The organism is Amycolatopsis albispora (assembly GCF_003312875.1).
Lineage (GTDB): Bacteria > Actinomycetota > Actinomycetes > Mycobacteriales > Pseudonocardiaceae > Amycolatopsis > Amycolatopsis albispora.
Genome location: NZ_CP015163.1, coordinates 8,764,496 through 8,819,986, shown reverse-complemented (window position 1 = coordinate 8,819,986; position 55,491 = coordinate 8,764,496). Strand labels below are relative to the sequence as shown.

At 71.3% G+C, this 55,491-nt stretch carries 57 protein-coding genes and 2 pseudogenes (2 of these 59 only partly in view); 35 read left to right on the top strand and 24 right to left on the bottom strand.

Annotation, left to right across the window (positions count from 1 at the left end; translation table 11 throughout):
* A protein-coding gene (locus tag A4R43_RS41030; protein ID WP_113697007.1) for a nuclear transport factor 2 family protein crosses the window boundary here: on the bottom strand, positions 1–381 show its 5' portion. Its footprint begins 21 nt before the window's first position; the window shows 381 of its 402 coding nt (coding positions 1–381); its start codon is at positions 379–381; the stop codon falls past the left edge of the window.
* Between the two features lie 90 nt (positions 382–471).
* Between A4R43_RS41030 and A4R43_RS41025 the strand changes: the two genes are divergently transcribed.
* Positions 472–1,092, top strand: a complete 621-nt coding sequence (locus tag A4R43_RS41025; protein WP_162788780.1) for a TetR/AcrR family transcriptional regulator — start codon at positions 472–474, stop codon at positions 1,090–1,092.
* 2 nt (positions 1,093–1,094) lie between these two features.
* The gene (locus A4R43_RS41020; protein ID WP_113697005.1) at positions 1,095–1,754 is read left to right on the top strand and encodes an enoyl-CoA hydratase-related protein; all 660 of its coding nucleotides are present in this window, start codon (positions 1,095–1,097) and stop codon (positions 1,752–1,754) included.
* On the opposite strand, the gene A4R43_RS41015 is transcribed toward A4R43_RS41020, so the two are convergent.
* The 9 genes from A4R43_RS41015 to A4R43_RS40975 all read right to left on the bottom strand — a co-directional run bounded on the left by A4R43_RS41015 (position 1,729) and on the right by A4R43_RS40975 (position 9,918).
* The gene (locus A4R43_RS41015; RefSeq protein ID WP_113697004.1) at positions 1,729–3,579 is read right to left on the bottom strand and encodes an elongation factor G; all 1,851 of its coding nucleotides are present in this window, start codon (positions 3,577–3,579) and stop codon (positions 1,729–1,731) included. The two genes, A4R43_RS41020 and A4R43_RS41015, sit on opposite strands and share 26 nt — an antisense overlap.
* Positions 3,580–3,737: 158 nt before the next feature.
* Positions 3,738–4,043, bottom strand: coding sequence for a DUF6191 domain-containing protein (locus A4R43_RS41010; protein WP_113697003.1), 306 nt, complete (start codon positions 4,041–4,043; stop codon positions 3,738–3,740).
* 21 nt (positions 4,044–4,064) lie between these two features.
* The gene (locus tag A4R43_RS41005; protein WP_113698221.1) at positions 4,065–5,168 is read right to left on the bottom strand and encodes a cytochrome P450 family protein; all 1,104 of its coding nucleotides are present in this window, start codon (positions 5,166–5,168) and stop codon (positions 4,065–4,067) included.
* Positions 5,150–6,544, bottom strand: coding sequence for a cytochrome P450 (locus A4R43_RS44375; protein WP_113697002.1), 1,395 nt, complete (start codon positions 6,542–6,544; stop codon positions 5,150–5,152). Before A4R43_RS44375 ends, A4R43_RS41005 begins: the two co-directional genes overlap by 19 nt.
* On the bottom strand, positions 6,541–7,137 hold the full coding sequence (locus A4R43_RS40995; protein WP_113697001.1) for a GTP-binding protein: 597 nt from the start codon (positions 7,135–7,137) through the stop codon (positions 6,541–6,543). The genes A4R43_RS44375 and A4R43_RS40995 overlap by 4 nt, the downstream gene beginning before the upstream one ends.
* Positions 7,115–7,462: a DUF742 domain-containing protein gene (locus tag A4R43_RS40990; RefSeq protein WP_113697000.1), complete on the bottom strand. Its 348-nt coding sequence runs from the start codon at positions 7,460–7,462 to the stop codon at positions 7,115–7,117. The genes A4R43_RS40995 and A4R43_RS40990 overlap by 23 nt, the downstream gene beginning before the upstream one ends.
* Entirely contained in the window at positions 7,459–7,869 is a 411-nt protein-coding gene (locus A4R43_RS40985; RefSeq protein ID WP_236808602.1) for a roadblock/LC7 domain-containing protein, read from the bottom strand. Before A4R43_RS40985 ends, A4R43_RS40990 begins: the two co-directional genes overlap by 4 nt.
* Positions 7,866–9,134 carry an ATP-binding protein gene (locus A4R43_RS40980; protein WP_113696999.1) on the bottom strand — a complete coding sequence of 423 codons (1,269 nt, stop codon included), beginning with the start codon at positions 9,132–9,134 and terminating at the stop codon, positions 7,866–7,868. The genes A4R43_RS40985 and A4R43_RS40980 overlap by 4 nt, the downstream gene beginning before the upstream one ends.
* 385 nt (positions 9,135–9,519) lie before the next feature.
* The gene (locus A4R43_RS40975; RefSeq protein ID WP_113696998.1) at positions 9,520–9,918 is read right to left on the bottom strand and encodes a hypothetical protein; all 399 of its coding nucleotides are present in this window, start codon (positions 9,916–9,918) and stop codon (positions 9,520–9,522) included.
* A 142-nt stretch (positions 9,919–10,060) separates the two neighbouring features.
* Between A4R43_RS40975 and A4R43_RS40970 the strand changes: the two genes are divergently transcribed.
* Entirely contained in the window at positions 10,061–10,414 is a 354-nt protein-coding gene (locus tag A4R43_RS40970; RefSeq protein ID WP_162788779.1) for a hypothetical protein, read from the top strand.
* A 2-nt stretch (positions 10,415–10,416) separates the two neighbouring features.
* Here the strand turns inward: A4R43_RS40970 and A4R43_RS40965 are convergent, their stop codons facing one another.
* Entirely contained in the window at positions 10,417–11,100 is a 684-nt protein-coding gene (locus A4R43_RS40965) for a nitroreductase family protein (RefSeq protein ID WP_236808600.1), read from the bottom strand.
* Positions 11,101–11,129: 29 nt separating this feature from the next.
* Here A4R43_RS40965 and A4R43_RS40960 point away from each other — a divergent pair, with 29 nt between their 5' ends.
* From A4R43_RS40960 to A4R43_RS40945, 4 genes are all read left to right on the top strand, one after another.
* Positions 11,130–12,899: a S9 family peptidase gene (locus A4R43_RS40960; RefSeq protein ID WP_236808596.1), complete on the top strand. Its 1,770-nt coding sequence runs from the start codon at positions 11,130–11,132 to the stop codon at positions 12,897–12,899.
* Positions 12,900–12,923: 24 nt separating this feature from the next.
* Positions 12,924–13,481, top strand: a complete 558-nt coding sequence (locus A4R43_RS40955; RefSeq protein WP_113696995.1) for a QsdR family transcriptional regulator — start codon at positions 12,924–12,926, stop codon at positions 13,479–13,481.
* 94 nt (positions 13,482–13,575) lie between these two features.
* Positions 13,576–16,107 carry an alpha/beta hydrolase domain-containing protein gene (locus tag A4R43_RS40950; RefSeq protein WP_113696994.1) on the top strand — a complete coding sequence of 844 codons (2,532 nt, stop codon included), beginning with the start codon at positions 13,576–13,578 and terminating at the stop codon, positions 16,105–16,107.
* A 68-nt stretch (positions 16,108–16,175) separates the two neighbouring features.
* Positions 16,176–16,514 carry a DoxX family protein gene (locus A4R43_RS40945; protein ID WP_113696993.1) on the top strand — a complete coding sequence of 113 codons (339 nt, stop codon included), beginning with the start codon at positions 16,176–16,178 and terminating at the stop codon, positions 16,512–16,514.
* On the opposite strand, the gene A4R43_RS40940 is transcribed toward A4R43_RS40945, so the two are convergent.
* The 3 genes from A4R43_RS40940 to A4R43_RS40930 form a co-directional block, all read right to left on the bottom strand.
* Positions 16,507–17,091: a TetR/AcrR family transcriptional regulator gene (locus A4R43_RS40940; protein WP_236808594.1), complete on the bottom strand. Its 585-nt coding sequence runs from the start codon at positions 17,089–17,091 to the stop codon at positions 16,507–16,509. The genes A4R43_RS40945 and A4R43_RS40940 overlap by 8 nt on opposite strands.
* 34 nt (positions 17,092–17,125) lie before the next feature.
* Complete coding sequence (locus A4R43_RS40935; protein ID WP_113696991.1) at positions 17,126–17,962, bottom strand: class I SAM-dependent methyltransferase; 837 nt, start codon at positions 17,960–17,962, stop codon at positions 17,126–17,128.
* Positions 17,963–18,287: 325 nt separating this feature from the next.
* Positions 18,288–18,746, bottom strand: a complete 459-nt coding sequence (locus A4R43_RS40930; RefSeq protein ID WP_236808592.1) for a MarR family winged helix-turn-helix transcriptional regulator — start codon at positions 18,744–18,746, stop codon at positions 18,288–18,290.
* Positions 18,747–18,807: 61 nt separating this feature from the next.
* Between A4R43_RS40930 and A4R43_RS40925 the strand changes: the two genes are divergently transcribed.
* Positions 18,808–19,860, top strand: coding sequence for a hypothetical protein (locus A4R43_RS40925; RefSeq protein ID WP_205215174.1), 1,053 nt, complete (start codon positions 18,808–18,810; stop codon positions 19,858–19,860).
* Here A4R43_RS40925 and A4R43_RS40920 read toward each other — a convergent pair.
* Entirely contained in the window at positions 19,773–20,624 is an 852-nt protein-coding gene (locus A4R43_RS40920) for a helix-turn-helix transcriptional regulator (RefSeq protein ID WP_113696989.1), read from the bottom strand. The two genes, A4R43_RS40925 and A4R43_RS40920, sit on opposite strands and share 88 nt — an antisense overlap.
* Positions 20,625–20,712: 88 nt before the next feature.
* Between A4R43_RS40920 and A4R43_RS40915 the strand changes: the two genes are divergently transcribed.
* Both A4R43_RS40915 and A4R43_RS40910 read left to right on the top strand, forming a co-directional pair.
* A complete protein-coding gene (locus A4R43_RS40915; RefSeq protein WP_113696988.1) occupies positions 20,713–21,486 on the top strand; it encodes an SDR family NAD(P)-dependent oxidoreductase in 774 nt (257 codons plus the stop codon).
* Positions 21,487–21,584: 98 nt separating this feature from the next.
* Positions 21,585–22,763 (top strand): IS30 family transposase, encoded by a 1,179-nt coding sequence (locus tag A4R43_RS40910; RefSeq protein ID WP_205215173.1) that lies wholly within the window; start codon positions 21,585–21,587, stop codon positions 22,761–22,763.
* A gap of 125 nt (positions 22,764–22,888) precedes the next feature.
* Here the strand turns inward: A4R43_RS40910 and A4R43_RS40905 are convergent, their stop codons facing one another.
* Entirely contained in the window at positions 22,889–23,911 is a 1,023-nt protein-coding gene (locus A4R43_RS40905) for an IS110 family RNA-guided transposase (RefSeq protein ID WP_113691230.1), read from the bottom strand.
* A 420-nt stretch (positions 23,912–24,331) separates the two neighbouring features.
* On the opposite strand from A4R43_RS40905, the gene A4R43_RS40900 reads away from it, so the two are divergent.
* On the top strand, positions 24,332–24,673 hold the full coding sequence (locus tag A4R43_RS40900) for a VOC family protein (RefSeq protein ID WP_113696987.1): 342 nt from the start codon (positions 24,332–24,334) through the stop codon (positions 24,671–24,673).
* Here the strand turns inward: A4R43_RS40900 and A4R43_RS40895 are convergent.
* From A4R43_RS40895 to A4R43_RS40885, 3 genes are read right to left on the bottom strand one after another with little or no spacing between them, the layout of a single operon-like run.
* Complete coding sequence (locus A4R43_RS40895; RefSeq protein ID WP_113696986.1) at positions 24,670–25,644, bottom strand: ABC transporter substrate-binding protein; 975 nt, start codon at positions 25,642–25,644, stop codon at positions 24,670–24,672. The two genes, A4R43_RS40900 and A4R43_RS40895, sit on opposite strands and share 4 nt — an antisense overlap.
* Positions 25,641–26,426: an ABC transporter ATP-binding protein gene (locus A4R43_RS40890; protein WP_113696985.1), complete on the bottom strand. Its 786-nt coding sequence runs from the start codon at positions 26,424–26,426 to the stop codon at positions 25,641–25,643. Before A4R43_RS40890 ends, A4R43_RS40895 begins: the two co-directional genes overlap by 4 nt.
* Position 26,427: 1 nt before the next feature.
* Complete coding sequence (locus A4R43_RS40885) at positions 26,428–27,498, bottom strand: FecCD family ABC transporter permease (protein WP_113698218.1); 1,071 nt, start codon at positions 27,496–27,498, stop codon at positions 26,428–26,430.
* 96 nt (positions 27,499–27,594) lie between these two features.
* On the opposite strand from A4R43_RS40885, the gene A4R43_RS40880 reads away from it, so the two are divergent.
* The 8 genes and pseudogenes from A4R43_RS40880 (at position 27,595) to thrS (ending at position 35,241) form a co-directional block, all read left to right on the top strand.
* Positions 27,595–28,125: an AAA family ATPase gene (locus A4R43_RS40880; protein WP_236808591.1), complete on the top strand. Its 531-nt coding sequence runs from the start codon at positions 27,595–27,597 to the stop codon at positions 28,123–28,125.
* Positions 28,118–29,356, top strand: a complete 1,239-nt coding sequence (locus tag A4R43_RS40875; protein WP_113696984.1) for an alpha/beta fold hydrolase — start codon at positions 28,118–28,120, stop codon at positions 29,354–29,356. Before A4R43_RS40880 ends, A4R43_RS40875 begins: the two co-directional genes overlap by 8 nt.
* 99 nt (positions 29,357–29,455) lie before the next feature.
* Positions 29,456–30,352: an alpha/beta fold hydrolase gene (locus A4R43_RS40870; RefSeq protein WP_113696983.1), complete on the top strand. Its 897-nt coding sequence runs from the start codon at positions 29,456–29,458 to the stop codon at positions 30,350–30,352.
* Between the two features lie 83 nt (positions 30,353–30,435).
* Positions 30,436–30,776 (top strand): annotated as a pseudogene (locus tag A4R43_RS40865) (YciI family protein).
* A 5-nt stretch (positions 30,777–30,781) separates the two neighbouring features.
* Positions 30,782–32,023: an RNA polymerase sigma factor gene (locus A4R43_RS40860; protein ID WP_113696982.1), complete on the top strand. Its 1,242-nt coding sequence runs from the start codon at positions 30,782–30,784 to the stop codon at positions 32,021–32,023.
* Positions 32,024–32,032: 9 nt separating this feature from the next.
* Positions 32,033–33,003 (top strand): annotated as a pseudogene (locus tag A4R43_RS44550) (glycosyltransferase).
* A gap of 8 nt (positions 33,004–33,011) precedes the next feature.
* On the top strand, positions 33,012–33,899 hold the full coding sequence (locus tag A4R43_RS40850) for an aminoglycoside phosphotransferase family protein (RefSeq protein ID WP_162788778.1): 888 nt from the start codon (positions 33,012–33,014) through the stop codon (positions 33,897–33,899).
* A 163-nt stretch (positions 33,900–34,062) separates the two neighbouring features.
* A complete protein-coding gene (gene thrS / locus A4R43_RS40845; RefSeq protein ID WP_113696980.1) occupies positions 34,063–35,241 on the top strand; it encodes a threonine--tRNA ligase in 1,179 nt (392 codons plus the stop codon).
* Here thrS and A4R43_RS40840 read toward each other — a convergent pair.
* From A4R43_RS40840 to A4R43_RS40830, 3 genes are read right to left on the bottom strand one after another with little or no spacing between them, the layout of a single operon-like run.
* Complete coding sequence (locus tag A4R43_RS40840; protein ID WP_113696979.1) at positions 35,238–35,741, bottom strand: MOSC domain-containing protein; 504 nt, start codon at positions 35,739–35,741, stop codon at positions 35,238–35,240. The two genes, thrS and A4R43_RS40840, sit on opposite strands and share 4 nt — an antisense overlap.
* 4 nt (positions 35,742–35,745) lie before the next feature.
* Entirely contained in the window at positions 35,746–35,982 is a 237-nt protein-coding gene (locus A4R43_RS40835) for a PspA/IM30 family protein (protein ID WP_113696978.1), read from the bottom strand.
* A gap of 18 nt (positions 35,983–36,000) precedes the next feature.
* Positions 36,001–37,422 (bottom strand): MFS transporter, encoded by a 1,422-nt coding sequence (locus A4R43_RS40830; RefSeq protein WP_113698217.1) that lies wholly within the window; start codon positions 37,420–37,422, stop codon positions 36,001–36,003.
* A 188-nt stretch (positions 37,423–37,610) separates the two neighbouring features.
* Here A4R43_RS40830 and A4R43_RS40825 point away from each other — a divergent pair, with 188 nt between their 5' ends.
* From A4R43_RS40825 to A4R43_RS40775, 10 genes are all read left to right on the top strand, one after another.
* Positions 37,611–38,273, top strand: coding sequence for a TetR/AcrR family transcriptional regulator (locus A4R43_RS40825; RefSeq protein ID WP_418190789.1), 663 nt, complete (start codon positions 37,611–37,613; stop codon positions 38,271–38,273).
* A 447-nt stretch (positions 38,274–38,720) separates the two neighbouring features.
* Entirely contained in the window at positions 38,721–39,353 is a 633-nt protein-coding gene (locus A4R43_RS40820) for a TetR/AcrR family transcriptional regulator (RefSeq protein ID WP_113696977.1), read from the top strand.
* 23 nt (positions 39,354–39,376) lie between these two features.
* Entirely contained in the window at positions 39,377–39,574 is a 198-nt protein-coding gene (locus tag A4R43_RS40815) for a ferredoxin (protein WP_113696976.1), read from the top strand.
* Positions 39,571–40,746: an NAD(P)/FAD-dependent oxidoreductase gene (locus tag A4R43_RS40810; protein WP_113696975.1), complete on the top strand. Its 1,176-nt coding sequence runs from the start codon at positions 39,571–39,573 to the stop codon at positions 40,744–40,746. Before A4R43_RS40815 ends, A4R43_RS40810 begins: the two co-directional genes overlap by 4 nt.
* Positions 40,743–41,933 carry a cytochrome P450 gene (locus A4R43_RS40805; RefSeq protein ID WP_113696974.1) on the top strand — a complete coding sequence of 397 codons (1,191 nt, stop codon included), beginning with the start codon at positions 40,743–40,745 and terminating at the stop codon, positions 41,931–41,933. Before A4R43_RS40810 ends, A4R43_RS40805 begins: the two co-directional genes overlap by 4 nt.
* Before the next feature lie 25 nt (positions 41,934–41,958).
* Positions 41,959–43,752, top strand: coding sequence for a flavin-containing monooxygenase (locus A4R43_RS40800; RefSeq protein ID WP_113696973.1), 1,794 nt, complete (start codon positions 41,959–41,961; stop codon positions 43,750–43,752).
* On the top strand, positions 43,749–45,254 hold the full coding sequence (locus tag A4R43_RS40795; RefSeq protein ID WP_162788777.1) for an outer membrane protein assembly factor BamB family protein: 1,506 nt from the start codon (positions 43,749–43,751) through the stop codon (positions 45,252–45,254). The genes A4R43_RS40800 and A4R43_RS40795 overlap by 4 nt, the downstream gene beginning before the upstream one ends.
* A gap of 68 nt (positions 45,255–45,322) precedes the next feature.
* The gene (locus tag A4R43_RS40790) at positions 45,323–46,048 is read left to right on the top strand and encodes a hypothetical protein (RefSeq protein WP_113696971.1); all 726 of its coding nucleotides are present in this window, start codon (positions 45,323–45,325) and stop codon (positions 46,046–46,048) included.
* 589 nt (positions 46,049–46,637) lie between these two features.
* The gene (locus A4R43_RS40780; RefSeq protein ID WP_113696969.1) at positions 46,638–47,726 is read left to right on the top strand and encodes an LLM class flavin-dependent oxidoreductase; all 1,089 of its coding nucleotides are present in this window, start codon (positions 46,638–46,640) and stop codon (positions 47,724–47,726) included.
* 78 nt (positions 47,727–47,804) lie between these two features.
* Complete coding sequence (locus A4R43_RS40775) at positions 47,805–48,350, top strand: CE1759 family FMN reductase (protein WP_236808589.1); 546 nt, start codon at positions 47,805–47,807, stop codon at positions 48,348–48,350.
* 57 nt (positions 48,351–48,407) lie between these two features.
* On the opposite strand, the gene A4R43_RS40770 is transcribed toward A4R43_RS40775, so the two are convergent.
* Positions 48,408–49,052, bottom strand: a complete 645-nt coding sequence (locus A4R43_RS40770) for a GntR family transcriptional regulator (protein WP_113696967.1) — start codon at positions 49,050–49,052, stop codon at positions 48,408–48,410.
* A 109-nt stretch (positions 49,053–49,161) separates the two neighbouring features.
* On the opposite strand from A4R43_RS40770, the gene A4R43_RS40765 reads away from it, so the two are divergent.
* The 5 genes from A4R43_RS40765 to A4R43_RS40745 all read left to right on the top strand — a co-directional run bounded on the left by A4R43_RS40765 (position 49,162) and on the right by A4R43_RS40745 (position 54,424).
* On the top strand, positions 49,162–50,349 hold the full coding sequence (locus A4R43_RS40765; protein ID WP_113696966.1) for a CaiB/BaiF CoA transferase family protein: 1,188 nt from the start codon (positions 49,162–49,164) through the stop codon (positions 50,347–50,349).
* Entirely contained in the window at positions 50,346–51,155 is an 810-nt protein-coding gene (locus A4R43_RS40760; protein WP_113696965.1) for an HpcH/HpaI aldolase/citrate lyase family protein, read from the top strand. The genes A4R43_RS40765 and A4R43_RS40760 overlap by 4 nt, the downstream gene beginning before the upstream one ends.
* A 33-nt stretch (positions 51,156–51,188) precedes the next feature.
* A complete protein-coding gene (locus tag A4R43_RS40755; protein ID WP_113696964.1) occupies positions 51,189–52,535 on the top strand; it encodes a TRAP transporter large permease subunit in 1,347 nt (448 codons plus the stop codon).
* A 14-nt stretch (positions 52,536–52,549) separates the two neighbouring features.
* The gene (locus tag A4R43_RS40750; RefSeq protein WP_162788776.1) at positions 52,550–52,804 is read left to right on the top strand and encodes a hypothetical protein; all 255 of its coding nucleotides are present in this window, start codon (positions 52,550–52,552) and stop codon (positions 52,802–52,804) included.
* 78 nt (positions 52,805–52,882) lie between these two features.
* Positions 52,883–54,424, top strand: coding sequence for an ArnT family glycosyltransferase (locus A4R43_RS40745; protein ID WP_113696963.1), 1,542 nt, complete (start codon positions 52,883–52,885; stop codon positions 54,422–54,424).
* Here the strand turns inward: A4R43_RS40745 and A4R43_RS40740 are convergent.
* Entirely contained in the window at positions 54,402–55,295 is an 894-nt protein-coding gene (locus A4R43_RS40740; RefSeq protein WP_113698215.1) for an aminoglycoside phosphotransferase family protein, read from the bottom strand. The two genes, A4R43_RS40745 and A4R43_RS40740, sit on opposite strands and share 23 nt — an antisense overlap.
* Positions 55,296–55,380: 85 nt before the next feature.
* Here A4R43_RS40740 and A4R43_RS40735 point away from each other — a divergent pair, with 85 nt between their 5' ends.
* On the top strand, positions 55,381–55,491 hold the 5' portion of the coding sequence (locus tag A4R43_RS40735) for a TetR/AcrR family transcriptional regulator (RefSeq protein WP_162788775.1). It continues 462 nt past the right edge of the window; 111 of the gene's 573 nt are visible here — the first part of the coding sequence; the start codon lies at positions 55,381–55,383; the stop codon falls past the right edge of the window.

The following is a 55,491-nucleotide window of genomic DNA, read 5'->3' as shown; positions in this document are numbered from 1 at the left end:
GTCCATCATGCCGGTGGCCTGCGACCAGGCACAACGCCAAGTGCCGCCGGCATCGGTGTAGACGTCGGTGTGCCAGGCCTCGTGCCGCGGGATGTCCGCGCCGTCGACGGTGAGTTCGATGGCGCACCGGTAGCGGAGGACGACGACGTCGGTGCCGACGATGGCGTCCACGTCGCCGATCAGCTCCAGTTCCCGGTAGGCGACCCGCCCGGTGGTGAGGAGATCCAGGTATTCGGCCTTCGTCCACACGGTGCCGGTCGGGTTGCACAACCGGTACTCCGCGGCGTGCAAGCGGTCGTAGGTGTCGCGATCCACCTCGAGGAGGCAGTGGATCCGCTCCTGCTCAGCCTTGATCACCTGGCTGGCCACATCGTCGGTCATCCCGCTCCTGCCCACTCGTCATCGGGGTTCGGGACCCAGCCTAACCCGGCGGCCGAGTTTTGGAGCACGTGTTCTGTTACAGTCGGCGCCATGCCCCGCCCCCGTGTGCACGACCTCGACGAACTGCTCGACACCGCCGAGCGGCTTGTCGCCGAGGTTGGGGCGGGTGGGGTGACCGTGCGCACGCTGGCCGCCGCGGCCGGGGTGCCGAACGGCACGATCTACCACGCCTTCGGCTCGATCGACGCGCTGCTCGGCCGGGTGTGGCTGCGGGCGGCGACCGACTTCCTCACCCTGCAAACCCAGCTGGCCGACCGGCCCGACCCGGTGGACGCCGTGCTGGGGGCCGCGTCCACCCCCGCGGTCTTCGCCGAGCGGCGCCCGGCCGCGGCCCGGATGCTGCTCACCGTCAAGCGCGACGACCTCCTCGGCCCCGGCTTGCCCGCCGAACTCGCCGACGAACTGCTCGCCCTCGACAAACGCCTGGTCGCGCTGCTGGTCCGGCTCACCCACCGGCTGTGGGGCCGCCGCGACGGTGCCGCCGTCGAGGTGCTCACCACCTGCGTGGTCGACCTGCCGACCGCCCTGTTCCGCCGCGCGTTGAGCGGCCCACCCGGCGAGGGCGTCGGCGCCGACGCGCGCCATCGCCTCGACGCCGCCGTGCGCGCGGTGCTCGCCATCGACCCACCCACCCGATCCACAAAGGACTGATCGTGCCCGAACTGCAGCACCACGACCCCGTCTACGTACTCGACCTCGGCGAAGGCGAGAACCGGTTTTCCCCGGACTGGCTGGAAAGCGTCCACACCGCGCTGGACACCGTCACCGAGGGAGCCGCCCCGGCCGCGCTGGTCACCGTCGGCGGCGGCAAGTTCTACTCCAACGGTCTCGACCTCGAATGGCTCACCGCCAACGGGGAGAAGGCCGGGCAGTACGTCACCGACGTGCAGGAACTGTTCGCCAGGGTGCTCACGCTCCCGGTGCCGACGGTCGCCGCGCTCAACGGGCACGCCTTCGGCGCGGGCGCCATGCTCGCCATGGCGCACGACTTCCGCGTGATGCGCGAGGACCGCGGCTACTTCTGCTTCCCCGAGGCGGACATCAACATCCCGTTCACCCCGGGCATGGCCGCGCTCATCCAGGCCAAGCTGACCCCGTCCGCCGCCATCGCGTCGATGACCACCGGCCGCCGCTTCGGCGGTCCGGACGCGCGGGAGCTCGGCCTGGTCGACGTCGTCGCCGCCGAGTCGAAGCTGCTCGACCACGCGGGTGACGTGGTGCGCGGGCTGGCCGGCAAGGACCGCGGCACGCTGGGCGCGATCAAGTCGACCATGTTCGCCGCGGCCGTCACCGCCCTGCGCTCCCCGGCGTGACCCGGTGGCCGGCGGGCCGGGCGGTCAGCACGCCCGATCCGCCGGTCAGGCCGGGCAGCGCCTGCTCGAGTTCCCGCAGGCGCGCCGACGGGACCTCGGCGTCGAGCGCGGCCGAACCGTCCGCCACCGAAGGACTTCCCGGCACGCCGCCGAGCCGGACCAGCCGGGACAGCACCGGGCTCAGCGCGTCTTCCGGCAGATCGAGTTCCACGTGCTCCCACGGCTCGCACACCACCGTGCCCGCCCGCGAAACCGCCTCGTCGAGCACGATCGGCGTGAGGTTCCGGAAGTCGGCGGCAGTGCTGACCGGGCTGGCGTAACCGGTGTGCGTCAGGGTGACCAGACAGTCCACCACCGACCGGTCGCGCAGCGTGGCGCGCACGGTTTCCTCGATCGCGGTGATGAACGCGGCGGGCAGCGAGCCGCGTTCGGCGGCCAGCGCGAACCGCACCCCCGAATCCGGCGCGCCCGGTTCCACGCGCAGCCCGATCGTGGCCCAGTGCAGCACCGGCTCGGTGTCACCGATCCGGCGGACTGCGGCGCCGGTGCCGGTCAGCCGCTTCACACGCACTACCCGTGACGGCGAAAACTCCGCCGTCACCCCGAATTCCTCGCTCAGCCGCGCGGCGATGACCTCGCGCTGCACCTCGCCGTACAGCGAAACGACGAGGCTGCCGGGCTCCGGACCGCGGCGCAGGCCGATCAGCGGGTCCTGGTCGGCAAGCCGGTCGAGCGCGGCGTGCAGTGCGGCCGGAGTCGTGCCGGATGCCGGGGTGACCACGGTTTCCCAGGTGGGCGGGCGAAACCGCGTCGGTTCGGGTGCCGCGGACGTGGTCCCGAGCCGGTCGCCGACGCGCAGGTCCGGCACGCCCGCGATCCGGGCGATACCACCCGCCGGGACGCGGGCCTGCCTGCCGTCGGCGTCCAGTACCGCGGTGACGCGCCCGGTTCCGGTGTGCTCGCGACCGGCGAAGGTGATCCGGTCCCTTGTGGACAGCGTGCCCGAAAACAGCCGTGCCACCGCGAACCGTTGGCCACCGCGGTCTCGTTCCACCGCGAACACGGTGCCGTCCAAGGGTTTCTCCGACAACGCCGGGTCAACGGACGGCAGGAAGTCCACGATGCCGCGGCACAGGGCGTCGATCCCGGCGCCGGTGATGGCGGACCCGAACAACACCGGGCACACCCAGCCCCGGCGCGCCTGCGACCTCAGCTCGTCGCGCAGGAGCACGGGATCCAGGCCGTCCACATAGGACTCCAGCACCGCGTCGCTGCGCTCGGCGAGCAGTTCGGCGAGTTCGTCACCCGGCGGCAACTCGGCGACGGTGGCCTGCCGCGTGCCGAGCCCGCTCGCCCGGTTCACCGCGACCGCCGCCGGATCGAGCAGCCGCCGGATGTCCGCGAGCAGCTCGGATCCCCTGGCACCAGCCCGATCGATCTTGTTGACAAAGAGGATCGTCGGCACGGACAGGGCGCGGAGCGTGCGCATCAGCACGCGGGTGTGCGCCTGCACGCCCTCCACCGCCGAGAGCACCAGGATCGCGCCGTCGAGCACACCGAGCGCACGCTCCACTTCGGCCACGAAGTCGGCGTGGCCGGGCGTGTCGATCAGGTGCACCTCGTGCCCGGCGGTGGTGAACGCGGCGACCGCCGACCGGATCGTGATGCCGCGGCGGCGTTCCAGGTCCATGCCGTCGGTCCGGGTGCTGCCGTGGTCGACGGAACCGAGGCGGGGAATGGCGCCCGAGTCGAACAGGAGGCGTTCGGTCAGGCTGGTCTTACCGGCATCGACGTGGGCGACGATGCCGAGGTTGAGCATCCGCATGCGTGAGGAGGTCCTTGTCCGCGAGTGAGCAACAGTCGATGGGGCCTGTCGTCACTCGCCGCATGGGTTCTCCTCCGCTTCCGGGCACTGGTCGGCGGCACGATAGCAAGCAGCCGTGTGCCGCGGCAGCTGATTTCCTACGTCGTCGCCGTGCTCGTTCAGCGCGTTCCGGGAGCTGGACCGCCGGGCAGGGTGATGGTGCCGCGGTCGAGGTCGATGCCGTGCGCCGGCGGGGCGCCGTCGCCCTCTTCCTCGCGGAGCATTTCGACGGCGGCCCGGTGCTCCAGCTCGCGGCGCTTGGTGCCGTAGAACATCGCGGTGACCTCGTTGACGTAGGTCGCGGTGAGCGGGGTGCCCGCCCGCCTGCGCCGCTTGGCGCGAGCGAGCTCGAACACCCCCACCGCCACCATCAGCAGGGTCCCTGCCGGAATGCTCCAGGCGAGCAGCGTCTCCACCGGGTCCATTCCGCCAAGGTACCCGCGGCCTCAGCCCAGCGTCACCGGCAGCGAGCGGTGTCCGTTGGAAATGAACGAGGCCGTGCTTTCCAGTTCACCCGGGTCCACGGCCAGCGCCAGCTTCGGGAAGCGCGCGAACAACGCGGGCAGCGCGATTTCCGCCTCCACCCGCGCGAGCGGCGCGCCGAGGCAGAAGTGCACGCCGTGCCCGAACGACAGATGGCTCTTGTTCGGCCGCGAAAGGTCGAACTCGTCCGGGTTGTCGCCGACCTCCGGCGCCCGGCCCGCCGCCGCGTAGGAAGCCAGGATCGCCTCGCCCTGCTTGATGGTCAACTCGTCGCTGACAACGATGTCCTCGACCGCGTACCGCAGCGGCAGATGGGCCACCGGCGCCTGCCAGCGCAGCGTTTCGTCGATGACGTCACCCCAGCCGTACTCCCCGTCGAGCACCTGCCGCAGCTGGTCCGGGTGCGTCAGCAGCGCGGTGATCGCGTGGTCGAGCAGGTTGACCGTGGTCTCGTGGCCGGCCGAGATCATCAGGATCAGCGTGTCGATCAACTCGGCCTCCTGCAACGAGGAACCGTCCTCGTCGCGTGCGGCGATCAGCCCGCTGGCGAGGTCGTCGCCCGGCTCGGCGCGCCGCGTGGCCACCAGTTCACCGAGGATCCGGTACAGCTGCTCGCCGTTCGCCGCCGCCTCCTCGGGGGTGGCGGTGGTGTTGAAGACGCCGTCGACCGCCCGGCGCAGGTCCGCGCGGTGCTCGTCGGGCACGCCGAACAGCTGGCAGATCACCTCGATCGGCAGCGGGTAGGCGAAGTGCTCACGCAGGTCCACCACGCCCTCGGTGCCGTCGAGCCGGTCGAGCAGGGTGGCGGTGATCTCCGCGACCCACGGCCGCAGCGCCTCGGTGCGGCGGTAGGTGAACGCCTTCGACACCAGCGAACGCAGCCGCCGGTGCTCACCACCGTAGGCGGTGAACATGTTCTGCACCGACACCCAGATCATCAGCGGCCAGTCGGTGGGCACCGTGCCGTCGCGCCACGCCGCCCAGTGCTGACGCGGGTCCTTCGACACGCGCGGATCGCTCAGCAGGCGCTTGAGCAGCTCAGGATCGGTTACTGACCACGCCACCACCTGGCCAGGGAGCTCCACCAGCGTGGCCGCGCCGCGGGCGCGGAGTTCGGCGTTCTGGGCGTGGATGTCGCGGCCGGTGGGGTCGAGGACGAGGGGACGCTGTGCGGATTCCAACGGTGCTCTCCAGTCGGTTCGGTGGACGGAACTGGCGTGGGAACGGTGTTGCGGACCGGGGTGAACAGCACGGGCAGCGCGGCCAGCGCGCGGTGGAACGGGCCCGGCCGCCAGCGCAGCTGGTCCTCCGGCACGGCGAGCCGCAGGTCGGGCAGCGCGTCGAGCAGGGTTTCGATGGCGGTGGTGGCGATCAGCCTGGCCGGGCCCTGCGCGGGGCACGAATGCACGCCGGCGCCCCAGGCGATGTGCGCGCGGTTGCCCACGCGCTGCTCGGCCCGCAGCGCCGGATCGGTGTTGGCGGCGGCGAAGCTGATCACCACCGGTTCCGCGGCGGGCAGGTGCGTGCCCATGAAATCCACCGCGGGCCACGGATAGCCGGCCGAGTAGTTCGCCATCGGCGGGTCGCCCCAGAGGATCTCCTCGAGCGCGTCCTCCACGTGCAGGCTGCCGCCGGCCAGGTCACCGGCGAAGCGGTCGTCGACCAGCAGCAGCCGCACCCCGTTGGCGATCAGGTTCTGCTGCGGTTCGGTGCCCGCGCCCATCAGCAGCACCAGCTGGTGCAGCATCTCCTCGTCGGTCAGCCGCGCCGGGTGCGCCATCATCCACGACGGCACGTCCTGCCCGGGCCGCGCGCGCTTGAGCGCGAGCAGTTCGAGCATGGCCGCGGTCAGCTCCGCGTTGGCGCGCTCGGGATCGACCATGTCGAAGATGCCGCGCATCCCGGCGACGAGCCGGTCGCCGAGCGCGGGCGGGCAGCCGAAGAGGTGGTTGAACACCTGCAGCGACAACGTGGTCGCGTAGTCGGTGAGCAGATCCGCCTCGCCCTCGGCGGAAAACCGGGCGATCAGCTCGCGCGCGGTCCGCTCGACGTGCGCGCGCAGCGCGTGCGGGTTGAGCCGCGCGAGGCTGCCGGTGACCGCGCTGCGCAGGCGCGCGTGCACCGCGCCGTCGGTGAACAGGCAGTTCGGCCGGTAGCCCATCATCGGCATCACCGGGCTGTCCTCCGGCTGGTTTTCCTGCCAGCGCCGGGGGTCACGCGGAAAGGTGGACGGCGCGCGCAGCACCTCCAGCGCCGCCTCGTAGCCGATGACCAGGCTGGCGTGCACACCTGGCGCGAGTTCGACCGGCGCCACCGGGCCGTGCGCGGCGCGCATCCTGGCATAGACGGCACCGGGATCGCGCGCGAACTCCTCGTCGTAGAGGCGGGCGCGCTCGGCGTGCGCGGGACAGCCGGGCGGCGGCCCAGCGGCGGGAGAGGTCACGAATGCTCCTGGCGAACGGGATCGAAGAGGTAGTCGACAAGGCTGATCAGCGCCCGCGCGGACGAGCCGCGGTCGCGGGCGTCGCAGCTGACCAGGCGGGTTTCGGGAAGCAGGTCGAGTGCTTCGCGAAGCTCGGCTTCGGGAAATCTCGGGGCGCCGTCGAACTCGTTGACGGCCACCGCGTAGGGCAGGCCCAGTTCCTCCAGCAGGCCCATCACGTCGAAGGATTCCTCCAGCCGCACCGGGTCCACCAGCACCAGCGCGCCCAGCGCGCCGAAGGCGAGGTCCTTCCACATCTGCGTGAACCGCTGCTGCCCCGGCGCGCCGAACAGGTAGAGCACCACCTCGTCGCCGAGGGTCAGCCTGCCGAAGTCCATCGCCACCGTGGTGGTGTTCTTGCCGCGGACGCCGGACAGGTCGTCCACCACCGCGCCGGCCTGCGTCATCGTCTCCTCGGTGCGCAGCGGGCGGATTTCGGACAGCGTGCCGACGAAGGTGGTCTTGCCGACCGCGAACGGCCCCACCACCAGGATCTTCACCGAGGTCCGGACGGTGGCGGGGACGTAGCCGTCAGGTGAGAGCACGGAGGCCATCGAGTACCTTCTGCAGGAGTTGGTGGTCGGGGACGTCGGCCTCGCGCACCGCGGCGCGGGCTTCGATGTGCCCGGAGTCGAGCAGGTCGGACAGCAGCACCTTGGTCACGCTGGTGGGCAGGCCCAGGTGCGCGGCGACCTCGGCCACGGCCAGCGCGCCACCCCGGCACAGCTGGATCACCCGCCGCTTCTCCGGGCTCAGCCCGACCACCGGCGCCCAGGTGGCGAGCACCACGGTGGCCACGTCGAGCGTGTTGCGGGTCGGGTGGGCGCGGCCTTCGGTGACCACGTGCGGCCGCACCAGCGCCCGCTCGCGCCGGGTCATGACGGGAAGCGCGGCGGCGCGGTGAGCTCCTGGCCGAGGCGCTGCACCAGTTCCTGCATGCGGGAGGACACGCCCTCGACGTCGACGCGGCCGGTGGTGGACACCGCGACGTAGGCGCCTTCCCCGGCGGCGGTGAGGAAAACGAAGCCGCCGTCGAACTCGACCAGCGTCTGGCGCCACTGCTCGGCGGGCTGGCGGCAGAACTCGCCGGTGGCGCGGGCGAGGGACTGCAGCCCGGAGACCGCGGCGGCGGTGCGCTCGGCGTCGTCGCGGTTGATGCCTTCGGAATGGGCCATCAGCAGGCCGTCGGCGGAGAGCAGCACGGCGTACAGCGTCTCCGGCATCTGCAGGGCCTGGTCGAGCATCCAGCCGAGCCGGTTGGTGGTCGCGTCCGTGTTCGTGCTCACTGGGGATCCCTTTCGAGGTCGGCGGAAGAGGCGCGGCCGCGACGGGTGCCGCGCTGCCAGGCCGCTGCGGTGGCGACCGGATTGGACGGCGGATCGGAAGACACCGAAGACACCGAAGGCGCCGCAGACGCGGCGGGCGCCGCGGGGCTGATCGCGGCCGCGGTGCGGCGGCGCCGCCGGGGCAGGCCGTGGGCGGTGGTGCCCAGTTCCGGGGCCTTCACCGGCGCCGGGACCACCACGGGTTCCGGTGGTGCGGCCTTCGGCGCCGGGGCGGGCGGCGTGGTGATCCGGGTGAGCAACTCGGTCGGCAGGAACAACACCGCGCGCACACCTCCGTAGGGCGAGCGGGTGTCCACGGAAACGCGGAAGCCGTACCGGGTGGCGAGCGCGCCGATCACCGCGAAGCCGATGCGCGGCGGCACGCCGAGCGCGGCGATGTCCTGCCCGCCGTGACCGCCGAGCAGCCAGGCCGCGCGCTGCACGGCTTCCACCGTCATGCCGACGCCCGCGTCGTCGATGATGATGGCGAGCCCGTTGTGCGCCTGCTGGAAGGTGACCTGCACCGGGGAGCCGGGCTGGGAGTGGCGCGCGCCGTTGTCCAGCAGCTCCGCCACCGCGAGCACCACCGGTTCCACCGCCTGGCTGACCACGGCGGTGTCCGACGGCGCGGGGATCTGGACGCGGGAGTAGTCGCGGATGCGGCCGGTGGCGCCGCGCACCACGTCGGTCAGCGTCGCGGCCGAGCGCTGCAAACCGGGCCACGAACCGCAGAGCACCGCGGTCGCCTGGGCGCGACGGCCCAGCTGCGAGTTCGCGTGGTCGAGGCCGAGCAGGCCGTCGAGCACCGCGGGGTCGTCGTGCCGGTCCTCCATGTCCGAGATCAGCACCTGCTGTTCTCCGGCGAGGTTCTGCACCGAGCGCATCATCGCGCGCAGGGTCGCGGCGGCGGAATCGGCGGAATCGCGGCGGGTCCTCGCCAGCAGCTCGGAAATCGTCTCGAGCACGGCTCGATGGGGATCTCCGTTGTCCCGCAAGGGCCCTGGCACGGTCACCGACGGATTCGCCAGCGATTCCGCCAAAGCGGGAAGGCGTACTTCGCGCAGATGCCGTTCCTCGGCTTCGCGTGCGTTCAGCTCGGCGACGGCGGCATCACGGTGCCTGCCGACGTTGACCGTGACGTTGCGCTGGCGGACCAGCAGCACGGCGAGCGCGATGGCGAGCAACAGCAGGCAGATCAAGCCTGCCAGCAGCAGGGGGAATTCCATGAAATCCTCACGGTCGACTGGGCGGAATGGCCGACCGGCCGGCTAGGCGAGCGCCGGGATCCGCACCAGGTCCGCGCCGGGACCGCGACCGCGCTGCCGGGCGATGAGCATTCGGGCGGGCCCGGGACAGAACGGCATGTGCGCGGCTCCACAACGGCGGGGACGGACGTCGCATCGCGCCGGGCGCGATGTCAGCAGCGAGTACCGTAGCGCAAACCGGGCGTGTTCTCCCAGGTTTCGCCGAGAAAACGTCGGCGGTTCGCCAATGACACGTTGTTCCGCAAATTCCGCCGTGACCGCGAATTCCCCGTTCGGGCGAGTGAAAAGCGCGCGTGAGGAGAAGGAAGGGCCCGGCCGGCCCTCGCCCGGCCGGGCCCGGGGTCCGTCAGTTCCCGGTGTTGCGGACGGCGTTGTAGTAGGTGTCCGCGATGAAGTCGCACGGGCCGCGTGCCGGGCCGGTGCCGAAGGTGTGCTCGCACTGCTGGTGCATCAGGTCGAAGAACAGCCGGTCGCAGCGCAGCGTGTTGGCGCCGCCGGCCTCTTCGCACATGTCGTGGTTCGCGCACGGCCCGCGGAAGTCGACCTGCCCCCACGGCGGCACCACCGGCATGTCCGGCGAAAGCGTGCAGTAGTCGTGCCAGGCCCCGCGGTCCGGGTTGTATTCGTAGCCGTCGGGCACCGGCACGAAGCTCGCCGCCTGCGCGCTGCCCATCCCCAGCCCCAGCCCGCCGGCCACGCAGGCCAGCACCACCGCGAACCGCCGGAGTTTCCCGTTCTTCGCCATCACTTCTCCCCGAGTTGCCGGTTGACCTGCTGGCCGAACAGTTCGGCAATCAGCAACCTAGAACGGGCGGCCGGCACTGCCCAGGGTCCGTTCGACCCACAGGTGAAAGCGCGGTGAAAGCGGCGGCCGGATGCTGGCGCGGGTGAAGCTCACCTTCCTGATCCTCGGGTTCCTGTTCCTCGGCTCGTCGTTCGCCGTCAGCGCCATCATGTCCGACGAAGCCCGCGTGCGCGGGAGCCTGGAGTGGACCTGCCAGCCGCCGGACAAGGCGACCGGCTGGGTGGAATGCCACAGCACCAAGAACAGCGATGCCCTGTTCCGGCTGGACATCGACCACCTGGCGCTGCAGCTGAGCCTGGCGCTGACCGGCGTCGGCTGCCTGGTCGCCGCCGCCGCGGTGGGCAACCGGCCGAAGCCGGTGCCCGGCCCGCAGCAGTGGCAGCAGCAACCCCAGCAACCACCGCAGCCCCAGCAGCCGTACGGCCAGTCCCGCTGAGGTCAGCGGCGCACCAGCACCTGGTCCAGCGACTTGCGCACCAGGTTCGGCACCACGCAGTCGTCCGCCGGGTAACCGACCGGGATGACCGCGAACGCCTTCTCGTTGCGCGGGCGCTCCAGCAGTTCACCGAGGAACCGCATCGGTGACGGCGTGTGCGTCAGCGCGGCCAGGCCGGACAGGTGCAGCGCGGTGAGCAGCATGCCGACCGCGATGCCGACCGACTCGTCGACGTAGTAGTGCTTGTGCGTGCCGCCGTCCTCGTCGAGGAAGTACCGCTGCTGGAAGACCACGATCAGGTAGGGCGCGTCGGTGAGGTGGCTCTTGACCGCGTCGGTGCCCAGTGGGCGCAGCGCGTCCAGCCACTCCTCCCCCAGCCTGCCGTCGTAGGAAATCCGTTCCTCTTCTTCGGCGGCCTCGCGGATCCGCTGCTTGATCTGGTCGTCGGTGACCAGCACGAAGGTCCACGGTTGCTGGTGCGCGCCGCTGGGCGCGGTGGCGGCGACCGCGATGGCGTCGAGCACCACCTGCTCGGGCACGGGATCGGTGGAGAACGCCCGCACGGTGCGGCGGGTGTCCATGCGGCGGCGCAGTTCGGCGGCGGTGGCCAGCGATTCCCGCGCGGGCAGGCGAGCGGGCCGGTAGGGCACGGGCTCGAAGGGCTGTCCGTAGTTCGGAGTCCACATGACGGCCATTCTCGCTAGGTTCGGGTGTTGTGGGAACCGACCTGGGAACCGAACTGACCGCCGAACTGATCACCGACGCCACCGCCCCCGCCGAACCGCGAATCTCCCCCGACGGCCGCTGGGTCGCCTATGCCGTCGACGACGCGCTGTGGCTGGCCGAGTGCGACGGCAGCGCCCCGCCGCGGTCGCTGGGCACGGCGGGCACGGGCCCGCGCTGGGCACCCGATTCCTGCCACCTGTACTACCGCCACGACCACCGGCTGCACCGGATTTCCCTGGAAACCGGGGAAATCTCGGTGCTGGACGACGGTGTGGCGGACTGCGTCCCGCTCGGCGACGGCCGCGTGGTGCTGGTGTCGCGGGCGGAAACACCGGACCGCGACCCGAAGGTGTGGAGCGAACCGCTGCCGGTCAACCGCCTGGTGCTGCCCGGCGGGCACGACGCGCTGCCCGGCCGCCACATCCTCGAAGTCGCGCCCCGCCCCGGTGACGACCTGCTCGCCGTGCTCACCCAGGCCATGCCGACGCTGGATCCCGTGTTTCCCACCACCGAACTGCACCTGGTCGATCCGGCCACCGGCCACGTGGAGCACCTGGGTGAGACCGAACTGGAGGCGCGTTCGCCGGTCTGGTGGCGGGCCGCCGACGGCTGGCGGGTCGCCTATCTCGCCACCACCCCGCCGGGCCCGATCGGCGGTACCGCGGTGTTCGACGCCGGCCACCGCAACCTGACCGACGGCATGGACTGCTGCCCGGCCGAACTGGTGCAGTCGCCCGACGGGAATCCGCTCGCCCTGTTCGAAGTGGGCCTGGACACCGCGCTGTACCGGCTCGGCGGCGGCCGCTTCGAGCACCTCGTCACGCACCCGGGCAGCCTGTCCGCGCTGAGCGTCGCCCCCGGCACGATCGCGGTGCTGGCCAGTACCGCGTACGCGCCGAAGGACGTGCACGCGGGTCCGCCCGACGGCGAGCTTCGACGGCTCGCCGACACTCGACCGGAACTGCGCGGGATCGACTGGGGGCGTCAGGAACGCCTCTCCTACCAGGCGTCCGACGGGCTCGAACTGGACGGCCTCCTGGTCCTGCCGCCGGGACGCACCCGCGAAGACGGCCCGTTCTCGCTGGTCACGATCGTGCACGGCGGCCCGTACGACCGGTACGCCGACGAGCTGTCGCTGCGCTGGACCGGGTGCGGCCAGTGGCTGGCCGCCGCCGGGCACGCCGTGTTCCTGCCGAACCCGCGCGGCGGAAGCGGTCACGGGCACGCGTTCGCGGCCTCCGTCGCCGGGGCGGTCGGCCTCGGCGAATGGACCGACGTGCTCACCGGCATCGACCTGCTCGTCGAGCAGGGTGTCGCCGATCCGGACCGCCTCGGCATCGCCGGCTGGAGCCACGGCGGGTTCTTCAGCGCGTGGGCGGTCGGGCAGACCGACCGGTTCAAGGCGGCGCTGGTGGGCGCCGGGATCAGCGACTGGGGCATGCTCGTGGCCACCGGTGAGCTGGGCGTGCTGGAAGCCGGGCTCGGCGGCGGCTCGTACTGGACCGACCGGCGGCGGCCCGCCGCGCTGAGCCCGGTGACGCACGCCGCGAAGGTGACCACCCCGGTGCTGATCGTGCACGGTGAGCAGGACACGAACGTGCCGCTCAGCCAGGCCATCTGCTTCCACCGCGCGCTGCGGTACCACGGCGTGCCGCACGAGTTCGTGGTCTACCCGGGTGAGGGGCACCGGATCACCGGGCGGGCCCATCGACTGGATCTGTTGCGGCGCCTGCGGGACTGGTTCGCTGTACTCCTCTGACCGGCGGGAAACGGGAGGGCGGCGATGACGGGGCGGGTGGTCAGCCACGAGCAGGTGGTGCGCGGCGCGTGCCGGTTCTTCCTGCAGCACGGCGGGGTCGACATGGACCGGCTGGCGGCGAGCCTCGCGGTCAGCCGCGCCACGCTGTACCGGGTGGCGCACAGCCGGGACAGCCTGCTCGGCGAGGTGCTGTGGCGGTTCACCGAACGGCTGCTGGCACTGGCCAGGCGACGGCGACGCCATCCGGGTGCCGAAGGCGTACTGGAGATCACCCGGTGGTTCGTCGGCCAGCTGCACACCGCCGTGGCGTTCCGCGCCTTCCTGAGCAGCGAACCGGAAACCGCCGCGCGCGTGCTGTTCACCACCTCGGGCGTGGTGCACCGCCGGGTGGTCGCGGCCCATCGCGAGATCCTGCGGGAGGCACACGGCGACCGGCCGTGGCCGTCCACCGCGCTCGACCAGACGGCCTATCTCTACGTGCGCGTCATCGAATCCGCCGTGTACGCCGAGCTCCTCGGCGGTCCGGCCCCCGACCCCGAACTGGTGGAACGCACCGCGCGGGCGGTGCTGACCCCGGTCTGAGACCGCGGTCTCACGCTTGCGCCGGACGCTGGCAGGCGGGCTCGCGTGCCGATTACGTTCGCTGGGTCCTGCTCATCGCCGTGTGGGAGCCATCATGCCGATTTCCGCGTTCCGGCGTGCCGCGCTGGTCGCCGCCGTGCTCGGCCTGCTTGTCCCGGCCGCCCCGATCGCCACCGCCGCGCCCGCCACCGTCCAGGTGCCCCAGGTCACCGGCCCGCTGCCCGGCACCGTGCCCGGTGACCCGAAGGCCGAGCGGATCGAGGACACCTACCCGTTCTTCTCCACCCCGGCCGACCTGGCCGCCCGCGGTTACGTGGAGCAGGAGTTCCACGTCTCCGGACTGGCCGCGGGCTGGACTGCCGACGGCACGCAGGTGGCCGCCGACGTCCCGTACACCACGCGCGTGGTGGTCCGGCGTCCCTTGCGTGCCAAGGATTTCAGCGGCACGGCACTGGTCGAATGGCAGAACGTGACCGCCGGCTACGACCTGGACGCGCTGTGGAACGCGGACTCGGTGCTCCGCGCCGGGCACGCGTGGATCGGCGTGTCGGCCCAGCGGGTCGGCGTCGACCAGCTCCGCGGCTGGAGCCCGGCGCGGTACGGCGGCCTCGACGTGACCGGCGGCGGCAAGCACACCGCCGACGAGCTGTCCTACGACATCTTCACGCAGGCGGGCCGGGCCGTGGACACCGGCGCGGTGCTGGGCGGACTGCGGCCGCGCACACTGCTCGCCATCGGCGCTTCCCAGTCGGCGGGCCGGATGACCGTGCTCTACGACAAGGTGCTGCCGCAGCAGACGCCGGTCTTCGACGGGTACGCGTTCGTGGTCGGTCCCGCGCCCACCAGGGTCGGCAAGGAACCGGTGTTCCAGATCCTGTCCGAGACCGACGTGCGAAATTCGCAGCGTCCGGCCGACACCACGCAGTTCCGGCGCTGGGAGGTGGCGGGTGGTGCGCATTCGGGCTACCAGGGGCAGGTCTACCGCACGCCGATCTCCGAACGCGACCTCGGCGCGGCACCGCAGTACAACTGCGCCAAGCCACCGTTCAGCCGCGTGCCGATGCACCACGTGACCGCCGCCGCGTACGAGCACCTGCGCCGCTGGACCGAGCGCGGCACCCCTCCGCCGACCGCGCCACCGCTGGAATTCGAGGCGGACGGCGTGACCAAGAAGCGTGACGAACTCGGCCTGGCACTCGGTGGCATCCGGCTTTCGGAGGTGGCCGTGCCGACCGCGCTGAACACCGGGGACAACAGCGGCGAGACCTTCTGCCAGTTGTTCGGCACGTACCTCCCGTTCGACCAGAAGACCCTGGCGAGCCTCTACCCGAGCGTGACGCACTACGACAACAAGGTGGCCGTCGCGGACGCGCGGAACATCCGCGCCGGATACCTGCTCGCCGCCGATGCGGACCGCGCACCCACCACGCCGGTGATCTTCGTGCACGGCCACCAGGGCTCGGCCCACCAGTGGCAGTCGAACGCCAAACGCTTCTCCGCCAACGGATACGCCGACAAGCTGCTCTACTCCTTCGAGTACGACACCAGCATCCCCACCAACGACCACGCGATCACCGGACTCGACGCGTTCATCGCGGACGTCCGTTCGCGTACCGGTGCGTCCACTGTGGACATCATCGCGCATTCCCGCGGCACCACGGTGATGCACGCCTACCTGGCCGCCCCGGAACGGGCGGCGCTGGTGCGCCGGTACGTCAACGTCGATGGCCGGTCCAGCGCCAAGCAACCCGGCGGCGTGCCGACGCTCGCGCTGTGGGGCGGCCTGCAACCCGAAGGCAACATCGGCGGTGCGGTCAACGTCCGCCTGCCCCACCTCGGGCACACCGAAACCACCACCTCGGCCGAGAGTTTCGCGCACATGCACCAGTTCCTGCGTGACCGGCCGCCGATCACCACCGAGGTCACGCCCGAGCCGCCCGGCCTGGTCGAGATCGCGGGCCGCGCGGTGTACTTCCCGCAGAACACCGGGATTTCCGGGCGGCTCCAGGTCTGGGAGGTCCGCGGGGGCAAGCGGCACGGCCTGCCGGTGCACGACCTGCAGACCGCCGCGGACGGTTCGTTCGGGCCGCTGAAGATCAACGGGCACAAGCACTACGAGCTGGCCCTGCTGCGTGCAGGCCAGCAGACCTACCACTTCTACTTCGAGCCGTTCGAGCGCAGCGACCGGTTCCTGCGGTTGCAGGTGTCCGGGCCGGGCGGGATCGGCGAATATGTCGACAAGTGTCCTACGCACACCGCGGTCACCGTGCTGCGCGGCCGCGAGTGGTGGTCGGACCAGCCGGACGGTGACCAGCTGGCGTTCAACGGCGTCAACGTGCTCGCCCCGGCCGTCGCACCGCGGCTTCGCCAGGTCCTCGCGGCGTTCGCCTTCGACGACCACTGCGACCTCGCGTCCACCCCGGGCGTGGCGCTGCCGCCGTTCAACGCGCTGCCGTTCCTTGCCGGGGTGGACACCTATCTGCCCGCGGATCCTGGTGCGGCGGCCGCGATCGACGTCACCCAGGTGGCGCGCGGCTCGGGCGGTCAGGAACGCACGGTGCCGGTGGTGAACTGGCCGTCGGACGGGCACTCGGTCACCGTGCAGTTCAAGGACTACCTGGACTGACCGGGGTTGTCACATCCGCGGCGGCGGGCGGGTCGAGGCGTTGAACCCGCTACGGATGAGGAGTTCCGATGTCCACTGCTTACGTTGTCGTCACGATCATCGCCGCCGCGCTGGCCGCCTTCTCGGCGGCCGCGATCGTCTTCCGGTTCGAGTTCGTGGTCGGGCCGCTGGCCGCCTACGGGGTGCCGCGCTCGTGGTGGCCGTGGCTCGCCACGGCCAAATCGGCGGGCGCGGCCGGCCTGGTCGCCGGGTTGTTCGTGCCGTGGATCGGCGTGGCGGCGGCGATCGGGCTGGTGCTGTACTTCACCGGCGCGCTGATCACCGTGCTGCGCGCGCGGTCGTGGGCGCACATCCCGGCCCCGCTGATGTACCTGGCGCCCGCCGCGGCGTCGCTGGTGCTCATTTAGCGATGCCGTCGAGCACCGCCTCGACCACGTCGCGGACCGCCGGGGCCTTGGTGGTGCCGGTGTGCGGGAGCAGCGCGGACAACACGGTTTCGTGGCAGATGCCGACGAGCATGGCCGCCGCCGCGTCCACCCGCGCACCGGCGGCCAGCCTGCCGAGCGCGCGTTCGGTGCGCAGGTACCGGCGCAGCTGGCCGCGCCAGTCGTCGCCGTGGCCGTCGAGTTCGCCGAACCGGGCGAGAACCTCGGGCTGGGCGAGCAGTCCGGTGAAGGCGGGCAGGATGGCGCGGTGCAGCGCCAGCCCGTACGCCAGGTGCTCGCGCAGGTTCGCCTCCACCGTGCCGGTGCCGGGCTCGGGCAGTTCGCCGAGTTCCGCCTCCACCGCGCGGACGTGCGCGCGCAACGCGTTCGCCAGCAGTTCTTCCTTGTCGGCGAAGTGGTTGTACAGCACACCGTCGGCGACACCGGCGGCACGCGCGATCGCACGCACGGTGAGCCCGGCCGTGCCCTGCTCGGCGATCAAGCGCACGGCCGTGTCGATCAGGTGCTCACGCAGCGAACGGCCGTCGGTGTGCTTCAACGCGGCTGCTTTTCGCGGGGACAAACGCGGCTCCTCAGGACTTGCGCGCGGTGACCAGCCAGGCGGTGCCGCGCAGGCGGACGGCGTCAGCCTGGGCGAACGGGCGCAAGGCGGCGGTGAGGGCGGCGCGGGCCTTCGCGGCGGTTTCGGGATCGGCCAGGGTGAGGTGGTGCTTCACCGGACCCCAGTCGGCCATGAAGGCGGTGGCGTCCTCGAGGTCGGCGCCCCAGATCTGGTCGGCTTCGACCCGCGTGCAGTCGATTCCGGTGAAACCCGCGCCGGACAGCACGGCCCGGGTGCGCACGGGATCGGCGAACGAGGTCGGCCCGGTGCCGTCGGCGCCGGTGGGCCGCGGCACGTGGGGCTCCATGGCGGCCAGCACGCTGCCGAGATCGGTGCCCTGGAGCTCGGTCATGCAGAGGAAGGCGAGGCGTCCCGCCGGGCTGAGCGCGCGGTGCACGTTGGCGAACGCGGCGACCGGGTCGGCGAAGAACATCACGCCGAACCGGCTCAGCGCCACGTCGAACGAGCCGGGCTCGAAGGGGAAAACCTGCGCGTCGCCCTGTTCGAAGGTCAGGTTGCCGAGGCCTTCGGCGCCCGCGCGCGCCCGCGCGGTGGCGAGCATCGGGCCGGAAAGGTCCACACCGGACACCCGTCCCTTCGGCGCCCGTGCCGCGGCAAGGCGGGTCAGCTGCCCGTTGCCGCAGCCGATGTCGAGCACCCGGTCGGTCTCGCCGATCGCGGCGGCGTTGAGCACGAACTCGTTGAAGCCGCCGTTGACCGCGTCGAACCGGTCGTCGTGCGTGGCCCAGTGCTCGCCCTCGTAGCCGTTCCACGCCTCCGCCTGCGCGGTGTTGACGATGTCGGTCATCGGGACTCCCCATCATTGTGAACACACGTTCATGAACTCGTGTTCATAATGCCTGGGAACGAGCCCTGCGGCAACCCGGACGCCCAGGCCCACGCCGCCTGTCGACACCGGGTCGCGGGCACGAGCAGCCCCGCGCCTTCACCGCCCCAGCCAGGATGGCCAGCGCCTCCTCTGTGGATACGAGTTCCGGCATCGGCACACCGTCGATCTCCGCGCGCCACGCCGCGAGCAGCCGGTCCAGCGCATCGGCTGGGAAGTCCCCATTCATTCGCCCGCCTCGGAGTCCGTCCCCTCAGGGCCGTAGTCGCCGCCGCTCGGCGCGGCGTTACCGGTCCGGGCTCGCGTGCCGGATCAGCTTGAGCAGCTGGCCGCGGAAGTGCTCGTAGTCGTCGATCACGCCGAGCAGCAGCTCCGATTCGCGTTCCTCGCGCCGCGCCGTGGCCAGCACGCGCTCGCCGGCCTCGGTCAGCCGCACGATGCTGCGGCGCCGATCCGCCGGATCGTGTGCACGCGCGACGAACTCGTTGCGCCGCAAGCGCTCGATGGTCCGGCTCATGGTCTGGTCGGTGACCCGGCAGCGCATCGCCAGCTCCCGCTGCGAGCGCGGCCGCCCAGCCAGGTGGTGCAGCGCGATCAGCCCGGCGTGGGTCAGGTTGTGCCGGGCGAGCACGTCGTCGAACCGCGACTCGAGCACCCTGGCGGCCACCGAGAGCAGCCGCCCGGTCGGCCAGGAGCTGACGTCGCCGGTCTCGTCCTCGTCGGGCATCACGGTTTTCCTCGGCACGCCCGCATCCTCTCATCAGGCCATTTGCTCAGCCTGCTGAACGTTGGGCAGAATGCTCAGCATGCTGAGCAATTCGCGGTGGCTGCCGCTCTGGGGCGTGGTCGCCGCGGCGGTGCTGACCGGGCTGGTGTGGGTGTTCGGGCAGGGGCTGGCCGTCACGCTGCTGCCGGACCAGGGCGCGTCCTGGTACTACTGGAAGCTGCCCGACCCGACCTTCTGGACCAGGGCGTCGGCATGGCTCGGGTACGCGGCCCACCAGCTGGTCTCGTGGTGGCTGATCTTCTACGCCCAGCGCCACGTCCGCCGCTACACCACCGGGCTGCACCCGGTGAACGTGGTCGCGCTCGCCGCCAACCTCGGCTTCATCGCGCTGCACGAGGTGCAGACGCGCGTGTTCTACGACGGCCTGGCGCAGGACGTGTCCATCTTCAGCTCGCAGGGCTCGGTGGTGCTGCTGCTGATCGTGGTGCTGCTGATGGAAAACCGCCGCCGCGGGCTGTTCTTCGGGCGGCGTGCGCCGCTTTCGGCGGAGGTCGTCCGGTTCGCCCGCAAGTACCACGGTTACCTGTTCAGCTGGGCGGCGATCTACACCTTCTGGTACCACCCGATGGAGACCACCAGTGGCCACCTGATCGGCTTCTTCTACATGTTCCTGCTGCTGTTCCAGGGCAGCATCTTCTTCACCCGCGCGCACACCAACCGCTGGTGGACACTGGCGCTGGAGCTGATGGTGGCGGTGCACGGCACGCTGGTCGCGGTGATGAACTCCGGGCCGGACGGGATGTGGCCGATGTTCCTGTTCGGCTTCCTCGGCGTTTTTGTGGTGACGCAGATGCACGGCCTCGGGCTCGGCCTGCGCACGCGCTGGACCATCGGGCTCGGGTACCTCGCCGCGGCGGTGGTCGTCTACGGTTCGCGCTCGCTCGGCGGACTGCACGAGATCGTGCGCATCCCGCTGATCGAGTACCTGCTGGTCGCGGTGATGGGCGGGCTGATCTGGCTGGGACTGCTGGTGAAGCGCCCGGCTCAGCCGGGCACGTCCAGCCGCTGCGTGCCGACCACCGAGAGCAACCGCAGCGCCTCCTCCGACCGCGACCCCGGTTCGGCGGTGTAGATCACCACACGCTGGTCACGGTCGGTGATGTCGAGCACGTCGCAGATCACCGAGACCGGGCCGACCACCGGGTGGTGGAAGGTCTTGCACAGGCTCGGCCCGGCGCACACGTCCCGCGAATCCCACAGCCGCGCGAATTCCTCGCTGCCCTCACGCAGTTCGGCGATCAGCGCGACCAGTTCCGGGTCGTCCGGGTACCGCGCGGCGGTGGCGCGCAGGTGCCGGGCGGCGCTCGCGGCGAACTCACCGCTGTCGGTCAGGCCGTACAACGGCCGACCGTCGTGTCGTGGTTCGAGAAAGGCCCGGCGGACCAGGTTGCGTTCGCGCCGGGACAACGCCGAGAAGTCCTCCATCAACGCGGCGGCGAGCGGGTTCCAGGCGATCACCTCGTACGACGCGGACAGCACGAGCGCGGCGGCCAGCGGCAACCGGTCCAGCAGGGCGAGAATGCTGGGCCGGACCTCACGCGAAGGTCCGGGAGCCGGGCCGGGCGGGGCGCCGGCGAGGTGGTGGAGGTAGTCGCGCTCGGTGTCGGACAGGCGCAGCGCGCGCGTCAGCCCGGCCAGCACCTCACGCGACGGGCGCGGCGCCTTCGCCTGCTCCAGCCGCGTGTAGTACTCGTTCGAGATGAACGCCAGCTGCGCCACCTCCTCGCGGCGCAGCCCCGGCGTGCGACGGCGGCGCCCGGCGGGCAGCCCCACGTCGGCCGGGGTGATCCGCTCGCGCCTGCTGCGCAGGAATCCGGCGAGTTCTGCTCGATCCACCCGTCCAGTGTGCGCGGTGGCGGCCGGGCTCAGCCAGGTACCAGCGATGCCTGGCTGAGCCCGGCCGGCGGGTCGCAAGCTCGGCACCATGACTCGATCAATCACCGGCCTGCTCGAGGGCAAGGTCGCGTTTGTCACCGGCGCCGGGCGGGGCATCGGCGCCGCCGCGGCCCGCCTGTTCGCCCGCGAAGGCGCGCGCGTGCTGCTCGCGGCCCGGACCGAAGCCCAGCTCAAGACCGTCACCGAGGACATCCGCGCGGACGGCGGTGTCGCCGACTACGTGGTCTGCGACCTCGCCGACCCCGACAGCCTGCGTGCCGCGGTGGACCGCGTTGTCGAGCTGCACGGGCGCCTCGACGTCGCGCTCAACAACGCCGCCACCGGCGTCCCGCCCGGCCCGATGGACCAGACCACCGAAGCCGATTTCGACCACAACTACGCGGTGAACCTGAAGGCGCCGTGGCTGGCCATGATCGCCGAGGTCGCCGCGATCCGGGCCACCGCGGGCACCGGCGCGATCGTGCACACCAGCAGCGTCGGCAGCCTGATGGCCAACCCGGAACTGACCGCGTACGGCGCGATGAAGAGCGGGGTGAACAGCCTCACCGCGTCGGCCGCGGCCACCTACGGGCCGGAGGGCATCCGGATCAACGCCGTCGCGCCCGGCACCACGCGCACCGAAATGCTGCTGGACTGGGACAAGGCGTCCCCCGGGGTCATCGAACGGCTCAACGCGGGGACGCCGCTGGGCCGCGTGGCCGAGCCGGAGGAGGTCGCCGAGGCGGCCGCTTGGCTGCTCAGTGACCGGGCCTCCTACGTCACCGGCGTGATACTCCGAGTGGACGGCGGCATGCTGGCCTGACCCGGCGCGCGGCCGGAAGTGTCACGAATGTGGCTTTCGGGACGTTTGACGTCTCGAAAGCCAGGTGGATTCCAGTGGTTGTTGCAACACCCTTGTTGATGGGAGTTGTGATGGTGCTGGGTCGTGATGTTCGGGTGCGGTTTTGGGGGTTGGTGCGGGCGGGGTGGGCGGTGCGGCCGGCGGCGGGGTTGGCGGGTGTGTCGCATGAGACGGGGCGGCGGTGGTTCGCGCAGGCTGGTGGGGTGATCGGGAACGCGCCGTGTGCGCTGGGCGGGCGGTATTTGTCGTTGGCTGAGCGGGAGGAGATCTCGCGGGGGTTGTGTGCGGGGTGGTCGTTGCGCAGGATCGCTCGGGGGCTGGGGCGGGCGGCGTCGACGGTGAGCCGGGAGGTGGCTCGTCATGGTGGGCCGGTGGCGTATCGGGCGGTGGTTGCCGACAGCGCGGCGCGGGTGCGGGCGCGGCGTCCGAAACCGGTGAAGCTGGCTGTTGACGCCCGGCTGCGGGCGTGGGTGCAGACTCGGCTGGAGAAGCGGTGGTCGCCCGGGCAGATCGCGGCCGCGCGCAAGCTCGCTTTTGCCGATCAGCCGGAGCGTTGGGTGTCGCACGAGACGATCTACCAGGCCATTTACGTCCAGAGCCGGGGCGCGTTACGGCGTGAGCTGGCCGCGTGCCTGCGGACCGGGCGGGCGCTGCGCCGTCCCCGCGGCCAGGCCCGCCGCCACCTGCCGCCCCGGCTGCCCGGCCCGATCCCGATCTCGGCGCGCCCGGCCGAGGCCGCCGACCGCGCGGTGCCCGGGCACTGGGAAGGCGATCTGATCCTCGGCGCCGGCAACAGCTCCGCGATCGGGACGCTGGTGGAGCGGTCCACCCGGTTCGTGCTGCTGCTGCACCTGCCCCACGGTCACACCGCCGAGCACGTCCGCGACGCGATGATCGCCACCATCACCACCCTGCCCGCCCAGCTGCGACGCTCGCTGACCTGGGACCGCGGCAACGAAATGGCCCGCCACGCCGAGATCACCCTGGCCACCGACATGGCCATCTACTTCTGCGACCCGCACTCACCCTGGCAACGCGGCACCAACGAGAACACCAACGGCCTGCTCCGCCAGTACTTCCCCAAAGGCACCGACCTGACCAGGCACACCGCCGACGACCTCGCCGCCGTCGCCGCCGAACTCAACGAACGCCCCCGCCACACCCTGGGCTGGCTCACCCCAGCCCAATCCCTCAACCGAGTACTGTCCGGACAGTCCCCCGTTGCAACCACCGCTTGAGCCCGCGCCACATTCGTGACACTTGGCCACCCCGCGGAGTGAGCCTCGCGGCCCGATGCGGCCTCGGCGCGCGCTCGCCGGGGGCCGCTCACCGGGGCGCACCGAACACGAATGAAGCTTCTATGTCAAGTGAGGTCGGTGGTGAGTGCTCGGTAGATGGTGTTGACGAGGTGGCGTTTGAGGGCGCGGAGGGCGGCTTTGGTGGTGGCGTGGGGGTGGTGTTTGGTCCAGTTGTCGCGGTAGGTGCGGGCGGGTGGGTGGTGGGTGAGTTGGGTGATGGCGATGCGGTGGAGGCAGGTGTTGAGTTGGCGGTTGCCGCCGCGGTTGAGGCGGTAGTGGGGTTTGTTGGCTGTCCAGGTGGGGATGGGTGCGGTGCCGGTGTGCATGGCGTAGGCGGCGGGTGAGCGGAAGCGGGTGATGCCGGCGGTTTCGCCGATGATTTTCGCGGCGAGGACGGTGCTGACGCCGGTGATGGCCAGCAGGGTGGGGGCCAGGGGCTGGACTCGGGTGCGGAGTTGGTGTTCGAGCTGGGTGATCTGCTGGGTCAGGGTGGTGATCTCGGTGAGCAGGTCCAGGGCGAGGTCGCGGCGGACGCTGGCGGGCAGGGTGGACAGGGCGGTGGTGAGGGTGTGCTGGGCGCGGGGCCCGGTCAGGCGGGGGTGGGTCTGGTCCAGGGCGGGGTCGAGGTCGTGCAGGTGCCAGCGCAGTTGGTTGATGCTGGCGGTGCGGCGGTTGACCAGGTGTTCGCGCCGGTCGGAGAGCAGGCGCAGGTCCAGGGCGGTCTGGTCCAGGTGTGCGGTGGGCAGGTCGGGTTCGCGCAGGGCGGCGCGGGCGATGGCCAGGGCGTCGATCGGGTCGGATTTACCGCGGGTGCGGGCGCTGGCGCGGCAGGCGGCCATCAGTTTGGGTGGGACCCAGACCACGGTGGCGCCGGTGCCGATCAGGGTGCGGACCAGTCGCCCGGCCACGCCGCGGCCGTCTTCGACCGCCCAGCGCGGCCCGGTGCCGAACTGGGTGGCCCAGGACCGCAGCCGCAGCAGCCCGTCGGGGTCGGCGGTCACGGTTTTCTGCCCCAGGCGGCGGCCGGTCTGATCGACCGCGACCGCGGTGTGGCTGGACTTGTGCGGATCGATGCCAATGACCACCATGGACACCGCGTGTGTTCCTTCCCTAGCCGGAGAACATGCGTCTTTTCCGGGCCGGGCTGGTCGGACACACCTCAGTCGAGGTTGATGGCGTATGCCCACGCTTCTATCAAGTCAGGCCAGCCAGGCCCGGACCTTGATCACGCTGGACAATTCGTTCGCAAGCCAGCAACGGCAGTGGCTTTCAGAGTCACCACGCGATCAAGACCGGACCCTAACCGCCCACCACGAGCGGCCACACCAACCCTGACACTGAGTGGCTTTCGAATAGACACCGCGCGCAGCTCCATTGAGGGTGGCGGTGGGCGACGGGCGGGCGGATTTCGCCCCGAAAGCCACATTCGTGTTCAGCGGAGGGCGCCTCCTGATTTTGCGGCCCGGCGGGGAATGCGGTTGGGTGGCCACAACGTCAGGGAGGTGTCGATGGGGCCGTATCTGTACGCCGGGATCTCCGTCGCGGATCTGCCCGCCGCGCTGGCCTGGTACGAGCGCCTCTTCGGCTCGCCGCCGAGCTTGTTCCCCAACGACGTCGAGGCCGTCTGGGAGATCGCCGACGGGCGGTCGGTGTACGTCGAACTGCGGCCCGAGCACGCGGGCCACGCGCTGATCACCCTGTTCGTCGACGATCTCGATACCGTCGTCGACGGGATCACCGAGCGCGGCATCGAACCCGCGCTGCGCGAGACCTACGACAACGGCGTCCGCAAGATCACCTACCGCGACCCGGAAGGCAACGAGATCGGCTACGGCGGCGGCCCGGTCTAGCGCTGGAACTCTCGCAGGTACTTGGCAAAACCCTCCAGGCCGTCGATGTTGCGCGGCCCGCTGATGCCCTCGTTGTAGTCCAGCACGTAGAACTTGTCGTTCACCACCGCGGGCAGTTGCGCGGTCGCCGGGGAGGTCTTCAGGAAGTTGATCTTCTCCTGCGCCGGCTTGTCGCCGTAGTCCAGGATCACCACCACCTCCGGCTGCGCGTCCACCACGGCTTCCCAGCCGACCTTCGTCCAGCGCGCCTCGACCCCGTCGAAGATGTTGCGGCCGCCGGCGAAGCGGATGATGTCGTTGGGTGGCACCTGGTTCCCCGCGGTGGAGGCCTGGTCGGCGCCCGAGTCGTAGAGGAACACCTTCACCGGGTCGCCCTTCGGCGCCGCCGCGACCACCTGGTCCACCCGCCGCTTGTAGTCGGCGACCAGCTGCTGCGCGCGCTCCTCCACGCCGAAGATCTGCCCCATCCGGATCAGGTCCGTGTACAGCGCCTCGAACGGCGGCAGCTTCTCCGGGAACTTCGGGTAGTTGAAGCAGGATTCGCTGTGCATGAAGCTCTGGATGCCGAGCCCGTCCAGGATCGCCGGGGTGATGCCGCGCTGGTCGCTGAAGCCCGAATTCCAGCCCGCCACCACAAAATCGGCCTGCGCGTCGACCACGAGTTCGCGGTTGAGCAGGTCGTCGCCGAGGAACTGCACCTTCGCGTATTCGGCGGCATACGGGGATTCCTGCACCGGCGGGTTGGCCGGCGGCATCACGTACCCGTGCACGTGCGAGGTCAGGCCCAGCGCGAACATCTTGTCCGCGCTGCCCGCTTCGTAGACCACCGACCGCTTCGGCGTCGTGTACTTGACGTCCTCACCGCACCGCTTCACCACCTTCTCCTGTGCCGCCGGCGCGCCGCCTTCGACCTCCGCGCCGCAAGCCGACAGCAGCAGCAACGCCGCCAGGATGGGGACCGCCTTCTTCACACCGAACTCCTTCTGTCACTGGTCAGGGCGTAGAGCAGTTGCGGGTCGCCGGTGAGCGGGTGGTCCACCACGGTCACCTCGACGCCGAAGACCTCGCGCACCAGCTCGGCGGTGAGCACCTCGGCCGGGGTGCCGGCGCGGACCAGCGAACCGTTCGACAGCACGCCGATGCGGTCGCACACCGCCGCCGCGAGATTGAGGTCGTGCAGCACCACGAGCACGGTCAGCCCGAGGGTGCGCAGCAGCGACAGCAGTTCGATCTGGTGCCGGACGTCGAGGTGGTTGGTCGGTTCGTCGAGCACCAGCACCGCGGGTTCCTGCACCAGTGCCCGCGCGATCAGCACGCGCTGCCGTTCCCCGCCGGACAGCGTCAGCACGCCGCGGTCGGCGAGGTGCGCCACGTCGAGCCGTTCCATCGCGTCGCGGCACAGGTCCTTTTCGCGGGCGGTGAGCGCCTGGTTGCCGGTGAGGTGCGGGAACCGGCCGAGTTCGACCAGTTCCGCCACGGTGAAGTCGAATTCGCTGCTGCTTTCCTGGGTCAGCGCGGCGATCGCCCGCGCCGCACGGCGGTTTCCCAGTTCCGCCAAGGCGTTGTCCTCCAGCCAGACCGCGCCGCCGTGGGGTTTCAACGCGCCGTACACGCAGCGCAGCGCGGTCGACTTGCCCGAGCCGTTCGGCCCGACGAGCCCGGTCACCCGCCCGGACCCAGCCGTCAGGCTGAGCTGGTCGACCAGGGTTTTCCCTTGCAGTGCAACGGTTACGTCGTCGAACCGGAGTTCCACCTCAACGCCCTCCGAACAGGTAGCCGCGCCGCCGCATCAGCGTGACAAAAACCGGCACGCCGATCAGCGCGGTGATCACCCCGAGCGGCAGTTCGCGGGGCGCGACCACGGTGCGCGCGGCGAGATCGACCCAGACCATGAAGATCGCGCCCGCGAGCGGGGCGATCAGCAGCACACGTGCGTGCGAAGCGCCGAACAGGATCCGGACCAGGTGCGGGATGACCAGTCCGACAAAGCCGATCGCGCCGCTGACCGCGACCATCGCGCCGGTGACCACCGCGGTCAGCACAAACAGCCCGCGCCGCAACGATTCCGTGCGCACGCCGAGGCTCGCGGCGGTCTCGTCGCCGAGGGAGAGCACGTCCAGGCTGCGCGCGTACCGGCGCAGCACCACCACCCCGGCGACCACCGCGACCGCCACCACCGGCAACGCGCCCCAGGTCGCGCCGCCGAAGCTGCCCATCGTCCAGTACAGCACCGTGCTGGTGGCTTCGCTGTCCGGCGCGAAGTAGATGATCAGGCTCATCACCGCCTCGAAGCCGAAGGCCAGCGCGACACCGGTGAGCACCAGCCGCAGCGGCGTGATCCCGGCACGCGAGCGGGCCGCGGCGTAGACCAGTACGGACGCCACCAGCGCGCCGAGAAAGGCGCCGATCGACACCGCGTAGATGCCGAACACGGCGAACGCGCCGAACGAGGTCACCGCGACCGCACCCACCGACGCCCCGGACGAAACGCCGAGAATGAACGGATCCGCGAGCGCGTTGCGCACCATCGCCTGGATCGCCACGCCCACCGCGCCGAGCCCGGCGCCGATCACCGCGGCCAGCAGCACGCGTGGTGTGCGCACCTGCCAGATGATCTGGTAGCGGGTGAACTCCTCGGCGGGAATGCCGTCGCCGACCAGCGCCGCCCACAGGTACCGCGCGGTGTCCGCCGGCGGGATCACCGCCGACCCGAGGCCGATCGCCAGCACCACCGAAACGACCAGCACCGCCCCCAGCCCGGCCGCGACCACCACCGCGTCCCGCCCCGCACCCCGTTTTTCCCCGGTCTGCCGGGTTTTCCCCATGAACACGTCGCCTCCGCCGTTCGCCCGACGCAGGGTTGCCGAACATGAACGTCATTGTCAAATAGTCGGGAGGGCATGAGTCGCTAAGTTGCTTCCATGCGCCTGCTCGGACCCACCGACCCCATGCCCATCGACCGGCCCCGGCGGATCGCGGTGGCGGGCCCGCCCGGTTCCGGGAAAACCACGCTGGCGGAGCAGATCAGCGCCCGGCTCGGCGTGCCGTTCACCCAGTTCGAGACCTTCTTCCACGGCCCGGACTGGACCGTGCTGCCGGACTGGCGCGAGCGGGTGCTCGCCCACATCGGCCGCGAAAGCTGGGCGATCGAATGGCAGGGCGAGGAAGTGCGCGAGCAGCTGACCGCTCGCACGCAGGTGCTGGTCTGGCTCGACCACCCGCGCCGGTTCACCATGACCAGGGTGATCACGCGCGCACGCTCATGCGCCGATTCGGCCGGGAAAGCACGATCCCGGGCGGCAACACCGAAGGGCCGCTCCACACCTTCTTCACCGACCGCGACCAAATCGTTCGCGAGGCTTGGCGGCGTCACGCGTGGTTGCGGGCCAGGGTCCGGCTCCGCGGGCAGCGCGCGGTCGACGCCTGGCTGGCAGGATCGGCGTCGTGGCTGAAACCGTGCAGATTCCCGGACTTGTCCTGACCGAACACGAATTCCAGGTCCCGCTCGACCACGGCAACCCCGGCGGCGAGCAGCTCACCGTCTTCGCGCGGGAGGTGGCCGATCCGGCCGGTCGCGACCGCCCGTTCCTGGTGTTCCTGCAGGGCGGCCCCGGCCAGGAAGCACCGCGGCCCACCGGTTCACCGACCGGGCCCGGCTGGCTTTCCCGTGCCCTGCGCGACTACCGCGTGCTGATGCTCGACCAGCGCGGCACCGGCCGGTCCACCCCGGTGGGCACGCTGCCTGGGCTGTCCCCGCAGCAGCAGGCCGACTACCTCAGGCACTTCCGCGCGGACTCGATCGTGCGTGACGCCGAGCTGATCCGCGAGGCGCTCGGCGTCGAGAAGTGGAGCGTGCTCGGCCAGTCGTTCGGCGGCTTCTGCACGCTGAACTACCTGTCCACCGCACCGGACGGCCTGCGCGAGGCGTTCTTCACCGGCGGGCTGCCGCCGGTCGGGCTGCACCCGGACGACATCTACCGCGCCACCTTCGCCACGGTGCTCGAGCGCAACCGCCGCTACTACCAGCGCTACCCCGGCGACCGCGACCGCGTGCGCGCGCTGCACGACCGGCTCGACGCGGGCGAAATCACGCTGCCCAACGGATCGACGCTGACCGCGCGGCTGTTCCGCCAGGTCGGCAACGTGCTCGGCATGAGCGACGGCGCCGAGCACCTGCACTACCTGCTCGAACGCGACCCGGCCTCACCCGCCTTCGCCCACGACGTCGCCGCCGCCCTGCCGTTCTCGGCGCGCAATCCGCTCTACGCGGTGATCCACGAGGCCTGCTACGCCGACGGGCACACCACGCGCTGGTCCGCCGCGCGGGTGCTGCCCGGCGAGTTTGAAGACGACGTCACGCTGTTCACCGGGGAGCATGTTTTCCCGTGGACCTTCACCGACGACCGGGGCCTGGCGCCGCTGGCCGAAGCCGCCGAGCTGCTCGCCGAGCACGAGTGGCCACGGCTCTACGACACCGACCGCCTGCGGGTCTGCGAGGTGCCGTGCGCCGCGGCGATCTACGCCGAGGACGCCTACGTGGACCGGGCGCTGTCGGAGGAAACCGCCCGGCTGCTGCCCCGCATGCGGCCGTGGCTGACCAACGAGTACGAGCACAACGGCCTGCGTGCCAGTGGCGGCCACGTGCTCGACCGGCTCATCGCGCTGGCCCGCGGCCAGGCCTGACCCACTCGGAAATCCGGGGGAAAATCTCCGGGCAGGTGGTCGATTTCCGGTGGCGCCGCTCGACACTTCAGTGCACTTCAAGCGACCCGAGGAGATCCGATGCCACTGAAGTTCAGGCCCACCGTAGCGGCGGTGCTCGCCGTCCTGCTGCTCGCCGGCTGCGAGCCCGGCGGCGGTCAGGCGGCACCCGCCGCGCCCGCGCCCGGCCCCGAGGCGCACTACGCCCAGGTCAACGGCCTGAACATGTACTACGAAACCCAGGGACAGGGCCAGCAGCCCCTGGTGCTGCTGCACGGTTCGCTGTCCACCATCACCACCTCGTTCGGCAAGCTGATGCCGGAGCTGGCCAAGTCGCGGCGGGTGATCGCGGTGGAGCAGCAGGGCTACGGGCACACCGCCGACCGCGACCAGCCGCTGTCCATCGAGCAGATGGCCGACGACACGGTCGCGCTGCTCGACCAGCTCGGCGTGCCCAAGGCCGACTTCTTCGGCTACAGCATGGGCAGCTCGGTGGCGCTGCAGATCGCCGTCCGGCACCCGGACCGGGTGCGGAAGCTGGTGCTCGCCGCGGTCTCGTACCACAACTCGGGCCTGCACCCGGGGGTGCTCGACGGGATCGACCAGCTCAAGCCGGAGGACCTGGCGGGCAGCGTGTTCGAGGCCGAGTACCTGGCGAAGCACCCGGATCCGGCGCACTGGCCGGTGTTCCTGGAGAAGACCAAGGACCTCGACCTGCGCATGCCGGAGCTCACCGCCGAGCAGGTCAAGGCGATCAAGGCGCCGGTGCAGCTGATCGCCGCCGATTCGGACATCGTCACGCCGGAGCACACGGTCGAGTTCTTCCGGCTCCTGGGCGGCGGGGTGATGGGTGACGTCGGCCCGATGCCCGCGTCGCAGCTGCTCGTGGTGCCCGGCGCGTCCCACATCGGCCTGGTGGACCGCACGGAGATCCTGCTGCCCGCGATCCCCGCCTTCCTGGACGCCCCGATGCCGTGAAGAATTTCTTCGCGTGGTTTGTCCATCCGGGCGCGGCCCGTTCGTGGTGAGGTGGTCAAGCCGCAACACGAGGAGCCGAAACCATGAAGTACCTGCTGCTGATCAACGCCGCCGCCGGGCAGACCGAGCCGGGCTGCGAGCCCGCCGACTGGATCGCCTACGACAAGCAGGTCCGCGACGCGGGCATCCTGGTCTCCAGCGAATCCCTCGCCGACCTGGTCACCGCGACCACCGTGCGGGTCGACGCGGCGGCAAGCGAACGGTCACCGACGGCCCGTTCGCCGAGACCCGCGAGGTGCTCGGCGGCTTCTACGTGATCGACGTGCCGGACCTCGACGTCGCGCTGGACTGGGCGGCACGCTGCCCCGGCGCGCTCGGCGGTGGTTCGGTGGTCGTCCGGCCGGTCGCCGACTTCGACGCCTGACCGGAATGGGCGCGCCGGTGTCATCCATCGAATCGGTGTTCCGCGAGGAACACGGCAGGCTGCTCGCCGCGCTGGTGCGCCGGTTCGGGGATCTCGACCTGGCCGAGGAGGTCACCTCCGAGGCCATCGAGGTGGCGCTGGCGCGCTGGCCGGTCGAAGGCGTGCCCGCCAAGCCGGGTGCCTGGCTGATGACCACGGCGCGCCGCCGCGCGGTCGACCGCCTCCGCCGCGACAAGGTGCTGGCCACCCGGCTGGCCGTGTTGCAGGTGGAGGCCGATCGCGCGGCGCCGCCGCCCGCGCCCGGCGAGAACGGCACCGAACTGCCGGACGAGCGGCTGCAGTTGTTCTTCACCTGCGCGCATCCCGCGCTGCCCGCCGAGGACCGCACGGCGCTCACGCTGCGCTGCCTCGCGGGCCTGACCACTCCCGAGGTGGCGCGTGCGTTCCTGGTCCCGCCCGTCACCATGGCCAAGCGGATCGTGCGCGCGAAGAAGAAGATCCGCGAGGCCCGCATCCCGTTCCGCGTGCCGGACGCCGACGAGCTGCCGGAACGGCTGCCCGGCGTGCTGCAGGTGGTGTATTCGATCTTCACCGAGGGCTACGCGGCCAGTTCCGGCCCGGACCTGCAACGGCTCGACCTGGCCGAAGAGGCGATCCGGCTGACCCGGATCCTGCACCGGCTGCTGCCCGGCGAACGCGAGGTCACCGGCCTGCTGGCGCTGATGCTGCTGGTCCACGCCCGTCGCGACGCCCGCACCGGCCCGGACGGCTCGGTGGTGCTGCTCGAGGACCAGGACCGGACCCGCTGGGACCGCGCGATGATCAACGAAGGCAGCGCGCTGGTACCGCCGTCGCTGACCGGCGGCCCACCCGGCCCGTACGGGGTCCAGGCGGCGATCGCCGCGCTGCACGACGAGGCCGCCGACCTGGCCAGCACCGACTGGCCGCAGATCGTCGCGCTCTACGAGGTGCTGCGGCAGCTCACGCCGTCACCGGTGGTTTCGCTGAACCACGCGGCCGCGGTCGCCATGCGCGACGGCCCGGAAGCGGGGCTGGCGCTGCTGGACGAACTCGCCGACGAGCCGCTGCTGCGCACGTACCACCCGTTCCCCGCCGCGCGCGGGGACCTGTTGCAGCGGCTCGGCCGGATCGCCGAAGCCAAGGAGGCCTACCAGCGGGCGATCGAGCTGGCCGGCACGGAACCGGATCGTGCGCATCTGCGCCGCAAGCTGGCCGCGCTCGCGTAGGTTCGGTCCATGCGTGTCCTTTTTGCCAGCCTGGCTTCGGCCGGTCACACCTATCCGCTGATCCCGCTCGCGATCGCGGTCCGGGCGGCCGGGCACGAGGTGCACTTCGCCGCCGGTGAGGAAGTGCACGGGCCGCTGGCGGAGAGCGGGCTGCGGCCGTTCCGGCCGGCCGACGCGTTCTACGAGATCTACGCCGAAGACCTGGAACCGGAGCTGGCGCGGTTGCGGCCGGATCTGGTGGTGCACGAATGGGGCCTGCCGGGAGCGGCGGTCGCCGCGACCCGGGCCGGGATTCCGGGGATTTGGCACGGCTTCGGGCGCATGGTCCCGCCCGGCATCGGGTTGGAACTGCCGATGGCCGTCGCGCCCGACCGGCCGCACTTCGACATCTGCCCGCCTTCCTTGCAGGACAAGGACTTCCTCGCCAACGGCCAGCGCATCCCGCTGCGGCCGGTGCCCTACTCGCCGCTGTCGTCGTGGACGATGGACCGCGATGAGAAACCCCTGATCTACCTGACGCTCGGCACCGCTTTCGGCACGGCGGGGTTACTCACCACCGCGGTCCGCGCGCTGGCCGCGCTCGACGCACGCGTGGTGGTCGCCACCGGCGGGTGGCGCCGGAGCAACTCGGTGACGTGCCGCACAACGTCACCGTGCGGTCCTGGGTACCGCAGGCCGACGTGCTGCCGCACGCGGATCTGGTGGTGCACCACGGCGGCAGCGGTACCACGCTCGGCGCGCTCGCCGCCGGCGTGCCACAACTGCTGCTGCCGCAGGGCGCCGACCAGTTCGCCAACGCCGCCGCGGTGAGCACCGCGGGCGCGGGGATCTCAGGCGGGGAACACGAAATCGCGGACAACGCGCGGAATTTGCTGAAGTCGGACGATTACCGCGAAGCCGCGCGAACCGTCGCCGAGGAAATCGCCGCGATGCCGTCACCGGAGAAAATCGCTCAGCGCCTGCCCGAGTTCGTTCCATAATGGACGGCATGACCACTTCGATCGTGCTCCCGGACTCGTCGCGTGCCCGCCTGCTGCACCGCTTCGGCGCCGCGGCCGCCGGGTGGTGCGACGAACTGGACGCGCTCATCGCCGAATTCGCGGCGGCCTGGCGGCTGCGCCCGCTGGAACTGCTCCCGGCGGGCAGCAATTCCGTGGTGCTGCGGTGTGAATCCGACGAGCACGGCCAGGCCGTGCTGAAACTGACGCCCGATCCGGAAGTCGCCCGGCAGGAAGCCACCGCGCTGCGGGGCTGGTGGGGCGTCCCGTACGTGGTCGATCTGCTCGAAGCCGACCCCGGACGCGGTGCGGTCCTGCTGGAATGGTTGCCGGAACCGGAACCCCTCGCCGACGCCGATTGGTCGCTGGAGGAAGTCGTTCCGCTGCTGACCGCACTCCGCGTCGCGCCACCCGACGGCGCGGAACTGCCGACGCTGACCGAGCGCGTCGGCTTCCTCTTCGACCTGATGGACGGCCGTGCGCGGGAACTGCCGTCGCTCCACTTCCTGCCCGGCCTGCTGGCCGAAAGCCGGGCGGCCTGCCTCGAACTGGCCGAAGGCGGCCCGATCGGCCTGGTGCACGGGGATCTGCACGCGGGCAACGTGGTGCGCACCGGCGGGCGGCTGGTCGCCATCGATCCGCGGCCGTGCCTGGGTGACCAGGCCATCGACCTGGTCGACTGGGCGCTCGACGGCACCACCGACGAGGAAACCGCGCGGCGGCGTGTGGACCTGCTCAGCGAGCGGATCCCCGGCGTGGACCGGGATCGGCTGTGGGCCTGGTGCCGCGGGTTCGCCGCGGCGATCGCGGTCAGCCTGCTGCGCCACCGGCCCGACGATCCGTGGGGCCGGTTCATGCTCGACTGGGCGCGGCGGTAAATCCGTTGCGCGCGGGGATACCGTGGAACACATGAAGCGCGCATCCGTCACCACGACGCCGGACAAGGTCCCGGCGCGCTGATTCCCATGCAGTGACAACAGCCCGGGGCGGGTGCCCCGGGCTTTGTCGTGTGGTCATCCGTTCCGGCGGAAGGAGACCACCATGCCCGACCACCGCGCACTCGGCCGCGAACTGGGGTTGTTCGGCAGCGATCCCCTGATCGGCGCGGGCCTGCCGTACTGGCTGCCCGCCGGCGCCGCCGTCCGGCAGGCCCTGGAGGACTACCTGCGTGCCGCCGAACGCCGCGCCGGGTACCAGCACGTGTACTCGCCGGTGCTCGGAAAACGGGAGCTGTACGAGCTTTCCGGGCATTGGGACCACTACCGCGAGCACATGTTCCCGCCGATGGATCTCGGCGAGGAGCAGGTGGTGCTGCGCCCGAGCCTGTGCCCGCACCACGCGCTGATCTACCGGTCACGCGGTCGCAGCCACCGCGAACTCCCGGTGCGGCTGGCGGAACTGGGCGGCATGTTCCGCGACGAGCCGTCCGGCGTGCTGGGCGGGCTGGCGCGCGTGCGGTCCATCCAGTTGAACGACGGGCACATCTTCTGCGCGCCGGAGCAGGCCGTGGCGGAGGTGCGCGCGGCGCTGGAACTGATCGGGCGCGCCTACGACGACCTCGGCCTGCGCGCGGCCCGCTACCGCCTCTCCTTGCCCGGCCAGGACGGGAAGTACGTGGCCGGCCCGGAAATGTGGCGGCGCGCGGCGGCCGTGCTCGCCGAAGCGCTGGACGGCATGGACTACGAAGCCGTCGAAGGGGAAGCGGCCTTCTACGGTCCCAAAATCGACGTGCAGCTCGCCGATTCGGCCGGTCGCGAATGGACCCTGTCCACCGTGCAGGTCGATTTCCACCAGCCGGAGCGGTTCGGGCTGCACTACATCGGCGCGGACGGCGCGAAGCACCGGCCGGTGATGGTGCACCGGAGCGTGCTCGGCAGCCTGGAACGGGTGGTGGCGCAACTGGTCGAAGTGCACGGCGGTGCGTTCCCGGCGTGGCTCGCGCCGGTGCAGCTGCTGGTGCTTCCCGTCTCCGGCAACGAATTCGCCCGCGCACGGGAATTCGCCGACCAGGCAACCGGACTCGGCCTGCGGGTGGAGATCGCGGCACACGGCAGCCTCGGCGCGCGCGTGCGGAACGGGCGGCTGGTGCCGTTCCAGGCGGTGATCGGCCCGTCGGAAGCCGCGAACGGCCAAGCCGCCCTGCGCCTGCGTGACGGGAGCCGCCCGGAGCCGATGGCCGTCGGCCGGGCACTCGCGCTGATCGAGGCGGCCGTGCGCTAGACGGTCAGCGTGGCGGGTCCGAGGCGGAGAAGGCCGTCGTCGAGCGGTTCGCAGCGGACCCCGCCACGCCGCCGCAGGCCCCGGAAGGCACCCGGCGCAAGCACCACGTCCATCCAGGCACACGGGTGCGCCGGCCGGTGCGCCCGGAACCGCACCGGCCCGTCACCGGAATCGAGGCTGAACACCGTGCCCCGCTCCAGCCCGTCGACGTCGAAGCCGCGCAGGGTGATGTTCCGGCGGGTCAGGTGCGGATCCGGCGCGGCGGGCAGGCCGAGTTCGCGCACCAGGTGGTCCAGCGATTCGGCGGCAATAACGGTGACCGCGGCCTGCCGGTGCGCGGGATGGTTGAAGAACCGGTCACCCGCCAGGCCGAGCCCGGCCCGCACGGTGACCACCTCCCGCCCGGGCGGCTCCGGATCGGGCCGCGGCCCGTCCGACGGCCTGCCTTCGAAGGCGTGCCGCGAGGACACCAGCAGCGCCACGATCTCCACCGGGGGCACGCGGTCACTCCCCGCGCATCGACCGCCTGATCTCGTCCAATTTGGACCGTGCGGCCTCGTCGCGGTCGGCCAGCTTCTTGTCCAGCGACTCGACGGTCTCCTCACCGCCGATCCCGGCCAGCTCGGTGGCGCCCTCGGCGGTGGCGAAGCGCTTGTCGATCTTGTCGCGCACGTAGTCGAAGTTCGGCACGCCGGAGTCGGTGTAGTCGGTGCCCGGAGGGCCACCCTCGGGTTCGGTCATGCCCCGAGCCTATCCCGGTCAGGCCCGGCGGCGCGGGATGAAGCAGGCGATCACCGCCGCCGCCAGCGCCGCGCCAGCGCCGATCCCGACCACCAGCCGGAACCCGGTCAGCGAGGGCACCTCGGCCGGGCCGAACGGCACGGTCAGCTGCGAGAGCACCACCCCGGCCACCGCGCTGCACACCGACGTGCCGATCGAGCGCATCAGCGTGTTCAGGCTGTTGGCCGCCGCGGTCTCCGAAACCGGCACCGCCGACATGATCAACGCGGGCATCGCGCCGTACGCCAGCCCGATCCCGGCGCCGATCAGGCTGGACATCACCACCAGGTGCCAGATCTCGCTCATCAGCAGCAGGTTGAGCGCGTACCCGACGGCGACGACCAGCGTGCCCACGATGAGCGTGGTGCGCGGGCCGCTGAGCCGGGTGATCCGCGCGGACACCGGGGCCATCGCCATCATCACCAGCCCGGACGGCGCCAGCACCAGGCCGACCACGGTCATCGGCTGGCCGAGGCCGTGCCCGGTGGCCGCGGGCAGTTGCAGCAGCTGCGGCAGCACCAGCGACATGGCGAACATGGAGAAGCCGAACACCGCCGACGCCAGGTTGGTCAGCGCGACCGTGCGCCGTGCCGAGGTCCGCAGGTCGACCAGCGGTTCGCGGGTCCGCAGCTCCCAGCGGAGCCAGGCGAGCAGCACCACCGCGGCGCCGCCGGACAGGCCGAGCGTCAGCCCGCTGCCCCAGCCCCATTCGGCGCCCTTCGACACCGCGAGCAGCAGGCAGAGCAGCACGATCGACAGGCCGAGCGCGCCGACGAAGTCGAACCGGCCGCCCGTGCGGACCGACGACTCCGGCACCACGGTCACCACCAGCGCGGTGGCGAGCAGGCCGAGCCCGGAGGCCACCCAGAACAGCACGTGCCAGTCGACGCTCTCCGCGAGCAGGGTCGCCAGCGGCAGGCCGAGCGCGCCGCCGACGCCGAGCGACGCGCTCATCAGCGCGGTCGCCGAGCCGAGCCGCTCGGCGGGCAGCTCGTCACGCATGATGCTGATGCCGAGCGGGATCACCCCGGAGGCCAGCCCCTGCAGCACCCGCGCCACCACCAGCGGCGCGAGGCTGGTGCTGAGCGCGGCGAGCACCGACCCGGCGACCAGCAGGCCGAGGCTGATCAGCAGCATGCGGCGCTTGCCGTACATGTCGCCGAGCCGTCCCATGGTCGGCGTGGCGACCGCGGCGGCGAGCAGGGTGGCGGTGATCGCCCACGCGGTGTCGGCCGGGGTGGAGCCGAGCAGCTCCGGCAGCCGCGGGACCAGCGGGATGATCACCGTCTGCATGAGCGCGACGGTCACCCCGCCGAAGGCGAGCACGGCGACCACGAGGTTCGGCCGCCGGGCCGCCACGGGCGCCGGTCCGGTGGGTCCGGCTGGCGAGGTCACTGGCATGGACGCCACGGGACGGCCTCCCTGGGAGTGGTGGAATGGGCCAGAGTTAAAGCAGGCGCTTGACTTAGCATAAAGTGTCCGGTTTGACTGGCCCAACCACCCCGCGCGCAGGTTTGAGGAGGACTCCCGGTGCACTACACGATCGTCCGGCGCGTGGCGGCCGGTGAACCGCGGACCGTCCCGGTACGGTGGTGATCGTGGTGACCGATGTCGGCAGAACCCCGCGGGCCGCGCAGGTCGGCGCCACCCGGCTGCAGATACTGACCACCGCGGAGCGGCTGTTCGCCGAGCAGGGGCTGTACGCGGTGTCCAACCGCCAGATCAGCGCCGCGGCGGGGCAGGGCAACAACGCCGCCGTCGGTTACCACTTCGGCACCAAGGCCGACCTGGTCCGCGCGATCGTGCGGCGGCACGCCGGTCCGATCGAAGCGCTGCGCACCGAGATGGCCGCGGCGGTGGAGGGTTCGCGCGAGGTCCGCGACTGGGTGGCGTGCCTGGTGCGGCCGATCACCACGCACCTGGCCTCGTTCGACGGGCAGTCGTGGTACGCGCGGTTCAGCGCGCAGGTGATGACCGACCCGGCGTTCCGGCCGATCATGGCGGAGGAGTCGCTGGCCACGCCGTCGCTGCAGTCGGTGGTGGACAACTTCCGGCAGTGCCCGCCGAAGCTCCCGGCCGAAGTCCGCGCCGAACGCGGCGACATGCTGCGGACGCTCATGGTGCACGTGGTCGCGGAACGCGAACGCGCCCTCGCCGAAGGCACACCCACCCCGCGCGCCACCTGGGACGAGGCCGCCACCGGCCTGATCGACGCCATCACCGGCCTCTGGACCGCCCCCACCACCCGCTGACCTTTTCGCCTGCCCAGCCGAGCCCGCGCTCTCCCGGGCGCCGGGCCGCGAACGCGCGGGTGCCAACGCGCCGCCTGCGAGCCCCCCGCCGCGGGACACGAATGTGGCTTATGTGTCGCCCGGCGGGGACGAATGTGGCTTTCGAGGCGGATTCGGCCCCGAAAGCCACATTCGTGTCCGGGAGCGGGGCGCGCGCCCCGGGCGTCCCGGCCGCCCGAGCACTGCCGCTGCCCGGTGCGCTCGGATGTCACGAATGTGGCTTTCGAGACGCCAAACGTCTCGAAAGCCACATTCGTGACACCGCGCAACCCCTCCGGCCCGCTCCGCCGAGGCGCGTACCCGGCTCCCCGCCCCCCCCGCCCGAAAATCTAAGTCAGTCGCTTGACTCAAGGTCGGGAAGTCGGTTAGCTGTTTTCCAGGTGGCCTTGAACGATGTGAGGAGGTGCGGTGAGCCGGCGCTCGCTGAGCACGCGTGAATCGATCCTCACCGCGGCGGAACGGCTGTTCGCCGAGCACGGGATCACCGCGGTCTCCCACCGCCAGATCGGCGAAGCCGCCGGGCAGGGCAACAACTTCGCCGTCGGTTACCACTTCGGCGACCGGACCGCGCTGGTGCGCGCGATCCTCGACCGGCACGCCGAGCCGATCGAGCGCCACCGGGTGCGGATGATCGAAAGCATCCACGGCCGGGGCGAGGTCCGCGACTGGATCGCCTGCCTGGTCCGCCCGCTCACCGAGCACCTGGCCGAGCTGGGCAGCCCGACCTGGTTCGCCCGTTTCGGCGCGCAGGTGATGACCGATCCGGTGCTGCGCCGGGTGGTCGTCGACGACGCGATGTCGGGCGTGACGATCCAGCGTGTCGTCGAGCGGCTCAACCACTGCCTGCCCGCGCTGCCCGTCCCGGTGCACCTGGAGCGCGGCGAACTCGCCCGCCACCTGATTTCCCACGGCTGCGCCGAACGCGAGCGGGCCCTCGCCGAGGGCACCGGCCGCCAGGACACCTGGGAGCGCACCGCCACCGGCCTGATCGACGCGATCACCGGCCTGTGGACGGCGCCGGTCACCCCGGCCGGTCGCTGAAACCCCGTAGGAGGACAGAGAACGTGAAGATCACCGTCGACGAGGACAAGTGCTGCGGTGCCGGTTCGTGCGTGCTGGCCGCGCCCGAGGTGTTCGACCAGCGCGACGAGGACGGCGTGGTGCTGCTCCTGGAAGCCGAGCCCGCCGAGCACCTGCGGCCCGCGGTCCGCGAGGCCGCCAACGTCTGCCCGGCCGCCGCGATCTCGCTGAGCGAGGCGTGAGCACGCCGTCGCACGTGCTCGTCGCGGGCGCGTCGGCGGCCGGGCTGGCCACCGCGGAAGCCTTGCGCCGCAAGGGGTACACCGGTGAGCTGACCCTGCTCGGCGACGAACCGCACGTGCCGTACGACCGGCCGCCGCTGTCCAAGCAGGTGCTCGCCGGGGCCTGGCAGCCCGACCGCGCGCACCTGCGCACCCGCGAGGTGCTCGACGCACTCGACGCGCGGTTCGTGCTCGGCGACGCGGCCGTCTCACTGGACACGGCGAACCGCACGATCCACACCGCGTCCGGTCGCGCGCTGAGAGCCGACGCGATCGTGCTGGCCACCGGCGTCCGCCCGCGGACCCTGCCCGGTCAGGAAAACCTGCGCGGTGTGCACGTCCTGCGCTCACTGGACGACGCGCTCGCCCTGCGAGCCGACCTGCTCCGCGCCCGCCGGCTGCTGGTGGTCGGCGACGGTGTGCTCGGCGCCGAAATCGCCGCCACCGCACGGGGTCTGGGCGTCGAGGTGATACTGGCCGGTCCGCAGTCCGCACCACTGGCCACGCAGCTCGGGCCGCTGGCTTCCGGCCTGCTGGCCGAACTGCACGCGGAAAACGGCGTAAAACTGCGGCTCGGCGCCGGGGTCGAGGCGCTCACCGCCGACGGCGACCGGGTCACCGGCGCGCGGCTGAGCACCGGTGAGGTGCTGGACGCGGAACTCGTCGTTGTCGCACTCGGGGCGGTTCCCCGCACCGACTGGCTGGAGGACAGTGGGCTGGTGCTGGGCAACGGCGTCGTCTGCGACTCCCGGTGCCGCGCGGCCGAGGGCGTCTACGCCGCCGGTGACGTGGCGCGCTGGCACCACGAGCGCCTGGGTTCCTTGCTGCGCCTGGAAAACCGCACCAACGCCACCGAGCAGGCGCTGGCCGTGGCCGCCAACCTCCTCGGCGCCGACCAGCCCTACACCCCGATCCCGTACTTCTGGACCGACCAGTTCGACGCGAAGCTCCAGATCCACGGCGTGCTCACCCCCGGCGCCGAAGTGACCGTGGTCGAGGGCGACCCCGCTGGCCGCCGCTTCGTCGCCCGTTACGAACGCCACGGCAAGGCCGTCGGCGTGCTCGGCTGGAACATGCCGAAACAAGCCCGTCTGCACCGCCAGCAGCACCTCACCACCGGAGGAACCCGATGACCAGTACCGCCCCGGAATACCCGATGGCCAGGGCCGCGGGCTGCCCGTTCGACCCGCCACCGCGGCTGCGCGAACTCCAGCAGGAGGCGCCGCTGACCCGGATCCGCCTGTGGGACGGCAGCACGCCGTGGCTGGTCACCCGCTACGCCGACCAGCGCGCGGTGCTCAGCGATCCCCGCGTCAGCGCCGACATGACCCATCCCACTTATCCGCGCCAGGCACCCGGCCGCGCCACGCTCAGCTTCATCGGCATGGATGACCCCGAGCACGCCCGGCTGCGGCGCATGGTCGGCTCCGCGTTCGCGGTGAAGAAGGTGGCCGCGATGCGCCCGATGGTGCAGGAGATCGTCGACGACGCGCTCGACGAGTTCCTCGGCGGCCCGAAGCCCGCCGACCTGGTCGAAGGGTTCGCGCTGCCGGTGCCCTCGCTGGTCATCTGCAAGCTGCTCGACGTGCCGTACGCCGATCACGGCTTCTTCCAGGACAACAGCAAAACGATGATCAACCGCAACTCCACCCCGGAGCAGCGGACCGAGGCGTCGGGCAACCTGGCGCGTTACCTCGGCGGCCTATTGGCGTCCAAAATGGACAATCCGGGCGACGACCTGCTGTCGCGGCTGTGCGAGCGGATCAAGGCGGGCGAGCTGGAGCTGGAACAGGCCACCGCGATGGCCGTGCTGCTGCTCATCGCCGGGCACGAGACCACCGCCAACATGATCGCGCTGAGTACCCTGCTCCTGCTGCGCCACCCGGACCAGCTCGCCCTGCTGCGCGAGTCCGGCGACCCTGCCGTGGCGACGCGGGCGGTCGAGGAAATGCTGCGCTACCTCAACATCACCCACGGCGGGCGGCGGCGCGTCGCGCTGGAGGACATCGAGGTCGCCGGTCAGCTGGTCCGCGCGGGTGAAGGACTGGTGCTGCCCAACGAGATCGCCAACCGCGACGCCGACGCGTTCCCCGACCCCGACCGCCTCGACATCACCCGCGAAGCCCGTCACCACGTGGCTTTCGGCTTCGGCGTGCACCAATGCCTCGGCCAGCCGCTGGCCCGCCTGGAACTGGAGGTGGTCTACCGCACGCTCTACCGGCGCGCGCCCGAACTCGCGCTGGCCGCCGACTTCGACGACATCCCGTTCAAGCACGACGGTTTTGTCTACGGCGTCTACGAACTCCCCGTCACCTGGTAATCCCCACCCCACCGGAAAGGCCCTCATGCCCACTCCCCAGGACCTCGGCTTCGATCCCGACGAGCTGCGCGCCAGATACAAGGCCGAGCGCGACCGCCGGATCCGCCCCGACGGCAATGCGCAGTACCGGCGCCCGGAAGGCGAATTCGCCGACTACGCCAAGGATCCCCACGCCGATCCGGACTACCGCCGCGAACCGCTGCACGACCGCGTGGACGCCATCGTGGTCGGCGGCGGGTTCGGCGGCCTGCTCGCCGGGGCGCGGCTGCGCCAGGCCGGGCTGGACCGGATCAGGCTGATCGACGACGGCGCCGACTTCGGCGGCACCTGGTACTGGAACCGCTATCCCGGCATCCACTGCGACATCGAGTCCTATGTGTACCTCCCGCTGCTGGAGGAGGTCGGCTACGTGCCCGAGTGGAAGTACGCGCCGGGTGAGGAGATCCGGCAGCACTCGCGCGCCATCGGGCGCAAGTTCGGCCTGTACCGCGACGCCGTCTTCCAGACCAGGGTGACCGGCCTGCGCTGGGACGACAACGCCGAAGAGTGGACGGTGGAGACCGACCGCGGCGACCGGATGCGCGCGCAGTACGTGGTGGTGTCCAGCGGCACGCTGAGCACGCCGAAACTGCCCGGCATCCCGGGCATCGAGAAGTTCACCGGCCACCTGTTCCACACCAGCCGCTGGGACTACGACTACACCGGCGGGAACGCCCAGGGCGGGCTGACCGGGCTGGCCGACAAGCGCGTCGCGGTGATCGGCACCGGCGCCACCGCCATCCAGGTGGTCCCGCACCTCGGTCGCGACGCCCAGCACCTGTACGTTTTCCAGCGCACGCCGTCCACTGTGGACGTTCGCGGCAACCGGCCGACGGACCGGGAATGGGCGGCCTCGCTCAAGCCCGGCTGGCACCGGGAGCGCCGCGACAACTTCCTCGCCGTGGTCACCGGGAAACCGGCCGGAGAGGACCTGGTCGCCGACGCCTGGACCGGCAGCGCGCGGCTGCTGCAGAAGCTCATCCCCACCGACGCCTATCCCGAACTGCCCGCCGAGCAACGCGAGCAGATCGACGAGGTGGTCGACTTCCAGAAGATGAACGAGCTGCGGGCCAGGGTGGACCGGCTGGTCGAAGATCCGGCCACCGCCGAGAAGCTGAAGCCGTGGTACCGCTACATGTGCAAGCGCCCCACGTTCAGCGACGACTACCTGGAAACCTTCAACCGCCCCAACGTCACCCTGGTGGACACCGCCGACCACGGCGGGGTCGAGCGGATGACCGAGCGCGGCCTGGTGGTCGGCGACCAGGAGTACGAAGTGGACTGCGTCATCTTCGCCACCGGCTTCCAGGTCGGCATTTCCGGCGTGCTGTCGGGGAAACTGCCGGTGCACGGCCGCGGCGGGCTGTCACTGCTGGAGTACTGGGGCCGCGGTCCGAAGACGCTGCACGGGTTCTACAGCCGCAACTTCCCGAACCTGTTCCACCTCGGCCCGCTGCAGAACGCCGCTTCGGTGAACTTCGTGCACATCCTCGACGAGCAGGCCACGCACGTCGGTGAGGTGGTGGCGGAGGCCAGGCGGCGCGGTGCCCGGTGCGTGGAACCGACCGAGGAAGCCGAACGCGACTGGGTGCGCACGATCGAGGAGAAGTCGGCGGACAACTACAAGTTCCACCTCGAATGCACGCCCGGTTACTACAACAACGAGGGCATGCCGCACGAGCGCCGGTTCTCCTACGGTGACGGCCCGATCGCCTTCCACGAGGTGCTGCGGGACTGGCGTGCGAACCGGATGGACGACGTGCTGGCGGAGGCGGAGTGAAGCGCGAACGGCTGAGCGGGCCGAACCCGCTGCCCGGCTCGAACGGGGTCGCGTTCGGGCCGGACGGGCGGCTGTACGTCGCCCAGTTCCTCGCCGGGCGGATCAGCGCGGTGGACCTCGGCTCGGGTGACGTCGAAGTGGTCGTGCCCGCGGGCGGTCCGGTGCAGGCGCCGGACGACCTGGCCTTCGGTGCCGACGGCTCGATGTACGTCACCGACCTGGTGCCGGGCCGGGTGTGGCGGCGGGATCCCGGCGGCGAGTTCCACCTGGTGTCGGGCGAACTGCGGCTGCCCAACGGCATCACCTGCGTCGGCGACCGGCTGTTCGTCAACGAGATGCGGCCGGGCGGGCGGGTGGTGGAGCTGACCGGCGGTGAGCTGCGTGTGCTGGCCGGCGGGCTGGCCATGGGCAACGCGATGCAGCCCGGCCCGGACGGCTGCCTGTACTACCCGCACATGCTGACCGGCCAGGTGTTCCGCGTCCCGGCCGACGGCGGCGAGCCGGAACTGGTCGCCGACGAGGTACACGAGCCGGTCGCGGTCCGGTTCGACCGCGGCGGTGTGCTGCAGGTGCTGTCCCGTGGTGCGGCGGGCATCGTCACCCGGATCGACCTGTTCGGCGACGGCGGGCGGTCGGTGGTCACCAGTGGTGTGGTGGGGCTGGACAACGCGGCGTTCGACGGCGAGAACCGCATGTTCGTGTCCAGTTACGCCAGCGGTGGCATCGCGGAACTGCATCCCGACGGCCGCACGCGGCAGGTGGTCGATCCGGGCTTCGGCGGGCCGTACGGGGTGACCGTCGATCTCGGCGGCCGCGTCCACGCCGGTGACCACTACCGGCTGGCGAGCCCGGGCCCGTCGGGTGAGGTGCGCACCGAGGACCTGCTGATCTTCACGCACGGCGTGGTCGCCGACGGCGGTCTGCTGCACCTGACCTCGCAGTACGGGCAGGTCAGCACGTACGACCCGGCAACCGGCGAGTCGCGGCCGCGCGCGAACGGGCTGGCGCGGCCGATGGGCATCGCGGTGCGGGCGGATGGTGCGCTGGTGGTCGCCGAGGCGGAGGCCGGCCGGGTGATCGCGATCGACGACGGCGATCAGGTGAGCGTGCTCGCCGAAGGTCTCGACCACCCGGTGGACGTGGCCTTCGACGCGTCGGGCGCTTGTTACGTCAGCGACGACCGGCGTGGCGGGATCTACCGGATCGACGGCGGTGCGCTGGTGCCGCTCGCCGAGGACCTCGGGGCGCCGCAGGGCCTGACCGTGCGCGGCGACGAGTTGTGCACGGTGGAAACCACGCACGGGCGGCTGCGCGCGATTTCGCTGAGCACGGGCGTGACGCGGATCATGGCGGAGGACCTCACCGTCGAGCCGCCGCCGGTGGAACGGGCGTTGTTCGTCGACGGCCTGCCGGGCGTGCCGATCCCGTTCGCCGGGCTCGCGACCGGTCCCGACGACGCGCTTTACCTGGCGGACGGGGGAATCGTCCGGTTGCGCGACTGAGCGCAGTCCACTCGGGACGGCGGGTGAGCCTGTGGTGTACTGGCGGCGCCACATGAGCACTTGGGGGGATGATCATGCAGCCGGGCTACCCGCCGCCGCAGGGATATCAGGGACAGCAGGGGTATCAGCCGGGTTATCCCGGTTATCCCGGTTATCCGCCGCCGAAGAAGTCGAACACCGGGCTGATCGTCACGCTGTGCCTGGTCGGTGTGCTGTTGCTGGCCGGGCTCGGCGTGGGCGCGTACTTCCTGATCGACAGCGGTTCGTCGTCGTCGAGGTCGGCGAGTTCCGGGCCCGCGCCCAGCACCGAGACCGGGCCGCCGGACCGGTTCCAGGCGGTGCCCGGGTGCGCGGAGGTGGAGCGCCGGGTCACCGGGCTGCCGGAGAAGATGACCGACGAGGCCAAGGACCACGGCACCTCGGACCCGGACGTGACGATGACCGGGCACTCGTGCCTGTGGGACTCGGGGGACAGCCCGATCCGGGTGGAGCTTTCGTTCCACCTGTCGGCGTCGCTGCCGGGGAAGTCCGGCGCCGGCACCGACGCGGCGAGCCGGTACTTCGACACCATGGCCGGGCAGGGCAGCCAGAACGGCTCCGCCGACGTACCCGGCGCGGACAGGGCGAGCCGGACGTCCTTCTCGAACACGGACTGCTCGATCCACGTGCTGGTCGGGAACGTGTACATCGGCGCCACCTACTACGCCGACGAGGACGCCGGGGTCACCACGGCCACCTGCGAATCCGACGTGCTCAAGGTGGCCACCGCCGCCACCGAAGCCGTCAGCCGGTAGCGGCACCCGGTCCCACATGTCACGAATGTGGCTTTCGAGACGTTCTGCGTCCCGAAAGCCACATTCGTGACACCAGCCCGGCGCGATCAGCCGAGCCCTGGCCCGATCAGCCGCGCCCACCATGATCAGCCGCGCCCGCCCAGCCAGTCGCGCCCACCGCGGCCAGCCGCAACCGCGCCCCGGCGCCATCAGCCGAGCCCGTCTCGATCAGCCGCGGCCACCATGATCAGCCGCGCCCACCCGGCCAGCCGCGCCCACCGTGTTCAGCCAAGCGCACCATCACCAGCCAAGCCGCCGCGATCAGCCGCGTCCGCCCGCGATCAACCGGAGCCCGCCCCGGCCCCAGCCAAGGCCACCGCGATCAGCCGCGGCCAGCATCGCGAGCCCCAGCCGCCGGGGCCGCCCGCCCCCGAACACGAATGTGGCTTTCGGGGCGAAAAACGCTCCGAAAGCCACATTCGTGTCCCCCTCGGCCCCCGCCTCCCCGGACCCCGGCCACCCCATAACGTCTTGCGGGAAATATTCTTCCGCGCGAGACGTTTACCCCGGTAGCGCCACCCCGGGCGCGGAGGACCACAGGAGGCTCCCCATGCAGTTCGGCATCTTCACTGTGAGCGACGTCACCACCGACCCGACCACCGGGGAGACCCCCGACGACACCCAGCGCGTGCGCTCGATGCTCAAGATCGCCCAGCACGCCGACCAGGCCGGACTCGACGTCTTCGCCACCGGCGAGCACCACAATCCGCCCTTCGTGGCCTCCTCGCCCACCACGCTGCTCGGCTACCTCGCCGGGGTCACGAAGAACATCACGCTGTCCACCTCGACCACGCTGATCACCACCAACGACCCGGTGAAGATCGCCGAGGACTACGCGATGCTCCAGGTCATCTCCGACGGCCGCATGGACCTGATGCTCGGCCGCGGCAACACCGGACCGGTCTACCCGTGGTTCGGCCAGGACATCCGCCAGGGCATCCCGCTGGCCATCGAGAACTACGCGCTGCTGCGGCGACTGTGGGAAGAGGACGTGGTCGACTGGGAGGGCAAGTTCCGCACCCCGCTGCAGGGCTTCACCGCCACCCCGCGCCCGCTGGACGGCGTGCCGCCGTTCGTCTGGCACGGCTCGATCCGCAGCCCGGAGATCGCCGAGCAGGCCGCCTACTACGGCGACGGCTTCTTCCACAACAACATCTTCTGGCCGATGTCGCACACCGCGCAGATGGTCCGCTTCTACCGCCAGCGCTTCGAGCACTACGGCCACGGCAAGGCGGACCAGGCCATCGTCGGCCTCGGTGGCCAGGCGTTCATGCGCAAGAACTCGCAGGACGCGTGGAACGAGTTCCGGCCCTACTTCGACAACGCGCCGGTCTACGGGCACGGCCCGTCGATGGAGGACTTCACCGCGAGCACCCCGCTGACCGTGGGCAGCCCGCAGCAGGTGATCGAGCGGTACGCGGGCATGCGCGAGGGCGTCGGCGACTACCAGCGCCAGCTGTTCCTGGTCGACCACGCGGGCCTGCCGCTGAAGACCGTGCTGGAGCAGATCGACCTGCTCGCCGAAGAGGTCGTCCCGGTGCTGCGCAAGGAAATGGAAGCCAAGCGCCCGGAGCACGTCCCCGCCAACCCGCCGAGCCACGCCGACCGCGTCGCGGCCAAGGCCGCGCTCGCCGCCTGAACCGCCAGGAGGTTCCCGAGGAACGAGTTCAAGATCGTCACCGTTTCGGCGGGGCTCCGGCAGCCGTCGTCCACCCGGTTGCTGGCCGACCGGCTGGGCGCGGCGGCCGTGGCCGCGCTCGAAGCCGAAGGCGCCACGGCCACGGTGGAAACCGTGGAACTGCGCGACATCGCGCACGACGTGGTGAACATGATGCTCACCGGTTTCCCGGCGGGCGGCCTGCCCGAAGTGCTGGAGCGGGTCACCGGCGCGGACGGGCTGATCGCGGTGAGCCCGGTGTTCACCACCTCGTACTCCGGGCTGTTCAAGTCCTTTGTGGACACCCTGGACACCGAGGCGCTGACCGGGATGCCGGTGCTGCTCGGCGCGACCGGCGGCACCCCGCGCCACTCGCTGGCGCTGGAGTACAACCTCCGCCCGCTGTTCACCTACCTGCACGCCGACGTGGTGACCACCGCGGTGTTCGCCGCCACCGACGACTGGGCGGACGACGGCGGGGTGGTCCGGCGGATCGACCGCGCGGGCGGGGAACTGGCGGCCAAGCTGCTCGGCGCGGCACCCCGCAAACCGGCCGACGAGTTCAGCTCGGTGCCCAGCTTCGAGCAACTGCTCAAAGGCAGCTAACCGCGATCGAAGCCGCGCAGCCGCTTGCGGTGGCCACGCGCACCGGCTCAACGATCTCTAACCGCGGTCGAGGCGGTACTGGCCGCTGAACTGGACGTGGTCGATCATGATCCGTTCGGCGGTGGTGCCGTCCCCGGCCTTCAGGGCCTTGAGCAGCTGCTCGTGCACGGTCAGGTGGTTGCGGGCCTGATCCGGGTCCAGCCAGAGCGACGCGTGCGCGGGCACCGGGAAGTTGTTGCGCACGGCCCTGGCGTGCGCGCCGAGAAAGGCGGGGCCGCCGATGTCCGCGATGGCCAGGTGGAATTCGCGGCTCTGCTCGCCGAGCAGTTCGTACCGGCCCGCCTTCTCGTCGGCGACCATCCGCTCGTGCATGCCCCACAGCCGCGTCAGCTCGTCTTCGGTGATCCGCCCGGCGGCCAGCCGCGCACCGAGACCCTCGACCACGGCACGCACGTTGTAGTACTCCACCAGCGCGTCGGCGGACAGGTCGATCACCGTCGCGCCGTGGTGTTGCTCGTACCGGATCAGCCGGTCGTTTTCCAGGCGCCGCAACGCTTCGCGGACCGGGGTGATGGACACGCCCAGCCGTTGCGCGATTTCGGTGGCACGCAACGGGGTGCCGCCGGAGATGCGGGCGTTGCGCAGGTCGTCGAGCAGGGACGCGTAGACGTAGTCCGCCTTGCTCTGCGGTGGTCCCGCCATGCAAACCCCTCCCGGCACCCGCTGTCGCGAACACGTTACCGGGCGGCATGGATGTGACCTGCACAACAGGATCACGGTGATTCCGGCGAGATCTTATAACTTATGAGTCATGAGCCCACTGTCGTCGCTCCGCGTTCTCGACGTCGCCACCCTGTTCGCCGGTCCGTCCGCGGCGGCCATGCTCGGGGACTTCGGCGCCGACGTGATCAAGATCGAGCACCCGCGCAAGGGCGACCCGGCCCGCGGTCACGGCCCGGCCGCCCACGGCGCCGGGCTGTGGTGGAAGTCGCTGGCCCGCAACAAGCGCGCCGCCGCGGTCGACCTGTCCAGCGCCGACGGCCAGGCGATCCTGCGTGAGCTGGCCGCCCGCAGCGACGTGCTGATCGAGAACTTCCGGCCCGGCACCTTGGAGCGCTGGGGCATCGGCCCGGACGAGTTGCACAGGATCAACCCGCGGCTGGTCATCGCACGCATGACGGGCTTCGGCCAGACCGGGCCGATGGCGAAGCGGCCCGGTTTCGGCACGCTGGCCGAGGCGATGAGCGGGTTCGCCTCCTCCACCGGCGAGCCGGACGGCCCGCCCGTGCTGCCGCCGCTCGCGCTCGCCGACGGCATCGCCGGGCTGGCCATGGCCTACGCGATCATGGTCGCGCTCGACGCCCGCGGGCAGACCGGCCGCGGCCAGGTGATCGACATGGCCATCATCGAGCCGATCCTGGGCCTGCTCGGCCCGCAGGTCACCGCGTACAAGGCGCTCGGCGTGCTGCCGCAGCGCACCGGCAACCGGTCCAACAGCAACGCGCCGCGCAACACCTACCGCACGCGCGACGGGCGCTGGGTGGCGATTTCCACCAGCGCGCAGTCCATTGCCGAGCGGGTGATGCGCCTGGTCGGCAGGCCGGAGCTGATCGACGAACCGTGGTTCGCCACCGGGCAGGGCCGGGTCGCGCACGTCGAAGAACTCGACGCCGCCGTGGCCGACTGGATCGCCGCGCGCGACAGCGACGAGGTCATCGCGGCCTTCGAGGAGGCGCAGGCGGCGATCGCGCTGGTCTACGACGCCTCCGACATCGTGCGCGATCCGCAGTACCAGGCCCTGGGCACGTTCCTCACCATGCCGGACGAGGATCTCGGCGAAGTCACCCTCCAGAACGTCCAGTTCCGGCTTTCCGAAACACCCGGCGAGATCCGGTGGCCCGGCCCGGCGAAGGGCAGGCACACCGACGAGGTCCTCGGTGAACTCGGCTACGGCGCCGACCGCATCGCCGACCTGCGTGACCGGGGCGTGGTCGCGTGAGCACGCCCCTCACCTGGCTCTACGTGCCCGGCGACCGGCCGGAACGGTTCGAGAAGGCCGCCGCCAGCGGGGCCGACGTGGTGCTGATCGACCTGGAGGACGCCGTCGCGCCCGCCGACAAGGACGCCGCGCGGGCCACCGTCGCCGGCTACCTCGCCCGGCCGCACGACGGGCCACCGCGGCACGTGCGGATCAACGACGGCGACCGCGGCCGCGCCGATCTCGACGCGCTCGCCGGGCTGCCCGGGCTGTCCGGGATCCGCGTGCCGAAGGTCGAATCGACCGCCCAGCTCGACGCGCTGCCCGGGGACTTCCCGGTGCACGTGCTGATCGAATCGGCGCGCGGGCTCGCCGCGATGGACGAGATCGCCGCCCACCCCCGCGTCGCCGGACTCGGCCTCGGGGAACAGGACCTGGCCTCGGCGCTGGCGCTCACCGCGCCCGAGGCGCTGGACCACCTGCGCCTGCGCGCGGTGCTCGCCGCGGCGGCCGCGGGACTGCCCGCACCGGCCATGTCGGTGCACGCCAACGTCCGGGACGACGACGGGCTGCTGCACAGCACCCGCCGCGGCCGGGAACTCGGCATGTTCGGCCGCTCGGTCATCCACCCCCGGCAGATCCCGGTGGTGCGCCAGGCCTTCGCGCCGACCGGCCAGGAGGTGGCCAGGGCGCGCGCCGTGGTCGAGGCCGCCGAAGCCGCCGGTGCGCGCGGGGCCATCGCCCTGCCCGACGGCACCTTCGTGGACCAGCCGATCGTGGACCGCGCCCGCCGCGTCCTCGAGCTGGCCGCGCGCCTGGCCGTCTAGCACTTCCACGCCCTCGATACAAAGGAGTACCTCATGGGCGTCGCCGTCTGGGCGCTGATCACCTACATCGCCGTCATCGTGGTCTGGAACGCGGTCCTCAAGCGCAACATCGGCGAGGCCATGGTGCTGGGCTTCGTGGTGGTCTGCCTGTTCGGCGGGACCGACGCGCTCTCGCTGGCCGGGGCCGGCATCGCCGACGCCGCCGCCGAAGAGGTCGTGTTCGCCGCGCTCGCCTTTGTCTTCATGGGCTACCTGCTCACCGAGCTGGGCCTGATCGATCGCCAGGTCACCCTGCTCAACGCGGTGTTCGGGCGGATGCGCGGTGGTTCCGGGTACGTCTCGACGGCCGCGTCCGCGCTGCTCGGCGGCCCGGCCGGGTCCGGATCGGGCATCGCCGCCTCGGTCGGCTCGGTGACCATTCCGTGGATGGTCCGGTCGAAGTGGCGGCCGGACCTGGCGGCCAGCCTGGTCGCGGGCAACGCCGGGCTGGGCATCTCGATCCCGCCCAGCTCGTCGATGTTCCTGCTGCTCGGCTCGGCCGCGGTGGCGCCGGTGCTCAGCGCCGACCAGCTGCTCGCCGGTGCCTTCGCCGGTGGTTTGTGGACGGTGCTCTACCGGTTCCTGGTGGTGTTCATCTGGGTGCGGCGGCACCGGATCGGCCGGGTCGAGCCGGAGGGCATCCTGCCGTTCCGCACGGCGTGGCGGCAGGGCTGGACCTCGCTGCTGGTCTACGCGGGCATCGCGATCCCGGTGTTCCTCACCGTCGAAACCGGGCAGAAGCTGCTCGAAGGCTGGATCGGCGAGGACGCCGCCGGCGAGATCAGCATCGTGGTCTGGATCCCGGTGCTGATGATCATCAGCACGCTGCTGGTGGCCTGGCGGCGGCTGCCGCGCACCGGCCGCGGCTGGAACGAGCTGCTCGCCGCGATGGCACCGAGGTACGCGATCATCGGCGCCACCCTGTTCTTCGCCTTCGCCGCGGCGGCCTGCCTCGGCGAACTCGGCCTGGTCGCCGAGCTGACCGGGCTGATGGAGCGGATCGACGCGCCGGCGGTGGTCATCGCCACGCTGGTCGGCCTGCTGATCGTGATCGTCTCCGCGCCGCTGACCGGCACCGCGACCATCGCCGCGGTCGGCGGGGTCAGCTTCAGCGCGCTGGTGGCGGCCGGGGTGCACCCGGTCGCGGCGGCGGTGGCCATCCTGATCTTCGCCTCCACCGAGGGCGCGTCACCGCCGGGTGCGGCGCCGATCTACATCGCCAGCGGCATCGCCGGGGTGGACCCGGCGCGGATGTTCGTCCGGCTGATCCTCTGGTTCGTGCTGCCCGTGCTGGTGATCGGCGTGCTGGTGGCCGTCGGCCTGCTGCCCGTCTTCGCCTGACCCTGGAGGCTGTCATGTCCGAATCGCGTACTCGCACCCTGCTCAAGCGCGTCACGATGCCGGTGTTCAAGGTCGGGCTGGTGGTGTTCCTGGTGCTCGGGGTGGTCCTCGTGCTGGGCCAGGCCGCCGGGATCGTGGTGGGCGACGGCACGCTGGTCGAAGGCGTGGCCGGGGTGCTCGCCGTGCCGATGACCACCGCCGCCGCGGTGACCGGGCTGCTCGGCTTTGTGCTGTCCTACCTGCACCACTGGTCGGGTGGCGAGGACTGAGCCGGGGCCTGGCCAGTGCCGCGTTCCGGTGTTGTGGCAGCCTTGGTTGTCGACATCGGAGCAGTTTCGGAGAATCTTTTGCAGACCAGCGCGGTAGCGGAACGGCCGTCGGAACCGGCGCTCGCCAAGGTACCGGAGCTGGCCTGGCGGCCGGTTTCGGTGATCGCCGGCGCGGTCGCGGCCCTGCTGCTCGGCACCAGCTGGCGCTACGGGTTCTTCGGTGACGAGCTGTACTTCCGGGCCGCCGGGCGGCACCTGGACAGCGGACTGGCCGACCAGCCGCCGCTGGTCCCGCTGGTCGCCCGCGCGATGGACCTACTGTTCGGCTCGTCGGTGGTCGGCACCCGGCTGCCGATCATCGCGCTGGTGGTCGCCGGGGTGTACCTGTGCGCGCTGATCGCCAGGGAACTCGGCGGCGGCAGGCTGGCGCAGCTGCTCACCGCCGGGGTTTTCGCCGTCTCGCCGTTCTTCATGTACGGCGCCGGGCACACGCTGTCCACCCAGTCCTTCGACTCGTTCTTCTGGACGCTGACCGGCTGGCTGGTGCTGCGCTGGGTCCGCAAGCGCGACGACCGGCTGCTGCTCTACGCCGCGCTGGTCACCGCGGTCGGCCTGCAGGCCAAGGTCATGCTGGCGGTGTTCTGGATCGGCGTCGCGATCGCGGTGCTGCTGCTCGGGCCGCGCAGGATGCTGCTGAAGAAGCAGCTGTGGCTCGGCGCGGTCGTCGCCGCGGCGGTGGCGGTGCCGTTCCTGCTCTGGCAGCGCGCCCACGACTGGCCGCAGGCGGCGATGACCGAGGTGGTGGCCAAGGAGATCGAGGCGGAGGGCGGTGGCAAGCTGACCTTCCTGCCGGTCGCCTTCGCCTACGTCGCCGGGCCGCTGGGCGCGGTGCTGCTGTGCATCGGGGTGCTCTCCCTGCTGTTCGCGCCGACACTGCGGCCGTTCCGCTTCTACGGCCTCGCCGCGGCGGGCATCATCGCGGTGTTCTGGTACAACGACGGGCGGCCGTTCTACATGGCGGGCCTGTTCGTGGTGTGCTGGGCCGCCGCGGCGGTGGTCATCGAGCAACGCCGTCCGAAGCGCGCGCAGGTGCGCTGGATCGCCGGGCCGATCTACGCGGTGTGCGGCGCGCTGATGCTGTGGGGCCTGCCGAGCGGGCCGCCGATCTGGCCGCTGTCGCACTTCGCGAACCAGCCGTTCAGCCCGGCCAACATGCAGCTGGAGGAGTTCGGCTGGCCGCACATGGTGGACGCGGTGGAACGCGCCTATCTCGCGGTGCCGGAGGCCGAGCGCGCCACCACCACCGTGCTCGCCGGGCACTACTGGCAGGCCAGCGCGCTCGACGAGTACGGCCCGGAACGCGGCCTGCCCGAGGTGCACAGCCCGCACCGCGGGTACTGGTACTTCGGCAGCCCGCCCGAATCGGCCACCACCGCGATCGTCGTCGGCTTCTCCCCCGAACACGCCGAAGGCCTGTTCTCCGAGGTCAAGGCGGTGACGCTGGTGGACAACGGCGAGCAGATCAACAACGGCACGCAGGGCCAGGCCGTGTTCATCTGCCGCGGCCCGCTGCGCTCGTGGGCCGAGACCTGGCAGTTCATGAGCCCGATGCAGTCCTAGGCTCCCAGGCGAGCACCCGCTCGATCACCTCGCGCTGGTCGGCCCGACCGAGGTCCTTGGCCAGCGTCAGCATCGCCTTCCACAGCGCCCAGCCGCGGGCCCGTGCCCAGGTGCCTTCGTCCTGCGCGACGGCTTCGCGGAACACCTCGCGGCTGTGGTCGTCGAGCATCGTCCACGCGAGCACGAGGTCGCAGGCCGGATCGCCGACGCCCGAAGTGCCGAAGTCTATGACGGCGGTGAGCTTTCCGTTCTCCATCAGCAGGTTCCCGTAGGCGAGATCGCCGTGGAACCACACCGGCGGACCGGTGTGCCGGGCTTCCAGCGCGGCTTCCCAGACCCTGGCAGCCTTCGCGGTGTCGATGTGACCGTCCAGTATGGACAGATAGCGGCGGGTGTCCTCGTCGTAGTGGCCGGGTGAGGCGCCCCGGTAGAAGGAGTGCGCCCCGGCCAGCGGCCCGCCGGTGGTGTCGCAGCGCTGCAGCGCCAGGATGAATTCGGCCACCGCGAGCGCGAACGAGGACAGGTCGCCGATGCGCTCGGGCACCGCGGTCTCACCGGGCAGCCAGCCGCGAACCGACCACGGGAACGGATAGCCCTCCCCCGGCTCACCGCGGCCCAGGATCGACGGCACGGCCAACGGCAGGCCGGGCGCCAGGCGTGGCAGCCACTCGTTCTCCTTGTCCACCGCGGGCACGTACCCGGCGGCGGTCGGCAGGCGGACGGTCAACTCGTCGCCGAGGCGGTAGGTCCGGTTGTCCCAGCCGTCGACCTCGACCGGGGTCACCGGCAGGTGACGCCACTGGGGGAACTGGGCGGCGATCAGGCGCCGCACCAGCGCGGCGTCGATTCCGGCACGGCCGTCTTCTGGCATGCCCGCGATGATCTCGGCCACATGCGGGCGGAGGCAACGGATTTACCGCCTTTACAATACAGAGCAGCACTGTATTGTAATTGCCATGAGCACGGCTGGCCGTCCCCGGAGCCGGGAAGCCGACGCGGCGATCCTGGCCGCCGGACTGGAACTGTTCCTCGAACGTGGCGCGGAGGCGTTCAGCATCGAGCAGGTC

Bases quoted from the DNA above. Each gene is read 5' to 3' on its own strand.
- A4R43_RS41025 (WP_162788780.1), top strand. From the start codon at position 472: ATGCCCCGCCCCCGTGTGCACGACCTCGACGAACTGCTCGACACCGCC.
- A4R43_RS41015 (WP_113697004.1), bottom strand. From the start codon at position 3,579: ATGCGGATGCTCAACCTCGGCATCGTCGCCCACGTCGATGCCGGTAAG.
- A4R43_RS41010 (WP_113697003.1), bottom strand. From the start codon at position 4,043: ATGGACCCGGTGGAGACGCTGCTCGCCTGGAGCATTCCGGCAGGGACC.
- A4R43_RS40995 (WP_113697001.1), bottom strand. From the start codon at position 7,137: ATGGCCTCCGTGCTCTCACCTGACGGCTACGTCCCCGCCACCGTCCGG.
- A4R43_RS40990 (WP_113697000.1), bottom strand. From the start codon at position 7,462: ATGACCCGGCGCGAGCGGGCGCTGGTGCGGCCGCACGTGGTCACCGAA.
- A4R43_RS40980 (WP_113696999.1), bottom strand. From the start codon at position 9,134: ATGGAATTCCCCCTGCTGCTGGCAGGCTTGATCTGCCTGCTGTTGCTC.
- A4R43_RS40975 (WP_113696998.1), bottom strand. From the start codon at position 9,918: ATGGCGAAGAACGGGAAACTCCGGCGGTTCGCGGTGGTGCTGGCCTGC.
- A4R43_RS40965 (WP_236808600.1), bottom strand. From the start codon at position 11,100: ATGTGGACTCCGAACTACGGACAGCCCTTCGAGCCCGTGCCCTACCGG.
- A4R43_RS40955 (WP_113696995.1), top strand. From the start codon at position 12,924: ATGACGGGGCGGGTGGTCAGCCACGAGCAGGTGGTGCGCGGCGCGTGC.
- A4R43_RS40950 (WP_113696994.1), top strand. From the start codon at position 13,576: ATGCCGATTTCCGCGTTCCGGCGTGCCGCGCTGGTCGCCGCCGTGCTC.
- A4R43_RS40945 (WP_113696993.1), top strand. From the start codon at position 16,176: ATGTCCACTGCTTACGTTGTCGTCACGATCATCGCCGCCGCGCTGGCC.
- A4R43_RS40935 (WP_113696991.1), bottom strand. From the start codon at position 17,962: ATGACCGACATCGTCAACACCGCGCAGGCGGAGGCGTGGAACGGCTAC.
- A4R43_RS40925 (WP_205215174.1), top strand. From the start codon at position 18,808: ATGCTGAGCAATTCGCGGTGGCTGCCGCTCTGGGGCGTGGTCGCCGCG.
- A4R43_RS40915 (WP_113696988.1), top strand. From the start codon at position 20,713: ATGACTCGATCAATCACCGGCCTGCTCGAGGGCAAGGTCGCGTTTGTC.
- A4R43_RS40910 (WP_205215173.1), top strand. From the start codon at position 21,585: ATGGGAGTTGTGATGGTGCTGGGTCGTGATGTTCGGGTGCGGTTTTGG.
- A4R43_RS40905 (WP_113691230.1), bottom strand. From the start codon at position 23,911: ATGGTGGTCATTGGCATCGATCCGCACAAGTCCAGCCACACCGCGGTC.
- A4R43_RS40900 (WP_113696987.1), top strand. From the start codon at position 24,332: ATGGGGCCGTATCTGTACGCCGGGATCTCCGTCGCGGATCTGCCCGCC.
- A4R43_RS40885 (WP_113698218.1), bottom strand. From the start codon at position 27,498: ATGGGGAAAACCCGGCAGACCGGGGAAAAACGGGGTGCGGGGCGGGAC.
- A4R43_RS40880 (WP_236808591.1), top strand. From the start codon at position 27,595: ATGCGCCTGCTCGGACCCACCGACCCCATGCCCATCGACCGGCCCCGG.
- A4R43_RS40870 (WP_113696983.1), top strand. From the start codon at position 29,456: ATGCCACTGAAGTTCAGGCCCACCGTAGCGGCGGTGCTCGCCGTCCTG.
- A4R43_RS40860 (WP_113696982.1), top strand. From the start codon at position 30,782: ATGGGCGCGCCGGTGTCATCCATCGAATCGGTGTTCCGCGAGGAACAC.
- A4R43_RS40850 (WP_162788778.1), top strand. From the start codon at position 33,012: ATGACCACTTCGATCGTGCTCCCGGACTCGTCGCGTGCCCGCCTGCTG.
- thrS (WP_113696980.1), top strand. From the start codon at position 34,063: ATGCCCGACCACCGCGCACTCGGCCGCGAACTGGGGTTGTTCGGCAGC.
- A4R43_RS40835 (WP_113696978.1), bottom strand. From the start codon at position 35,982: ATGACCGAACCCGAGGGTGGCCCTCCGGGCACCGACTACACCGACTCC.
- A4R43_RS40830 (WP_113698217.1), bottom strand. From the start codon at position 37,422: ATGCCAGTGACCTCGCCAGCCGGACCCACCGGACCGGCGCCCGTGGCG.
- A4R43_RS40805 (WP_113696974.1), top strand. From the start codon at position 40,743: ATGACCAGTACCGCCCCGGAATACCCGATGGCCAGGGCCGCGGGCTGC.
- A4R43_RS40800 (WP_113696973.1), top strand. From the start codon at position 41,959: ATGCCCACTCCCCAGGACCTCGGCTTCGATCCCGACGAGCTGCGCGCC.
- A4R43_RS40790 (WP_113696971.1), top strand. From the start codon at position 45,323: ATGATCATGCAGCCGGGCTACCCGCCGCCGCAGGGATATCAGGGACAG.
- A4R43_RS40780 (WP_113696969.1), top strand. From the start codon at position 46,638: ATGCAGTTCGGCATCTTCACTGTGAGCGACGTCACCACCGACCCGACC.
- A4R43_RS40770 (WP_113696967.1), bottom strand. From the start codon at position 49,052: ATGGCGGGACCACCGCAGAGCAAGGCGGACTACGTCTACGCGTCCCTG.
- A4R43_RS40765 (WP_113696966.1), top strand. From the start codon at position 49,162: ATGAGCCCACTGTCGTCGCTCCGCGTTCTCGACGTCGCCACCCTGTTC.
- A4R43_RS40755 (WP_113696964.1), top strand. From the start codon at position 51,189: ATGGGCGTCGCCGTCTGGGCGCTGATCACCTACATCGCCGTCATCGTG.
- A4R43_RS40750 (WP_162788776.1), top strand. From the start codon at position 52,550: ATGTCCGAATCGCGTACTCGCACCCTGCTCAAGCGCGTCACGATGCCG.
- A4R43_RS40740 (WP_113698215.1), bottom strand. From the start codon at position 55,295: ATGCCAGAAGACGGCCGTGCCGGAATCGACGCCGCGCTGGTGCGGCGC.